Genomic DNA, 56190 nt, shown 5'->3' on the forward strand with positions numbered 1-56190 from the left:
TCGCAGGAAATGGGCCTTGGCGAGATTTTCGAGCATGTGATGACAGCACTCGGCATCTGCGCACTTCTGATGCTGTTCTATCGCCACCGCCGCCGACAGATAGCCATGGCCACGATCTTGCTCGCGCTGGTGTTGGCCGACAATGCCTTGCAATTGCACGAACAGGTGGGCGTCGTTCTAGGCGGGGCGTTGCCGACCGATTTGCTGTTGCCTCCACATCAGATCGGGGAGCTGCTGTTCCTTTCGGCGTTTGCCCTGGTGGCGCTCGCCACGCTTGCCCCGCTTTTTCACAAAGACATCGTTCCGGTCGAACAGGCTATGCTGCTGATTGTCGCCCTGATCGGATTCGCCGCCATCTTCGGCATCGCCGTGGACGCTGTACACGCGATGCTCGCAACCGGGAGCTTGCAAGAGGTGGTTGCAGGCAGCCTCGAAGATTTCGGCGAGCTTGTCGGTATCTCGCTCGCTGGCGCTTTCGCCGTGGCTGTCGCTGCGGCGGACCCGATTCCCGCAACAAACAGGTGAATCGCCTGCTGCACGGGCCATTAATCCGGGTGAATCGCCGAATGTCACCGCAATTTCATGATCCAATGCAGCGCCACCGTCCTCGGCTCACACCTCATTGGCCAAAATTTGCCGGAAAAAACCGCAGATTTCCGCGGGTAATCATCTAATTTGAAATAAAATTGCAAAAAGGCGTTGACCCGACTCAATGCCCCACATATATGCCCTCTCACCGACGCGGCGCTGACGGTTTCTACCGGCCTCGCAACGTTCGGTCGCCAACATAAACGGATAGCCGGTCCCCCGGTGTAAATCGGGGATGCCTTCGCTGTCCGGTTTTTATTGTCTGGTGGCTCTTTGACATTGTCGATTTTAGATGAAGGGACATGTGGGCGACGGCGCCCGGTCCGGGGACCTCAAGGCTCCGAGTACCGGTTAATTTAAGCCGAAACCACATCCATCTCCAGGCTCCACGTCTGGGTTGGGTGATGCATGTCCTTCGTATCCATTACGTTTGACAGTGCAGGTATCGGCTCCTTGAAGCTCATGCCTAGCAGGTTGGCGATCTTCGGATCGTGCTTGCTTGGTGTGTGACACAAACTTGAGAGTTTGATCCTGGCTCAGAACGAACGCTGGCGGCATGCCTAACACATGCAAGTCGAACGAACCCTTCGGGGTTAGTGGCGCACGGGTGCGTAACGCGTGGGAACCTGCCCTTAGGTTCGGAATAACAGTGAGAAATCGCTGCTAATACCGGATAATGTCTTCGGACCAAAGATTTATCGCCTTAGGATGGGCCCGCGTTGGATTAGCTAGTTGGTGAGGTAAAGGCTCACCAAGGCGACGATCCATAGCTGGTCTTAGAGGATGATCAGCCACACTGGGACTGAGACACGGCCCAGACTCCTACGGGAGGCAGCAGTGGGGAATATTGGACAATGGGCGAAAGCCTGATCCAGCAATGCCGCGTGAGTGATGAAGGCCTTAGGGTTGTAAAGCTCTTTTACCAGGGATGATAATGACAGTACCTGGAGAATAAGCTCCGGCTAACTCCGTGCCAGCAGCCGCGGTAATACGGAGGGAGCTAGCGTTGTTCGGAAATACTGGGCGTAAAGCGCACGTAGGCGGTCTATTAAGTCAGGGGTGAAATCCCGGAGCTCAACTCCGGAACTGCCCTTGAAACTGCTAGACTAGAATCTTGGAGAGGCGAGTGGAATTCCGAGTGTAGAGGTGAAATTCGTAGATATTCGGAAGAACACCAGTGGCGAAGGCGACTCGCTGGACAAGTATTGACGCTGAGGTGCGAAAGCGTGGGGAGCAAACAGGATTAGATACCCTGGTAGTCCACGCCGTAAACGATGATAACTAGCTGTCCGGGCTCATAGAGCTTGGGTGGCGCAGCTAACGCATTAAGTTATCCGCCTGGGGAGTACGGTCGCAAGATTAAAACTCAAAGGAATTGACGGGGGCCTGCACAAGCGGTGGAGCATGTGGTTTAATTCGAAGCAACGCGCAGAACCTTACCAGCCTTTGACATCCTTCGACGGTTACGAGAGATCGTTTCCTTCCTTCGGGACGAAGTGACAGGTGCTGCATGGCTGTCGTCAGCTCGTGTCGTGAGATGTTGGGTTAAGTCCCGCAACGAGCGCAACCCTCATCCTTAGTTGCCATCATTCAGTTGGGCACTTTAAGGAAACTGCCGGTGATAAGCCGGAGGAAGGTGGGGATGACGTCAAGTCCTCATGGCCCTTACAGGCTGGGCTACACACGTGCTACAATGGCATCTACAGTGAGCAGCGATCCCGCGAGGGTTAGCTAATCTCCAAAAGATGTCTCAGTTCGGATTGTTCTCTGCAACTCGAGAGCATGAAGGCGGAATCGCTAGTAATCGCGGATCAGCATGCCGCGGTGAATACGTTCCCAGGCCTTGTACACACCGCCCGTCACGCCATGGGAGTTGGTTTCACCCGAAGGTAGTGCGCTAACCTGTTTACAGGAGGCAGCTAACCACGGTGGGATCAGCGACTGGGGTGAAGTCGTAACAAGGTAGCCGTAGGGGAACCTGCGGCTGGATCACCTCCTTTCTAAGGATTTTGGCGGAAAGCGCCGGGACTTGTTCTCGGAAGTGCTTCCTCCAGCTCCAAAGAACATGCCGTCGTCCTCATGTCCCTTCATCACTGGAGAAACGCGAACGCGAGTTCGTGTTTACGCCTGAGCTGGCTCACGCCGCCCGCGGCCGCCTTCCTTTTAGGAATGTTGCGCCAGCGTATGGCAGTGTGGGCCTGTAGCTCAGTTGGTTAGAGCGCACCCCTGATAAGGGTGAGGTCAGAGGTTCAAATCCTCTCAGGCCCACCATTTACCTGGTTACAAATTGGTGCGGGGCCTTAGCTCAGCTGGGAGAGCACCTGCTTTGCAAGCAGGGGGTCATCGGTTCGATCCCGATAGGCTCCACCAGCCTTAACCAGGCAGAATTCTCCAGAGATGAAGAGAAAACGGATCCCGCGTTTGCGGGTAGGCGGTTTCGACCGCTGTCTTTGACATTGTGAATGGGTTTTTAAATCGATGCCGTGGCGGTATCGTCGCAAAGGTTCGGACCTTCGGGCTCGAGATCTGCGCAGGCGATATCATCACAAATCAATCAAATTGATTATCTGGCTGAGATAATTTCTCCGTACCATCTTTAAGCGAACAAGCGTTATGCAGGCTTGTCGTTGATGGTGTGGATTCTCAAGCGTGAGGTAAGAGCATTTGGTGGATGCCTTGGCATGTACAGGCGATGAAGGACGTGGCACGCTGCGATAAGCGTCGGGGAGTTGTGAGCAAACTTTGATCCGGCGATTTCCGAATGGGGAAACCCACCTTCACCATTTCTTCTCTTGTCCCTTCGGGGATTGGTGGAGAGGTGGATAAGGTATCACCGAGCTGAATATATAGGCTTGGTGAAGCGAACCCGGGGAACTGAAACATCTCAGTACCCGGAGGAAAAGACATCAACCGAGATTCCGTTAGTAGTGGCGAGCGAACGCGGACCAGGCCAGTGCCTTCATTTCAACTAGCAAAACACTTTGGAAAGAGTGGCCATAGTGGGTGACAGCCCCGTATGCGAAAGTGATGATGAAGGACTTGAGTAGGGCGGGACACGTGAAATCCTGTCTGAACATGGGGGGACCACCCTCCAAGCCTAAATACTCGTACATGACCGATAGCGAACACAGTACCGTGAGGGAAAGGTGAAAAGCACCCCGATTAGGGGAGTGAAATAGTACCTGAAACCGAATGCTTACAATCAGTTGGAGCCCCATAGGGGGTGACAGCGTACCTCTTGCATAATGGGTCAGTGACTTAATCTACCATGCAAGCTTAAGCCGTTAGGTGTAGGCGCAGCGAAAGCGAGTCTGAATAGGGCGAATAAGTATGATGGATTAGACCCGAACCCCGGCGATCTAGGCATGACCAGGCTGAAGGTGCGGTAACACGCACTGGAGGGCCGAACCGTTTAATGTTGAAAAATTATCGGATGAGTTGTGTTTAGGGGTGAAAGGCCAATCAAGCCGGGAAATAGCTGGTTCTCCGCGAAATCTATTGAGGTAGAGCGTCAGATGTATGCCATTGGGGGTAGAGCACTGGATGGGCTAGGGCCGCGCGAGCGGTACCAAACCTAACCAAACTCCGAATACCAATGAGTCTTGTCTGGCAGACAGACGGCGGGTGCTAAGGTCCGTCGTCAAAAGGGAAACAGCCCTAACCTACAGCTAAGGTCCCCAAGTCATTACTAAGTGGGAAAGCATGTGGGAATCCCAAAACAACCAGGAGGTTGGCTTAGAAGCAGCCATCCTTTAAAGAAAGCGTAACAGCTCACTGGTCTAAATAAGGGTTCCTGCGGCGAAGATGTAACGGGGCTAAAGTAATGCACCGAAGCTTAGGGTTGCAGTTTACTGCAGCGGTAGCGGAGCGTTCCGTAAGTTGATGAAGCCGAAGGGTAACCGACGGTGGAGATATCGGAAGTGCGAATGCTGACATGAGTAGCGATAAAGAGGGTGAGATGCCCTCTCGCCGAAAGACCAAGGGTTCCTGCGCAACGCTAATCGGCGCAGGGTAAGCCGGCCCCTAAGACGAGCCCGAAGGGGGTAGTCGATGGGAACCACGTTAATATTCGTGGGCCTGGAGATGTGTGACGGATTGTGGAAGTTGTTCATTCTTATTGGATTGAATGGGCGGCCAAGTGGTCCCGGGAAATAGCCTCTCCATATAGACCGTACCCGAAACCGACACAGGTGGTCAGGTAGAGTATACCAAGGCGCTTGAGTGAAGTATCCTGAAGGAACTCGGCAAATTGCCTCCGTACCTTCGGAAGAAGGAGGCCCTCTTTTTGCGCAAGCAATTGGAGGGGGCACAGGCCAGGGGGTAGCGACTGTTTATCAAAAACACAGGACTCTGCTAAGTCGGCTTCAAGACGACGTATAGGGTCTGACGCCTGCCCGGTGCTGGAAGGTTAAGAGGAGGAGTGCAAGCTCCGAATTGAAGCCCCAGTAAACGGCGGCCGTAACTATAACGGTCCTAAGGTAGCGAAATTCCTTGTCGGGTAAGTTCCGACCTGCACGAATGGCGTAACGACTTCCCCACTGTCTCCAGGATATGCTCAGCGAAATTGAAGTTCCCGTGAAGATGCGGGATACCCGCGGTTAGACGGAAAGACCCCGTGCACCTTTACTGCAGTTTCAGAGTGGCATTAGGAAAGAGCTGTGTAGCATAGGTGGGAGGCTTTGAATCTTGGGCGCCAGTCCAAGGGGAGCCATAGGTGAAATACCACCCTGCTGTTTTCTGATGTCTAACCTCGTACCGTTATCCGGTACAGGGACCCTCTGTGACGGGTAGTTTGACTGGGGCGGTCGCCTCCTAAAGAGTAACGGAGGCGCGCGATGGTAGGCTCAGGCCGGTTGGAAACCGGCTGCGAGAGTGCAATGGCATAAGCCTGCCTGACTGCGAGACTGACGAGTCGAGCAGAGACGAAAGTCGGTCATAGTGATCCGGTGGTCCCTCGTGGAAGGGCCATCGCTCAACGGATAAAAGGTACGCCGGGGATAACAGGCTGATACTGCCCAAGAGCTCATATCGACGGCAGTGTTTGGCACCTCGATGTCGGCTCATCACATCCTGGGGCTGGAGCAGGTCCCAAGGGTTTGGCTGTTCGCCAATTAAAGTGGTACGTGAGCTGGGTTCAGAACGTCGCGAGACAGTTTGGTCCCTATCTGCCGTGGGCGTCGATTGTTGAGAGGAGTTGCCCCTAGTACGAGAGGACCGGGGTGAACATACCTCTGGTGTACCAGTCATCCTGCCAAGGGTGCAGCTGGGTAGCTATGTATGGACGGGATAACCGCTGAAAGCATCTAAGCGGGAAGCCTCCCTCAAGATAAGCAATCATCGAACCGTGATAGACCATCACGTTGATAGGCTGGGTGTGGAAGTGCAGTAATGCATGAAGCTAACCAGTCCTAATAGTTCTGTTCGCGCTTGTTGGATCCCACCATCAACGTCAGGCCTGAGAGCAATCTCTTGGCTGGTGTTGAGGAGGAATTCTCTAAGTCGGATAATGACGCCTTAAACAGCAACAAACACCTGATTGGTGCATCGATTTAAAACCTTGCTACGCCCGCCTGCTTCATTGCTTGGTGGTCATAGCGCCTGTGACCCACCCGATCCCATCTCGAACTCGGCCGTGAAACCAGGTAGCGCCGATGGTACTAGTGCTTAAGCACTGGAAGAGTAGGTCGCCGCCAGGCATTGCAGCAGGCGGGCAGCGCAAGGTAACCCATTCACGATTTCAAAAACGCCGCTGCCGGTATTACCGAGCGGCGGCTTTTTTGTCTCCGACGATCATGCGATCATTGGAGGAGTGCTGACCGGATCCACAGGGCCCGCGAGGCTAAAACGGTGACGCGGGGTGGAGCAGTCCGGTAGCTCGTCAGGCTCATAACCTGAAGGTCGTTGGTTCAAATCCAACCCCCGCAACCATCATCTAGTTGAAAACCCATCACAAAATAGCCTCACTGTTACCAGTGGGGCTTTTCGCGTTTGCTACTGTAAGCATATAGGAAGCAGGTCGCCACATAGGACGGCGTGGGGCGAGGTATTGAGTTTGTTCAACCTCCACAACAATAGAGATCATTTTCGAGAAAAGGATCGATACGGTCTCAACCGCCAGTCTGGGAAGTAGACGTATTTCAACGATATGCACGCCAAGCGTGTACAACGTTATTCCGGCATGGTCGGCATGCAGACTCCGTCGAGCGCTAGAATATGGGTGAAGCGACCCAGCGCCACCCATGATCCGATCGCAAAGGTCAGGTCGACAATCTCGGCATCGCTGAAATGGTCGTGCATCGCAGTCCAGAAATCTTCGTCTTCATCCATCGACTGTGGCGCATCTCCGAAACGTTCGGCAAATTCGATCGCGAGCCGTTCGCGTTCGGAATAGGCGTTCGAATTGCGCCAGTCCGCAATGTTGCGGTAGAACTGCTCGTCCGGCGGGGTGTTGTCGCGTACTCGCGCCGCCTGCTCGGCGTTGCCGCCACTGCGCTCGATATGGCCTGCCAAATCCCGCTCTGCACGCATATCGCGACAGAGATGGCATCCGTTGATCAATGCAGTCCGCATTCGCGCGGCTTCCATCTCACGCATGGAGAGTCGTGAATGCTCGTACACCGTCAGTGAATAGGCTGCCGCCGCTGCGCCGATTTCAGGAGTGAATTTCGACCATGCATAGCCCAACGGATCGTGGGCGTTCTCTTGCGGAATAGTAATTCGGGGCATGGCTTCTCTCCTTAAGATTGCGTGCTTAGATCGTGTCGATAGAACCCATCACAACGCTCGCCTGGCTCGAGAGCGCGCCGCCATTGGTGTGAGCCAGACACAATTGCGCGCCGACCTGCTGGTTCGCAGCTTCGCCTCGGATCTGGCGTGCGGCCTCGATGATGGCGAACAGTCCGTACATGCCGGGGTGGCAGCAGCTTAGTCCGCCGCCATTGGTATTAACCGGCAAACTGCCACCCGGTGCGATCGCGCCGCTCTCCACGAATTGGCCACCTTCCCCTTTGGCACAGAACCCCAGGTCTTCTAGAAACAGGATCGTGTTGATCGTGAACGCGTCATATAGCTGCACCGTGTCGAAATCAGAAGCCGAGACCCCTGCGGCCGCCATCGCCCGCGCGCCAGATTCACGAGCTGCTGTCTGGGTCAGGTCGGGCATGTTGCTGATGGCATTGTGCCAGGTCGCGGCAGCTGCCCCCAGGATTGGAACCGCAGGGCGAGGGCCGGCCTTGGCGCGGTCGGTTCGCGTCAACACGATCGCTGCCGCACCATCTGTGACGAGACAGCAGTCGGACTTGCTTATTGGCGAACTGATAATCCGCGCCTCGAGACAATCCGCAATCGAAAGCGGACCCTTCGCAAAGGCTTCTGGATTGGTGTTTGCCCATTGCCGCGCCGCCACTGCCACACTTGCCATTTGCGCGCGGGTGGTGCCGAACTCATGCATGTGCCGCGCGGCGGCCAGTGCGTAGCTGGTGAGCGGATAGAGCGGGTTATAAGGTTGCTCCCACACGCTGCTTCTCGCGGGCGTTGCCAGTTTGCCACCGTTGCTGCGCTGGTTGGACCCATAGGCGATCAGGGCGCAGTCGATATAGCCTGCGTGCAGCATCATGCTTGCGGTGATGACATGACTGGCAAACGAGGAACCGCCGGTGCGGTTGCTGTCGGTGAAACGAGGTGCCAGTCCGTAATACTCGGCAAGTGCAAGCCCGCCGAACAGATCATTGGGCAGGCAGCAGAAAACTGCATCCACTTCATGGAGGTCGAGGCCGGAGTCCCGCATCGCAAGCAGGCCAGCCTGCGCTGCAAGTTCGATTGCGTTGAAGCCGGGCGCCTCGCCAATGCCAAAAGTTGCGAGGCCCGCAATCGCGGCCTCTGCACGGGGGAAAGGCTCCATCCCGGTCATGACGCTTGATTGACGCAAGTCTGCAAGCGCCATATCCGGTTGCCATGACCCAATGCTCTGTTGTTCCGCCTGAAACACATTGGCGCGCCGCACTGGCTGATGGCCGGTTCCTCATCCAGCGTGACCCTGTCGATGGTACAACTTATTTCCCCCCGCGCCTTGCCGGACCGAAGGGGCAGTCGCTCGAATGGGTGGAAGCCTCGGGACTTGGTACAGTTTACGCTGTCAGCGTCATTTATCCCAAGCCGCCGCAGCAGCCTTACAATGTGGTGCTTGTCGATCTGGAAGAAGGCGCGCGGATGATGAGCCGGGTCGAGAGTGAACGACCTGAAGACATCGCTATCGGTGACCCGGTGCGCGCCCGGATTGCCGCAACAGACGATGGAATGCAGATCGTCTTTCATCCGGCCTGATCCTTTTCGATTGGCCTGAGCAGCTCCTCGATTTCACTCTCGGAGAAACCGGCTTCATCCAGTACATCGCGGCTGTCGGCGCCCAGGCGTGGACCGGGGCGCCCAGCCATACCGGGCGTTTCCGAAAAGCGAACGGGAACACCGGGCATCCGGATCGAACCGTCTGGCGTTTCGCAATGGTGCCAGAAACCCACGCTCGCGAGATGTGGATCCTCGATCAGATCATCAATCGAACGGACCGGCATTGCAGGGCATTGCGCCTTTTCGAAAAGCTCCATCCACTCGGCGGTTGTCCGCTGTGCCAGCACCGCACCCAGATGACCCAGCACCTTGCTGATGTTTTGCGTGCGCATCCGCAACGAAGAGAAGATCGGGTCTTGCGACCACTCTGGGTTACCAATCGCGTCGAAAAAGTTTTTCCAGTGACGATCGTTGTAGATCATCACCGCGATATGGCCGTCCCTGGTGCGGTAGGGTTTGCGTTCAGGAGACAGCGCCCTTGCATAGCCGGTCGGCCCGATGGGCGGGTCGAACATGGCACCGCATAGATGCTCGACCATGGAGAATGATGCCAGGGTTTCGAACATCGGGACTTCGATTTCCTGTCCACACTCGCTTCGCTCGCGGTCGAACAAGGCGGCTATCACCGCATAGGCCGCGGTCAGTCCGGCAACCTTGTCTGCAACGACAGTGGCAAGATATGTCGGCTCCCCGCCTGAAAGCGCTGCCTGTAGATCGACTATTCCAGACGCTGCCTGTACGATATCGTCATAGGCGGGGTAATCGGCATAGGGACCGTCCCGGCCATAGCCGTAGAGATTGGCGTAAATGATATTCGGGTTCGCCAATTTCAGATCGGCATAGGCGAGTCCGAGCCGGGCTATAGCCTTGGCGCGCATCGAATGGATGAAGACATCGGCCTGGCTCGCCATCCGGACCAGCGCATCGCGAGCGGCTGGCTGCTTGAGGTCGAGTACGAGGCTGCGCTTTCCACGATTGACGTTCATGAACATCGCGCTGCAATCATCTGCCGGACCTGGCGGAAGGAATCGCGTTGTATCGCCGGTGGGCGATTCGACCTTGATTACATCCGCACCCAGGTCGGCAAAGATTTGTGTTGTGTAAGGTCCCATCAACACGCTCGTGAGATCGAGGACCCTGACGCCCTTCAGAGGGCCTTTACCCGCACCTGCAGTGGTCATGGATGCATCTTTAAAAAAACAGTCATGCTTGTTTTTGCGGCAGGAATGTCCGAAGTGCAAGATCAGATGGAAAGAAGGGCACGATCAATGGGAGAAAGCAGGTGAAGGTTCATCTGATTGCGGCTGGCAAATATCATGACATCGACTTTGCCCGGCTCGAACTGCTCAAGTTGCTCGCCGAAGTTCCCGAACTGCGTACAAGTGTGGCGGCGAGTTATGGCGACAGCCAACTGATTGACCAGGCGGACTTGCTCATCACATACACTTGCGACCTTGTGCCAGAACCTGACGAGGTCGCGGCGCTGTTCGATTGGCTTCACGCCGGTGGGCGGTGGCTTGCGCTACATGGCACCAATTCGATCCTTCGCCTCACCGACGATGGATTGATCGAGACACCCGACGATGCGCCGCAATTCATGGAATTGCTCGGCACCCAATTCGTCGGCCATCCGCCCATCGGTTCGTACAAGGTGCATGTGTCGGATGGGGAACACAAAATGACGCGCGGGCTGCGTGATTTTTCCGTGGTGGACGAACTTTATCTGACGCGTCGAACCTCCGGTTTCACCACGCTGCTCCACACTAGCTTTTCTGGTAAATGCCCCGATTTCGGGGAGCAGGATTGGCACGAACCGGAAGTGCCGGTGCTGTATGAGCGCAAGGTTGGCAAGGGCGCGATCCTGTATCTGACACTGGGCCATTGCCGCGGCCATTACGACCTCAGGCCTCTCGCGGATTACTTCCCGCATCCGGAACGATGTGCCTGGAATTACCCGATATTTTACGAGCTTCTGCGGCGCGGCATAGGTTGGGGGACAGGTCGTGGCTGAATGTCAGCGCTTCCGGTCGGGTCTCAGCTCCAGAATGACCTTTTCCATATGATCGAGCACGAGAGCTATCGTTTCGTCGTCAATGCCCTGTGTTACCCGGTTGAGCGCCATGCCCTCCAGCGTGTTTTGCGTCAGGGCGAGGGCGAGCTTGAATGCTGCCATATCGTCAGCCCATTCGGGAAACAGCTCGATGGCAAGTTCGTGCCAGCGTTCTTCGAACTCCCGACGTACCGGTTCAAGCACGGTAGCCAGCTCCTTGTCCGTGCGCGAAGCATTGGCAAGTTCCTGAAACGCGATGAAGTTGGGGCGGAGCAATTGATCCCAATAAGCGCGCAGCAAGGTGCGTGCATCATGGTCCATCGTTCCTGCAGCACGGCGAAACGCACGCAGGCGTTTGTGGTGCAATTCCACCAGCGTTGCCTGCATCAATTGGCGGCCATTTTCAAAATGATGCAACATCGCCCCGCGCGAAAGCCCGGCTTCTTCGGCCACCTTCGGCGTCGTCGTATTGGCATAGCTGTATTTCACGAGGCAGCGGATGGTCGCATCGATCAGACGCGCACGCGTCTTCGCACTTTTGAGCGCCTGCGCCGTTGGTTCGATCAACGGACGCGCGCTGCCGTCGCGGGTCTTGTCGGTTTTGATCATCTTTTGTGCCGGCATGGACCCACCAATCTAAAAAAAGCAGCTGTGCCTGCTTTGCACGGTTCCATAACGATTTGCCAAGTGCGCAGTCAAATAATTCAACGAGGAGAACGATGATGGGTAAGCTTGCAAACCGGATTGCCTTGGTGACGGGTGGCGGCTCGGGTCTCGGCAAGGCCGATTGTATCCGGCTCGCCGAAGAGGGCGCACACGTCTATGTCACCGACGTGAACGAAGACGCCGCCAGGGCAGTAGCCGAAGTTATCGGCGCAAAAGCGGTAGCCTTGAAGCATGACGTGTCGTCACGCGGTGACTGGGAAGCGGTGTATTCACGCATCTCGAGCGATCATGGCCGGCTCGATATATTGGTAAACAATGCCGGGATCGTCGTTGTTGCCGATCCGGAGGAAACGACCGAAGCGCAGTTCGATCGCACTATGGATATCATGTGCAAGGGCGTCTTCTTCGGATGCCAGCTTGGTCTTCCGCTGCTCGCCAAGTCCGAAAATGGATCTATCATCAACATGTGCTCGACCGCCAGCCATCTCGGCTTCCCGCCCTTTTTTGCCTACTCCGCGGCCAAGGGCGCGGTGCGCTCGATGAGCAAGTCGCTGGTGATCCATTGCCAGGACAAGGGATACAAAATCCGCTGCAACACCTTGCATCCATCTGCAATCGAGACTCCGATGATCCAGGGGGCGATGGGCCGCCCAGGACAGGAGGTAAAAGTCGACGAGGGCGTATTGCCGCCCGGCGCGATCGGTGCACCGTCCGACGTGGCCAGCCTGATCGTCTTCCTGTGCAGTGACGAAGCGCGCTTCCTGACCGGCGGCGAATATCTGATCGACAATGGCTCGAGCATTCGACCTTAAAAACAATCATGCCTGACTTTTTTCTTGCAGTGTTGGCTGCATGTCCTAGGATTGGGGTATGAGCGACAAAGGCAGGAAAGCACTCGTCATCGGGGCATCGAGCCGTGGCGGTCTCGGCGAGGCCGTGGCGCGGCGGCTGGCCGCTTCCGGCTGCCATGTCACCGTCGCTGCGCGCAGTGAAGAGGCCATTTCTCAACTGGCACGTGAACTGGATGGACGACACGCGGTCTGCAACATTCGTGACGAAGCATCGCTTGCCACGCTGTTCGAAAGTTCGGGTCCAGTGGAAATTGTGGTCAATGCCGCTGGCACCACCTGCGCAGGAGGAATCGCGCGGATTGAGCGGGCGCAGCTCGAAGACCAGATGGAGCTGCACTTCACGGCAAACGCATTACTACTAAAACATGCGGCACCTGCCATGTCCGGCGGTGGCAGTGTCGTGCTGTTCTCATCGGTCACGGCGGCGCTCGCAGGGGCCGGACTGGCATCCTACAGCTGCGCCAAGGCGGCGTGCGAACAGCTTGTTCGAATTGCGGCGGTGGAACTGGGTGAACGAGGTATTCGCGTAAACGCGGTCGCGCCCGGATTTTCGCAAACCCCCATGACGCAATCGATATTCGCCGATCCCGCGCTGACCAAACTTTATCTTGGCCATGTCCCGCTGGGATGCCGTGCGGTTACTCCGGAGGAGGTGGCATCGGCTGTCCTGTGGCTCACGAGCCGTGATTGCTTCACAACTGGTGAGACCATCCAGGTCTCGGGAGGCGCGCAGCTTGGGCGCTTGCCCAACAAGAACGATTTTAAGGAATTGAGGAAGGCATAAGCTATGGATCTCGGACTCAAGGGCAAGAAGGCAATCGTCGTCGGCGGCGCGCGCGGCATCGGCTATGCTATTGCCGAATTGTTCGCGCGCGAAGGCTGCGACGTTGCGATTACCGCGCGAAACGACGATTCAGTGAAGGACTCGGTCGCCAATCTGAAGAAATACGGCACCAAGGTCGTCGGCAAGGGCTGCGATGTCACCGATGGCGAAGGCTACCGCGAATGGATGGAATGGGCTGACGAGGAACTCGACGGGGTCGATATCCTCGTTCCCATTTCCTCTGCGTCGGGCGGTCTGGGCAGCCTGAAGTACTGGGAGCGGAATTTTGCAGTCGACGTAATGGGGCCGGTGCGCGCCATCGATGCTGTAATCGAAGGCATGGTGGAGCGCGGAAGCGGTTCGATCGTCCTGATCGGCAGTACATCTGCGCTGGAGGAGATGGGCGGTCCGCAGGCGTATAATGCGCTCAAGGCGTCGCTTATCACCTATGGCAAGCAACTGGCGCTGGCGCATGGCAAGGACGGCATTCGTGTAAACGTCGTCTCACCCGGCCCGATCGAATTCGAGGGTGGCAATTGGGAGATGATGAAAGGTGCGATGGAGAAATTCTACAATTCCCTGATCCGCAAACATCCCCAAGGCCGGTTCGGCAAGCCCGAGGAGATTGCCCGCGCGGTCGGCTTCCTAGCCAGTCCGGCGGCAAGCTGGGTCAATGGCTCGCACCTGGTCGTCGATGGCGGCTTTACCAACAATACGCATTTCTGAGCCAACGCCGGGATACCCCCAAGATGGACGTTAAACGCCAACAGGATGTCAAGCGCCCGGCAGAAGCCCTGCCAGGCGGTACGCCTATCGAGAAGGCGCCCGATCCCGATCTCGGCCACGATATAATTCCGGCAGAGCGCTATACTTCCAAGGAGTTTGCGCAGCTGGAATGGGACCGTATGTGGAGCAAGGTCTGGCTGTTGGGCGGGCGCTCGGACGATATTCCCGAGCCCGGCGATTATATCTGCACCAATATCGGCAAGGAATCTGTCCTGCTGGTGCGCCAGAAAGACGGGAGCGTGGCAGGGTTCTACAATGTCTGCCTCCACCGCGGAAACCGGCTCGTGCCAGAGGAAGGCATCGGTTCCGTCGCAGAACAAGATGGGGTTTTCCGGTGCGGCTATCACCATTGGGCATACTCATCGAAGGGCAAGCTGCTTCACATTCCTGACCGGGAGACTTTTCCGCAGGGCGCGCCGCCCTGTGGCCGGGTCCGCCCGGTCAAGGCTGACGAGTGGGGCAGTTTCGTCTGGTTCTCGCTTAATCCCGATGTCGAGCCATTGATGGATTACCTTGGCGTAATCCCGCAGCATCTCGACCCTTATCACATGGAGCGCATGGCCTGGACGCGCGATATTACCGTGGAGTGGGATTGCAACTGGAAGGCCAGCGTCGATGCCTTTTCGGAAACTTACCACGTCCAGGGCATTCACCCGCAATTGAAGTGGTATCTGGACGATGTGAACGTGCAGTATGACTGCTACGACAAGCACAATCGCTATCTGATACCTTTCGCCTCGGTCAGCCCGCGCGTCCAGTTGCCGTCGAACATGCCGCCACTGATTGCGGGAATGATGGAGGCTGCCGGAATGGACCCGGCCGAATACGAAGGCCCGATCAGCGGTGTTCGCGAGGCCTTGCAGAAGTTCAAGCGCGAGCATGGGCCGGAGCAGGGCAAAGACTATTCGGACCTCAACGACGAGCAGCTGACCGACGATTATCACTACACGATCTTCCCCAACGTCTCGATGAACGTCCATGCGGATGACGTGATGATGTTTCGGCAGCGGCCCCATCCAACCGATCCCAACAAGATGCTCTACGACATATGGATGTTCGACCTTGTGCCGAGTGACGAAAAGTGGCCCGAGCGGCCGCGCCACCAGCATTTCAAGCATGGCGACAAGACCATCGGTCAGGTGCTCGACCAGGATGCCTTCAACTTGCCGCATGTGCAGGCGGGTATGAACAGCGAAGCATTCCCCGGTCTGTGGCTCGGCGAACAGGAGGTGCGTCTGCGTCATTTCCACCGCACCCTGAGCGATTATCTGTATGGCAAGAACGGTCCGGGCGAGGGGGATATCTGATGCAATATTCGCGTGACGGATTGCTCCGTGCCTATCGCCGCATGGCCACGATCCGGCAGTTCGAAGAACGGCTCCACGAAGAGATTGCCAAGGGCGAAATACCCGGCTTCACGCACCTTTATGCCGGGCAGGAAGCCGCGGCTGTGGGCGTGTGCGAACATCTCGATACCGATGACATGATCGTTTCCACCCATCGCGGCCACGGCCATTGCATCGCCAAGGGCTGCGACGTGAAGGCGATGATGAAGGAGATCTACGGCCGCCGCGAAGGTCTGTGCAAGGGGCGGGGTGGCTCCATGCATATTGCCGACACGTCCATCGGGATGCTCGGCGCAAACGGCATCGTCGGTGCAGGCGCGCCGCAGGCCGTGGGTGCAGCGATTGCCGCACGGGCCGAGGGCAAGGGAAAGGTCGCCATCGCCTTCTCCGGTGACGGTGCCTGCAATCAGGGCACCACCTTCGAGGCGATGAACATGGCGGCTGTCATACAGGTACCCGCGATCTTCGTGTTCGAGAACAATCATTATTCGGAACACACAGGCGACAGCTATGCCGTGGCGACCGACAAGGATATCGCCAGCCGTGCCCGCGCTTTTGGCATGGAAGTATGGCGTGCCAATGGCTGCGATTTCTACGATACTTTCGAAACAATGGCCGAACTGCTCGACCATGTGCGCGGCAAGGGCTGGCCCGCCGCCATCGAACTCGATACCGAACGTTTTTACGGACATTTCGAAGGCGATCCGCAGCGTTACCGGGCCAAGGGCGAGGTAGACCGGCTGCGCGAAGAGCGCGACGCGCTCAAGATTTTCCGCGCGCATGAAACCACGCTGGAGCAGCTTCAGACCGCCGAACTCGATGCCATCGACGCTGAGGTGACCAGCCTTATCGATGCTGCGGTCGAAGAAGCGCGCGCTGCTGAAAAATGCGATCCCTCGCAAATCGAGGAAGATGTTTATGCGACCTATTGAGCGACACGCTGAGGGGACACGCTGAGATGGCCGTGATTAATATTCGCGAGGCGATCAACCAGACGCTGCACGAGGCGATGGAGCGCGATCCCAGTGTCATCCTGCTTGGCGAAGACGTCGCTGGCGGAGCGGGGACGGCTGGCGGACAGGAAGCGATCGGTGGCATCTGGGGCACCAGCACCGGACTGATCGGCAAGTTCGGGCCCGAGCGCGTGATCGATACGCCGATTTCCGAAAGCGCAATCGTCGGTGCGGCAGCGGGTGCAGCGCTTGCGGGGATGCGCCCGGTTGCCGAGCTGATGTTCGCCGATTTCATCGGTGTGTGCGGAGACCAGCTGGTCAACCAGATCGCCAAGTTCCGCTACATGTTCGGCGGCAAGGCGCGCTGCCCCGTCGTGGTGAGGCTGATCTATGGCGCAGGCATGAATTCCGCCGCGCAGCACAGCCAGGCTTTCTACAATTTGCTGACCGCCATTCCCGGCCTGAAGGTTGCCCTCCCAACCACGGCTGCGGATGCGAAAGGATTGTTGACCGAAGCCCTGCATGGCGATGACCCGGTGATGTTCTTCGAGCACAAGGCGCTTTACGGCAAGAAGGGCGAAGTGCCCGAAGGCCTGCACCGCGTGCCCTTCGGCCACGCGCGCATGGCGCGTGAGGGGGGCGATGTGACTATCGTTGCGCTCGGACGCATGGTCAGCTTTGCCGAGAAGGCGGCAGACAAGCTGGCGGAGGACGGCATCGGCTGCGACATTATCGATCCGCGAACCACCAGTCCCCTCGACGAAGAAGCGATACTCGATAGTGTCGAGCAGACCGGCCGGCTGATAGTCGTAGACGAAAGCCCGCCACGCTGCAGCGTAGCCACCGATATCGCCGCAATGGTCGCGCAGAAAGCCTTTACCAGTCTCGATGCGCCGCCTGAATGCGTCACTGCCCCACATACGCCGATCCCGTTCTCGCCGGAACTGGAGCGCGCCTACGTGCCCGGTCCGCCCGCAATCGAGGCGGCTGTGCGGCGCGCGCTGGATTGGGGCTGAAGCATGGCTGTGCTGAAACCCTTCACCATGCCCAAATGGGGCATCGAGATGACCGAGGGCACCGTTGCAAAATGGCAGGTGGAAGAGGGCAAGCCCTTTGCCAAGGGCGATGTCATTGTTCTCATCGAGACCGACAAGATCACAAACGAGGTCGAGGCCGAGACCGATGGGTGCCTTGTTCGCCTGATCGCGGATGAGCAACAAACTTTGCCGGTCGGCGCATTGTTGGGTGTGATGGGACCGCCCGATTCCGATGCTGGTGAGGTTGACACCTTCATTGCCGGCTACACGCCCTCTGGCGGCGAACCCGAGCGCGCTGACAGGTCCGATGACGCTCCTGCGACGAAAGCGCCGGCGGCACTAAAGCAAGCAGCAAGTCCGGCCCCCAAGTCTACCATCTCCAGCGATATCGCGATGTCGCCTGCAGCGCGCTTCGCTGCAGAGGCTGCGGGACTACAGGCTTCGGACATTACGCCAAGCGGTCGGAATGGGCGGATTACCCGGCAGGATGTCGACAAGGCCGTGCGCGGCCGCCGCCAGCCCGATCTATCCGGACCGATCGATTTGCCCGGTCAGGAAAGGGTTTATGCCTCACCGCTTGCGCGCAGGATCGCGGTGCAGAACGGCATCGATCTTTCCAACTTGAACGGAAGCGGCGCGCGCGGTCGTATTTGCAAGGCAGATGTATTGGCGCTCATGGGCGATGTGCCATCGGCCTCGCCAACTCCATCCCCGTCTTCGCTCGAAGAAGGCATCGAAGTCGTGGCGATGACGGCGATGCGCAAGACGATCGCAAAGCGCCTGACGCAGGCGAAGCAGGATATCCCGCATATCTACCTGCGCCGCAGTGTGCGCGCAGACCGCTTGATTGCTCTACGAAAATCGGAAGGCAAGCCCGGCACGCTGAACGACTACCTCATCCGCGCTTGCGCGGTTGCTCTGATGGAAGTGCCGAAGATCAACGTGCAGATGCATGACGGAGCGATCCATCAGTTCGCCCATGCCGATATCGCGATGGCGGTCGCAACCGAAAAGGGACTCATCACCCCGATCGTGAAGAAGGCTGACGAACTGTCTGTCGGGGCGATCGCCAAGCGGACCAAAGACCTCGTGAGGCGTGCGCAGGCCGGTACGCTGAAGGCCAATGAATTCCAGGGAGGCAGCTTTTCTATCTCCAACCTTGGCGGCTTCGAAATCGACGAATTCGATGCCATCATTAATCCACCGCAGGGCGCGATCCTCGCAGTAGGCAAGGCGCGAAATGCGCCCTTCGACGATGGAGGCGACTTGCGCCTGCTGCCGGTGATGCACCTGTCGCTAAGCTGCGATCATCGGGCAATCGACGGGGTCGACGGCGCGCGCTTTCTCGAGGTGCTCGCCGGCCTAATCGAACATCCCGAACGTCTCTAGGCCATGAAAAGGGGCGGCTCGATCTCCTCCCCTTTTCAACCTGTCAGCAACTGTCAGGCGTGGGATCGGAAGAATGCCAACTGCATGTCATCGGCCAGGCATTCGAGGATTGGCGGGACAAGCCTGTCATGAAAATCGATGCTCATGTGATGGTCGAACGCCGCCTCATCCTTGAAAGTGGCGATGCAGTAAAACAGGTTCTCATCCTCCTCTGCCTGCAGGACCTCGTAGACATAGGCATCGGGTTCATGCTCGTGCACCAAGCCCTTGAGTTCGGTCTGCAGGGCAATGAAGTCATCGCGCTTTTTGGGCTTCACCCGCAGGGTGGCGATAAACGATTTCCCGGGCGCGCCGCCGCGTTCAGCTTTTGACATCGTAAAGATACTCCCGGTGATAGGTGCCGTCGATGCACTCGATCATCTTGGCGATGACGGGGGCGTTTTCAGGGTTTTCTTGGTGAGCCTTGTCAGCTTCTTCGCTTGTGAAGCTTTCATAAACGGCAAAGGCATTGGGCTCTTCCAGCCGGTAAAACTTGTATTGCAACGTGTCGGGCTCGCGCCTTGCATTATCCTCCATCGCCCCGATCAGCTCGACGAATTCGGCGTCTTTGTCCGGCTTGACCTTGAACCGGGACAGGAAAGTGGTTGGCATCCGATACTCCTAATTCTCGCCGTCCAGATAACGGTCGAGTTCTACGTGGAAATGACGCAGGCGCGCTTCCTGCTCGCTCCATAGCGGCCCCTTGAAGCCGCGCGAGCGCGCACCTTTCTGCACGATGGGCAACAATTCGCTGTCCTGATCGAGCACTTCACCCAGTTCCGGCGGAACCCCAAGGCCGGTATGTTCTATATCCGGTCGCATCATCCCGCTAGTATCGGCATCTTCGGCCAAGCCCATCCATGCGGGCGGCTTGTGGCCGGGGATATCCTCGGGCTTGAAAAGGATGATCGTCTCGTAAGTGAATTGCTCGGGATCCTTGGGGTCAGGCAGGAAGCGATGGATGAAAACCGCCTCCGGATGGCAACCGATCTGGATATTCGGAAACAGGCCGTAGATCGTCGAGTCACTCAGCTGCGTGTCGCTGAACTTGTCGTAACCCAATCCGTATTTCTCTGATCGCGCGCGCTTGGCCTGCTGGATGGCGGCGCGGCTATCTTTCGCAGTGCCCTCGAACGTGTCGGGATCGATCCCCGCGTCGGCCAGCATCATCTTGATGCCTTCATTGACCGTTTCCTGGTCGGGAAAGCGCGGACTGGGCTGGGCAAACGGTACGAACTGGCGGCTCATGCCATTGGGAAACAGGTCGATCTGCGTGCGGTCATCCATCACGGCCTGCGTTTGCGGATGAACGGAATGAAGGTGATAGATTTCGTAGAAGGCGTCGACCCCGCCCTTCCAGTTTGCCGCCCAGTCCGATTTCTTGTGCTGCACCACAACCATCTCGCTGATGTCGTAGAGGGCGAGGTGATCGGCCACTTCGCCGAGATAGTCGGCAAGCGGCATCACCTCGTCGTTCATGGATATGAAAACCAAGCCCGCTGCCGTCTCGCACCGGACCTCGCTTAAATCCGTACCATGACAGAGCACGTCGGGATGGAAGGTTTCCTCGTCCGTCACCTCGATGTTCTTGCCTTTGATATCGAATTTCCACGAATGGAACGGGCAGACGAAACTGTTGGCTGATCCGAAATCCGCCAACGCAATCTGGCTGCCGCGATGCGGGCAGACATTGTAGAACGCTTTCACGCCGCCATTGTCCTGCCGCACGACTACAAATGATTCGGTCCCGATTTCGAAGCGCAGCCAATCACCCGTGTCGGGAATGTCACTTTCGACGCCTGCCAGCAGCCAGGTTTTGGTGAACATCTTTTCCCATTCGGCGTCCCAGATTTCGCACGTGTAGAACCGTGACGGGTCAGGGCGCGCAGTGCCATTATCTGGGCGCGGCCGTTCGTCATTGAACGGATGGGGATCGCCCACGTGGATAGCCCAGTTTCGAAAATCGAAGTTCATCGCGAATCTCCTGCACCAGAGTGCGGTTTTATGGCCACAAACCAACCAATAAAAAAACAAGCATGATTGATTGTTATATTTTGCTGTGGCAGGAGTGTCATGTCAACTGGCAAGCGCTGAACGAATATGGCGATGCCACATCAGGTTGCTGGGGAGAGAGAAATGAAAAAGTCGGTTCTGTATGGTAGTGCAGCGGCAATGGCGCTCGCGCTCGGAATGACCCCGTCGGTCGCTCTGGCGCAGGATGCGGGTTCGCAAGATGCCGATCCTGACGGTGTGGCTACTGCCACGCAGGATCAGGGTGTTGGCCGCATCGTGGTCACTGCAACGCGCCGCGATACCGACCTGCAAACGACGCCGGTTGCGGTGTCGGCCATCGACCGGACGCTGATAGAGCAGTCGAATGTCGATGACATCGGCGGCCTTTCGGCATTCGTCCCCAATTTCTCGGCCGAGACAATCACTGGCTTCAACGCGGCAAGCTTTGCAATGCGCGGTGTGGGCCAGAACAATATCATTGTCTATTTCGAGCCTCCGGTCGCCGTGCTCGTCGACGATTTCGTGGTTCCAAGTGTTCAGACGCAACTCCTCGATACATTCGATGTCGAACAGGTAGAGGTGCTGCGCGGCCCCCAAGGCACACTTTTCGGCAAGAATACCACTGGCGGTGCCGTGACGGTGCGCACCATCCGTCCCGAACTGGATGTGTTCAACCTCGATGCCCGGTTCCAGGCTGGCAGCTTCGGTACGGCGAGCGCCAAGATGGCGGTCAACATTCCTGTTGTCGATGATACTCTCGCGCTTCGCATTGTCGGGGGTTATGAATCTACAGACGGCTATTATCGCAACGGCGGGTGTTATGGCCCGGTGACAGGCTTCGTGCCGAATCCATTCCAGGGTTCGCAGGGTTGCCTTAACGGTGATCGTATCGGCGACACCGAGACCTGGTCGGCGCGTGCGAAGCTGTTGTTCGAACCGACCGACAACATCAGCGCGCTATTCCAGTATGAATTCCTGCGTGATCGATCAGGTTCGGTGCCGTCCGTAAACGAGAACTACCTCTACACCGGCGATACCCCGTTCCTGACCGACTTGCTCAACACCGGTTCGTTCCAGCCCGACAATGATGATCCGCTCGACAACGCAGCCATCACGCTACGCGACGACGCCTTGCTGTTCGCTGGACGTGGCCAAAGGATTGACGTCGATGGCCTCTATGCCAATATCGACATTGATTTCGACATCGGCACGCTGACTTCGGTCACCGGCTGGCGCAGCCAGCGCTCGCGTCTGCCCAACAGCTATCCGGGCCACGCCCCGCTCGACATGAATGGCAATCCCCTGTCGATCTTCGATGCCACGCGCGATGACGACCGCGAGACGTTCCAGCAGGAATTGCGCTTTTCGAGCGACTTCGGCGGCCCGTTCGACATGATCCTTGGCGCATTCTACCAGACCGACGATACCGACTTCTGCGTCTCGCAAATCCTCGGCTTCCTCGACCTGACGGGCGGACCACTCCCGTTCGGCAACTGGAATGATACGCCCTACATCCTGTGTAACGCGCAGGAAGCCGAATCCATGGCGGTATTCGGAGAGGGCACTTTTGAGATCACGCCAGAGCTCAGCCTGACCGGCGGTGCGCGCTATACCTGGGAGGACAAGACCTGGTTTGGTCGTCAGCAGACTTTCATTCCCGCGCTGGACGGTGGCTTCGACTTGGGAATCTCAATTGACGAGGCGCTTGATGCCAGCATCTATAATTATCCGGCAGGCGTGATCCGGGTCGAGGATTCTGCCAACGAACTTACCTGGCGAGTGAGCCTGGGTTATCAGGCAACGCCGGATTTCTTCATCTACAGCACGGTTTCGCACGGCTTCAAGGCCGGTGGCTTCAACGACCAAATCGGCGGATTTGCGGCGTTCGGCACCGATCTGGATGCCTTCAGGGAAGCTGCACAGGCGACCGATCCAGAGACAGCCGATAGCTATGAAATCGGTTTCAAGTCCGAGTTCCTCGACAATCGCCTCCGCTTCAACCTGACCGGCTTCTATGTCGAATACAACGACCTGCAACGGCAGTTGAACGTGCCGATTGAAGTGAACGGATCTCCCAACCAGGTGACCATCTTCGTCAACGCCGCGAGTGCGGAAGTGGCCGGTATCGAGGCGGAGCTTACCGCCGAGCCGGTCGATGACCTCACGCTTCGCGGCATACTGGGTTATCAGGATGCGTCATATGGCGAATATGACGCGCCGAATGCGGGCTATGATCTTTCAACCTCACCGCTCGACCGGGCGCCCGAATGGCAGTGGACTATCGATGGCACCTATCGCACCGATCTCAACAGCAATTTCGAACTGATCTTCAACGGCAATGTGGCGCACCAAAGTCGGAGCCTGTTTACGCAGGCGATCGATGATCCGCTCGGCAATACTTTCCTGAATGCTCGTACGCTGGTCAATGCGTCGATCACGCTCAACCAGGTCAACGATGAATACTACGTCCGCCTGATTGGCCAGAACCTGACTGACAAGCGCTACCGCACGGCATCGCAGAACGTCGCCGGCCTGTGGCTCAACAGCCAGTTCGGGCCGCCGCGCTTCATCGGCGTGGAAGTAGGTTTCAGCCTGGGGAACTGAAATAGTGAAGCCAGGGATTGCCATTGCGGCGTTGATCGCGGTCGGCTTGCTCGGAGCCTGTGAGCAGCGCGCTCCGGATGAGGAGGTCGAGCGGGTCGGGTCCACCGATGAATTCCAGGCTCGCGTCGGCACGCCGATCGATCTGGAAACGCATCCGGGGCAGGCGCTGTTCAGCGCAAACTGCCTGTCATGCCATGACGGCGCGGTGCCCAAGGCACCCGCCGTAGTATGGCTGGAAATGCTCGAGCCCGATGTGATCTTGTCCGCCATGAGTGACGGGATCATGCAGCAGCAGGCGGCGCACCTGTCTGAAGAAGAACAGCTCCACATCGCCGAGTATCTCTCGCGCATCGAGCTGGACGATTACCAGCCGCCTGCCCCGCCTGCGCGTTGCGAGGACAGCGGGTTGGCGATGGATGCTCCTCCACCGGCGCCCGTCGGCTGGGGGCATGATAATTCGCGGTACGTCCCCGCCTCGATTGGCGGAATTCGCGTCAATGATTTCGGTAACCTTCGTCTCAAGTGGGCCTTTGCCTATCCTGGCGCAATCCGCGCGCGTTCGCAGCCCGCTGTCGGCTGGAACACTGTCTTCGTGGGGAGCCAGACCGGCAAGGTCTACGCTTTCGATCTCGACAGTGGCTGCGCCGAATGGACTTATCGCGCCGGCGCGGAAGTGCGCACCGCGATTGTCGCCGATGCGGAAAACGAGCGATTGTATTTCGGCGATATCCTGGGCCGGGTTTACGCTATCAATGCCCTGACAGGGGAGGAGATCTGGCGGGTGTCGGTGGATGATCATCCCAATGCGACCATCACTGGAACGCCGACCTTGGGAGGTGGCTTGTTGGCTGTTCCCGTATCATCGCTGGAAGTTACCTCGGCAGCCGATCCCAATTACAGCTGTTGCACATTCCGCGGCGCGGTGGTCGCCCTCGATCCGGCGACCGGTCAGCGGCAGTGGAAAACGCATACCGTACTCGCCGAACCGCGCGTGCAAGGCGAGACCAGCGCCGGTGCGCAAATCCTCGGCCCTTCCGGCGCACCGGTATGGAACAGCCCTACCTATGACGCGGCCCGCAATCGCTTCTATTTCGGGTCGGGCGAGAATTACTCGTCGCCGGCTGATCGCAATAGCGACGCCTTGTTCGCCGTGGATGCCCGCACCGGCCGCAAGCTTTGGCAGGTGCAATTCACCGCCAACGATGCGTGGAATGTCGGTTGCATGATGGGCAATGAAAATTGCCCCGAAGAGGAGGGGCCGGACCTGGATATTGCTGCATCGCCACTGCTCGTGCCGATTGGAGATGGGCGTGAAATGATCGTGGTCGGATCGAAATCGGGCATGGTCTTTGGGGTCGATCCGGAGGCCGGCGAAATCGCTTGGCGTCGCCGCCTCGGCCACGGCGGTACACAGGGCGGCGTACATTTCGGTATGTCGAACCAGGGAGGTACGGTCTATGTGCCGATTACCGATCTCGCCGATACGCATGATGGCCGCGTTTATGATGCAAGCATCAGGGGCTCTGGCATACACGCTATCAATGCCGCCACCGGACACGTCTTGTGGCGCAATCGTGCCGAGGACAATTGCGACGGTGAGCAATTCTGCGATCCCGGCATATCGGCCGCTGTCACAGCAGTTCCGGGTGCCGTTATTGCCGGCCATCTCGACGGTTGGCTGCGCGCCTATGATCGTCGCAACGGCAGGGTCGTGTGGAGTTACAACACCCGCCAGCCTGTCGAAACGATCACCGGCGCCACCGGACGCGGCGGCAGCATGAGCGGGCCGGGCCCCGCCGTCTATAACGGTCACATCATCGTCAACAGCGGTTACGGCCTGTATTTCCACATGCCGGGCAACGTGCTGCTCGTTTTCGAGAAGCAATAGGATAACAATGAATTTTCAACTTACCGATGACCAGCGCGACCTGCAGGAAGCGGCGCGACGATTTGCGCGCGAGACGCTTCCCCCTGTCGCTGCGAGGCTCGAAGCAGAAAACATGCCGCCATCGCGTGAGCTCATCAAGCAATATGCCGAGCTGGGCTTCCTCGGCATCAACGTGCCCGAAGAACTTGGCGGAATGGGCCTCGGCAATCTCGAGGCGCTGATAGTCCTCGAGGAGTTCGGCAAGATTTCCTCTGCCGTTGCTTTCCCCATTTTCGAAAGCGCGGTCGGACCTGTGCGCGCGATCGAGCGGTTCGGTGGGGAAGCGCTGAAAAAGCGCGTTGTGCCCGCCGTTTGTCGCGGTGAAATGATAGTCGCGGTGAGCATGTCTGAACCCGATGCGGGCAGCGCGCTGACCGATCTGAGCACTCGCGCAGTCGACGATGGGGGCGATCTGGTGCTGACCGGTACCAAGCGTTGGTGTTCCGGCGGCGGACATGCCGATGGTTATGTCGTCTATTGCCGCATGTCAGACGAACCGGGCGCGCGCGGTATCGGCGCGGTCTTCGTCGACGCGGGAATGCCCGGACTTAGCTTCGGCCCGAATGAAGAGCTGATGGGATTTCGCGGTATCCCCTCATCTGACCTGATGTTCGACGAATGTCGCGTGCCCAAGGAAAATATCGTTGTTCCCGCCGGTGGCTTCAAGAAGCTCATGGAGGCGTTCGACCTGGAGCGCTGCGGCAATGCCACCATGTCGATGGCGCAAGCTTCCGGCGCGCTGGAAGATGTCATCGAGTATGTCCAGGAGCGCAAGCAGTTCGGCAAACCGATTGTCGATTTTCAGGCGGTGCAATTGAAGCTCGCCGAAATGCAGATGCAGGTCGATGCAGCGCGCCTGCTGATCTGGCGTGCGGCTGCCAATGCGCAGGATGGACTTCCCTCGATCCAGGAAAGTTCGGTCGCCAAGTGCTTCGCCAATTCCATCTCACGCGAGGTGACCGGCAATGCCGTGCAACTGATGGGCGCCTATGGATACAGCAAGGAATTTCCGATGGAGCGGCGTATGCGCGATGCATGGGGCTGGGGGATCGCCGGTGGGGCGATTGACATCCAGAAGACCAATATCGCCAGCGCCATGGTAGGCCGTCGCTTCAACCAGAGAGCCTGATATGGCGCTTGAAGTGATTGCCAGCGCCAAGGTCGTGCCGCCAAACGGCACTTTCGTCGTTGCCCATGGCGGCGAGCAGGTGTTGCTGGTGCGTACGGCGTTTGGCGTATTCGCGGTCGAAAACCGCTGCAGCCATGCCTATCAGGAATTGGCTGAGGGGAAGGTCAGGAAAATCATGATCTTCTGTCCGCTTCATGGCCTAGGCTTCGACCTGCGCAATGGTTGTCCCAAAGGCAATCTGACCGATCAGCCCATCAAGGCATGGCATTGCGAAGAAACCGATGAAGGCATCGCGGTCGATCTCGATATCCGCCTCGATCCACAAGAGGACTGAACATTATTCGACTGCTCCACCTCGACGCCAGTCCGCGCGCAAATCGCTCTCGTTCGCGAGACGTGGCACGACGCTTCTTCGCTGCCTTGCCAGATGCTATCGGGGTAACACGCGCCGAACTGTGGTCGATGGAATTACCTTCGCTCGATGGAGGGATGATCGAAGGGCGGTATGACCTGCTCCATGGCAATCCCGTACCGGACAACGTGAAGAGTGAATGGGCCGCCATTGGCGCAGTTGCGCAGTCGTTCCTCGATCATGACGGTTTTATCATCAGCACTCCGATGTGGAATTTCGGTATACCCTACAGGCTCAAGCAATTCGTCGACGTAGTTACCCAGCCGGGGATGACCTTTCGCAATGATGCAGCGGGGAATGTTGAGGGACTGGCAGCGGGCAAGCGCGCGCTCATCATCGCCGCGAGCGCCATGCCCTTCGGTGAAGACGATGCCCTTGCCGGGCTGGATTTCCAGTCTCGCTATCTGCAAGCATGGCTTGGCTTCATCGGCGTGACCGATGTCGAGACGCTCAACGTCGGGCCGACATTTGGCACCGAGGATGATGTGCTGGAAATCATGAGCGCTGCGGGCGAGCGGGCCGAAGGCATCGCCCGCAACTGGCAATCCTAATTGCGCGTGTGAACCAGGTTTATGCTTTCGAAATGCAGCACGATCTCGTCGTTCTGGTTGCGCATTTCATAATAGCCCACGCAGGTTCCGCGAGGCTTGCCGCTCTTCGACTTCTCCTTCGATAGCAGCCGTGAGGTTACATAAACCGTATCACCCGGCCGCAAAGCATTCTTTAGCCGGAAATTGTCGAAGCCGACCCCGCACACGAAATCGATGTCGGAATTGATCTCGTGATCGAGCTGCCGCCAAATCGCTAGCACGTGAACGCCGCTGGCGACGACCTCGCCGAAAGTGGACTGCTTTGCTGCTTCGGGATCGGTGTGAAACCATTGCGGATCATATTGCCGCGCAAATTTCACAATCTCGTCCTGGGTGATCGTGCGGCTGGAGGATCTTCGTTTTTCGCCAATTTCGAGATCTTCGAACTTTAGCATCGGGCGCGGCGCTGACATCGAGCAATCTCCTGGCTTGTTACGGTTTTAGACCTTCTGAACAAAAAAACAATCATGACTGTATGTTTACAAGCAGGGTGACGGTGCTAATGTGGGCACTGTCAAAATGACAGGGCCGTTAGAGATGCAAAATCCCCATACGCATGAAGGCATTTTTCAGATGTCATGGGTCGTGAACGACCTGGAGGAAGCTGCGCGTCGCTGGCATCGGACAACCGGCATCGGCCCGTTCCTTGTCAACCGACACATCCCGATTGCCAATCCGGTTTACTGCGGCGCGCCCGGTCCGGTCGATTTTTCGACCGCTATCGCGCAGGCCGGCCCGGTCCAGGTGGAGCTGGTGCAACAGCACGATGATAACCCCTCCTGCTATCGTGACAGCATAGGCAAGGGCAGCGAAGGCATGCACCATATCGCCATGATGGCGAGCGATTACGATGCGGCTGTCCGGCATTACGAGGATCAGGGCTTCTCGGTCGCCAGCAGCGGACTCTTTGGCACGGTGCGCTTTTGCTACATCGATTGCCGAAAGACGCTGGGCCACATGGTCGAACTACTCGAAGACAGCCCTTCAATTCGCAGTTTCTTCGCCGCCATTGCGCGCGCGGCAGACGAATGGGACGGTGCCCCGGCGACGTTGCTGCGCGAGCTCTGAACCCGATAATCGGGGCTGCGCCATTTGGAGAGAGTGATGAGCGATCAAATCTACACGATCGGCAAGCTGCTGAAGGACCGTGCAGCCTCCACTGCCGATGGCGATGCCCTCGTGTTTCCCGGTGAGCGCCTGAGTTACAGCCAGCTTTACGATAAAGCCTCCGGCTGGGCCCGCGCACTCAAGGCGCTGGGTGTCGAGCGTGGGGACCATGTCGGCATCCTTCTGCCGACCTGTCCGACATTTCTCGAAGTATATTTCGGTTGCGCGCTGCTGGGCGCGGTCGCGGTTCCGGTAAATGCGCGTTACCAACCGGGAGAACTCGCCTATCTGGGGAGGGACGCCGCCTTACGGGCGATGGTGACGACCGGCAGGGTTGCGGACTCGCTCGATTTCGAGGAACGGCTCCGCACTGCTCTACCCTCGCTTGAGTCGGCGCAGGACCCGCTGGCACTGGATCTTCCTGAAGCGCCCGCCTTGCGGCAAATAATCTGTGTCGAGGAAGACTGCGGTGCCGCCTTGCTCCCGCGCAGCAGGGTGATGGCGCTCGGTTCGGATATTCCGCAGGACGTCATCGATGGCTGCGCGGAAAAGGTCGAGCCGCACGATATCGGTCTTATTCTCTACACGTCGGGCACCACTTCAAATCCAAAGGGCTGCATGATCAGCAACCGGGCAATGGTGGGTAACAGCCGCAACCTCGGCAAGCGCTATGAAGTGACAGCCAGCGACAAGGTCTGGTCGCCGCTTCCGATCTACCACATCGCGGGTATCCTGCCGATGATGATGGTGATCGATGCAGGCGGCGCATATCTGACGGTCCCGTTCTTCGAAGCGGGCGCTGCGCTTGAAATGCTGGAGCGCGAGCGTGCTACAATTGCATATCCCGCATTTGTCACAATCATGCAGGACCTTATCTCACACGATCGGTTTGCGCAGACCGATCTTTCCTCCATGCGTCTGATGAACAGCAATTTCGCGGTCCAGCCCGGTTGGATCAAGACCGCGATGATCGACGCTATGCCCTCTATAACCCATGTCGGAACCTATGGCCTGACCGAAGCGGCGGGCACGATCTGCACCAGCGCCTTGGATGAGAGCGAGGAAAGCCGGACAACGCGCCTCGGAGTCCCGCTGGATGAGTGGGAACTGCGGATCGTCGATTTCGAAACCGGTCGCGAATGTGCCACCGGGGAACGCGGCGAAATCTGTGCACGTGGCCCGAATATGCTCGACGGCTACTACAACGATCCCGAAAAGACGGCTGAAAGCATCCGCAATGGCTGGCTGCACACAGGCGATATCGGATCGCTGGACGAGGCCGGCACGATCATGTTCCACGGGCGCACCAAGGATATGCTCAAGGTGGGCGGAGAAAACGTGGCAGCGGCAGAGATCGAGGGTGTCCTGCAGAGCCATGATGCAGTGAAGCTGGCGCAGGTCGTCGGCATTCCCGATGATCGCTATGTCGAAGTGCCGGTTGCCTTCATCGAGCTTGCGAAGGACAAGCAGGCCGACCCGCAGGAGTTGATCGAGCACTGTCGCGGCCAGATCGCCAATTTCAAACTGCCGCGCGAAATCCGCTTCGTCGAAAGCTGGCCGATGTCGACGTCCAAGATCCAGAAATTCCGCTTGCGCGATGAACTGATTGCAGAACTAGGACTCGCAATCGACCGGGCTGACTGATCAGGTCTGGTCTGATTTGGTTCCGCCGAACCAGTCGGGCCGACCGGCGGGCCAAACCACGCCATTCTGGGCCTGGCCACCGTCGATCACCAGCATTTCGCCGGTGATGAAATCGCCTGAAGGCGCCATCAGGTAGACGCATCCCTCAGCCACGTCCCAAACATCGCCACGTTTCTTCATCGGATTGGCATCGTGAAACCGCTCGAGCGCTTCGGGCGGGTAAACGCGGAACCCCTCGCTCTCTATCACGCCGGGCGCGATGCAATTCACGCGGATATTCAACGGTGCCCACTCGGTTGCCAGGGTCTTGGAAAGGTAGATAACCCCCGAACGCGCGGCACAGGTATGCGCAGCCTGCGGCATACCACGCTCCACATTGGCGACAATGCTGATGATATTTCCCGGCACGCCCTGTTCGCGCCAACGCTGCGCCGCGGCCTGCATCATCCACCACGTACCGTTGAGGTTGAGATCGATGACCGAAAGCCAGCCCTTCCGGCTGAAGTCGATGGCATCCTGCGGGAATTGTCCGCCGGCATTGTTAATTACATGATCGACCTTGCCGAACCTGTCGAACACTGCATCGTACAGGCCATCAACACCATCCGGATCACGGATCGACATGGGCACATGCATTGGCCGCCGTCCGGAAGCTTTCTCCATGGCATCGCAGGCCGCAACCAGTTTGTCCTCGGTGCGTCCGCAAATCACCACATCGGCACCCAGCCGGTTGCAAAGAAATGCGATGCCCTTGCCGATGCCCGAGCCGCCGCCGCTCACAACAATGACTCGCCCGTCGAGCAGTCCATCGCGGTAAACTGTGTCCATCGACGCCAGTTCCTGATCGGTGAAGCCGAATTGCGGCCGGTCGATCGTGGCCTGGGGAGCGGGATCTTCGTTTCTCACGCTTCAACCCAATCTTGTAGAACAGGTTTCACTGCCAGTCCTTCCGGGATGCGGTTGGCACCGATCCGCCGATCCAGTTCCTCGTGCCAGTGATAGATGCGTCGCTCCTGGTAGTTAAGGGGCATCCCCACAAAGCCCGGAGACTGCAGTGATTCCTGGATCTGCGGCGCAAACTGGAGATCTTCGTACAGGATGCGCTCCCAATTGGCGGTGCGTTCCTCCCACTTGGGATGCGGGTTGTCACGGTCGTGTTCGGGAGCGATCCAGGTCGAGACCACGCGGCAGGTATCTGGGCCAGTGGGCCAGAAATGCAGCAATGGTATACCGCTGTCGGACGGGGGCATCACGAAATTCGGATAGATCAGGTAACTGACATTGTTGTCGCGCGGAATTTCCGTGACGTTGGGCAGTTTGGGCATGCCGATGGTGCCAGGATCCTGCCAATCCGGCCTGCGGTTGGGCGTAATCATGCGCGAATGGCCCTTTGGCCAGAGCGTGGCGGTCATGCCCCTGTAATCGAGAAACCGATCGACCGAATTCTGGTGGATCGATTTGAGGTGATACACTTCGAGGAAGGCGTCGAGCAGCACCTTGACGTTGCACTCGACTTCGTACGTACGGCTTTCGACGAAATCGAGCCGTTCGAATTCGAACTGCTCGAATTCGGACGCCATTGATCCGATATGATCGATGAGCGGCTCGGCAGCGGGGTCTTCGTTCACGAATATCAACTTGCCGATGGTTTCGCATCGTACCGATCTTAGCGAATGGCAGGACATGTCGAGATCAGGAAAGTCGCGCTTGTCGCGGACCGCAACCAGCTTCCCCTCAAGCGTGTAGGACCAGCCGTGATATCCGCAAACGAAACCGCGCCCGTTACCCGAATCTTCGGTCACAAGCGGCGCGCCGCGATGCTGGCAGGTGTTGTAATAGGCGCGGAATTCGCCGGACAGGTCGCGCAGGATTATAATCGGAGAGCCGGTGTTGCGCACCAGCATCCAGTCGCCAGGTTCGGGAATCTGATCCGCATGACAAGCGTAAAGCCAAGCGCGCTTCCACATGAATTCGCGCTCCATTCGCAGAAATTCATCGTCGACATAGCGTCCGGCAGGGATCGGGGGGAGCTGCGGGAAGCCCGCGGGTGGCTCCCTGCGCTCCGCCTCCTCCGCCATTCGTTTTTTCAACTGCGCCGCGTCCATTCGGCCTTCTCCAATCAATCGGCTCGACCATAACGCAACCGAAAGATAAAACAATCATGAATGTTTTTTATTTGTGCTGAATCGATGCGCTGCATAACGGCTCGTAGCTCGCTACTCTGGAGGCGTTGGTCAAGCCTGTGAGCTGTTCGAATCAGCGCTCGAAACCGCAGGAGACAGCGGACATGTCGGCGATCGGATCGTCAGTATGGTGACATGCTTGAGCGGCTTGTCGACGTCACCCAACAAGTATTTGATCTTGCCATTACCGAACCACCGTTCGAGCTCCCCTTGATGCTGCCCCATATTTCACGGTCAAGCGATGCAGAACTGACTTGGCTTCACAGCAAAATTTTCAGTTTTGCGCGAGAGAGCTGATTCCAATTTTGCTGGCTTCGACTCAATAGGTGACCTGATTTTCAGTCAATTCCCGAGCGTAGCGGAGCAAGCCTAATCGGCATAATCGTCGTTATCATCTTAGTGCTAGCTGCTTGCCCCAAGCGTAGTGTCAGGTAGAGTAGCGCGATGAACAGGATTGCGCCTCCAAGTATTAAAGTCCGGCCCAATCATTCGCTAGCGAAGTTTATTCGTGAGCGATTGCTAAGCCCAAACGAATGGGACGAGTTCGATCAGGTTGCGCAGGCTTCAAAGCCTCAGTGCAAGACCGCCTTAATTGATGGACTCCCTGATCAGGAATGGGAATCTCCAAGTGAGGCGTATCTGCGAAGACGCGAGCTTGAAGGACTTCTCCTTAAGCAGTTCAAGAACGAAATTGGCTCTGGCCGATGGGCCGTGACAGCAATTCCAAAGCGGCACTACAGCCGCGAGAGGATCGCTTTAGAGCTTATCGAAAACTCCAAAGACGTCGCATCTTCTGAAAACCGGATTGACAGTTTTCTTAGCGTTGAGATTACTGAATTTTCTGCAGCTGATCGTTACCTCGCAATAAAATGGTTCATCGAACAGGTTTGCGCTGTGGTCGAGCCTAAGAGAGGCGTGACAAAGGTCGAAATCCAGAATTTAGCTGATCGCTTGCTAGATTTCGACGTGCGCGACGACAGTTTCAAAGTAGCTTGGGCGGATGCCAAAATCCCTGAGGGTTTTCGCCGGCCCGGACGTTAAGTCTGCCAATCGTTTCCTGAATTCCCCCTCAAAGATCAGACCGAATTAGTATCGATGGGAAGCCTCTAATTTCAGGAGGCTAAATTGAACCCACTACAGCTATATCTCACTACATCCGAGGTTGCGGAGCGTTGGCGGATAAGTCCGCGAACGCTTGAAGGTTGGCGCGACAAGGGGATCGGCCCTTCTTTCACACGTATAGGCAATCGCGTCCGCTACCATATTGATGTCGTCGAACGCGCTGAGCGCGACTGGTCGTCGGTCCAGAACACAACTTCCTGAGCGAATTTGCATCCGCGGCTTTGCTGCGGCTAGCCGGCCTTCCATGCTTATTGCCGAGGGCGCGCTCCCGGGCGAACGTCAAGATGTAGCTGCTCGACACTTGGCCAACCTCGGTCCGCCGACAAAGCGAACCAAGCTTATGCATGGGCGAGTGTGAAATCGAGAGCTGCGCACACGGCGGCGACCTGGGCGTCGTTGCAGATCTGGGGTGTGGCGCGCGGGCTATCGGGATAGACTTCGGTCGTTGTCGTGAAACGTGCGCCGGTTAGCGAACTGCACATTGCGTATTTGGCTTGGGGGTATTGGATCACTCCGCGTGCGACGACTGGCGAGCCGATGATTTTCCCCTCTGAGTCAGCCGGGGCAATGTGTGTGACCTGTTCGACCGCTGAAATGATCGCCTCCTGAAAGGCAGATTGCGGATTCTCGCTGTCATCGACGAGGTAGAAGCCATCGGGGATCGAGCCCGGGACAAAATCCTCGCCGTCACGCGCAGCAAGGGCCGGGCGAAACTCGCTCTCATCGCTGTCAGTTGTCTCGTGCAAATCGATGTGCAGCAAGAACGGACCGGGTTGCGCGGCGACCAGGGCCATTAACGCCGAACACTCGAGCGCCTTGCTCTCCGAAATAAAATTGCGGTTCGGATCGATCGCATCGTAATTCCAGCGGTTGATCCGCTCATATGCCCACGGGCTCACGCAGGGGGCTACCAGCAAGTTGACCTTGCCCGCATATTGCGCAGCACTGGTTTCGAGGAATTGCAGTGCTCCCATCACTCCGCTGGTTTCATAGCCGTGGACGCCGCCTGTCACGAGAGCCGACGGAAGGCTTGGGTCGGGGGTGCCATTGCGCACGGCATAGAGGGTATAGGCCTCCCCCGCGTAATCGAGCTGACCATAGGTAAGGATTTCAAACCGGTCAGCGAGCGCTGTGATGCGCGGCACGACATCTTCCTGATAGCGCCGCTGTGGAGACTGGCTGCCTAACCACTGGCTATACTCTTTCTCTCCCCACGGCTCGCCCGTGATTCCGATCGGATACGATGGTGTGCTGGTCATTTCTCTCTCGCGGCCAAGGGTTTCGTGATGTTCCAGATACCGAGACACCGGCACCCGGAGGGATCAGCCTTATTGTCTAGGCCAGACAAATTACAGCCGCTCATTACTCGAAACGGGCTTGCCAAGGAAAGCCGCAGGTCTGCTTTCCGGAGGTGTGAGCTCGTTCTGAATTAATCGACCAGAGAGAGAGGCAATCGTCGGCGGTCTGCATGATGCGCGCGGGGCGAATTGCGCTATAGGCCAATCAACCCGCCAGATTCGCAACCTAGAGGCCAATTCATGCACACCGACCGCCGCAAGTTCTTCGCCCTTACCGGTACTGCATTTGGCGGCTTGCTGGCCGCCGGTTGCACGACTTCCGGGACGCTCGGGAGCGGTGCCGCAACTAGGTTTGGTGTCTTGCAGCCCGATCCTGAAGGCGTGCTCGACCTGCCGCCGGGCTTTTCGTACCGTGTGATCTCGCGTCTCGGCGATACGATGAGCGATGGCGGGACGGTTCCGGACCAGGCCGATGGCATGGGCTGTTTCGACCTTGGCAATGGCAAGATCTCGCTGGTCCGCAATCACGAGATTTCGCCCGGCGGTGACAGTGGTGGCGCTGCGGGCCCAGCATATGACACCGTGGCTCGCAGCCTGATCCCCTTGCCGGGCGGGACCACCTCCATCGTGCTCGATGCCGCCACGCTGGAAGTCGAGCGCGAGTATCGCAGCCTTTCGGGCACGATCCGCAATTGTGCGGGCGGGATTACGCCGTGGAACAGCTGGCTATCGTGTGAAGAGAACACGTCGCGTGCGGACGGCCGGATCAACAAGGATCACGGTTACGTTTTCGAAGTCCCTGCCGACAGCGGCAGCCCTGTCGATCCGATGCCTTTGCGGGCTATGGGCCGCTTCAATCACGAAGCCGCCTGCGTCGATCCTGCTACCGGCATCGTCTACATGACCGAGGATCGCGGGGATTCCATTTTTTACCGCTTCATTCCTGCCGTGCGCGGCGATTTGGCGCGGGGCGGAACCTTGCAGGCGCTCGTAATCGACGGCGTTGCCGATACGCGGAACCATGATCGCCCGGCCATGGCGGTGGGACAGCCATACGCGGGAACATGGGTTTCGCTCGATGATGTCGAAGCGCCGGAGGACGATCTTCGGACGCGCGGTGCCGCGATGGGTGCGGCTTTGTTCGCGCGCGGCGAGGGCTTGTGGATGGGCGAGGGCGAGATGTTCTTCACCGCCACCAGCGGCGGCGCGGCGCGCGAAGGGCAGATCTTCCGTCTGCGACCCAATGCTGACGGCCCGGACGCGATCGACCTGTTCTACGAAAGCCCGGCAGCATCCGAATACAGCTTTGGTGACAATATTCTGGTCACGCCATTCGGAGACCTGATAGTGTGCGAAGACCAATATGGCGCGGTGGTCGACAATCACCTGCGCGGGATCACGCCTGCGGGAGAGGCCTACCCGTTCGCGCGAATTCGCCTGCAGACAGAGCCTGCCGGAGCCTGTTTCTCGCCCGATGGACGGACCATGTTCGTGAACATGTATTCGCCCACGATGACACTGGCGATCACCGGGCCGTGGCCTTCGGCGTGATTACCCGTCCGTCACTCCTGTTCGTGTGCCTCGGCAATATATGCCGCTCGCCCATGGCGGAAGGCGCGATGCGTGTGGCTGCGCGCGAGGCGGGGCTGGAGCTGGAAATTGACAGTGCGGGCACCGGCGCTTGGCATGTCGGCAACCCGCCCGACAGCCGCGCTATTGCTACCGCGCGGGACAAGGGCGTCGACATATCGGGGCTCCGCGCCCGGCAGGTAGAGACAGAAGACTTCATCCGATTCACCCATATCTTTGCTCTCGATGCCCAGAACCTGTCCGATCTTCGCCGCCTTGCGCCTGCACATGCGACGGCAGAATTCGGCTTGCTGCTCGATATGGTGCCGGGGCGCGAAGGGCAGGCGGTTGCCGATCCCTATTACGGGGCCGACGACGGGTTCGAAGTGACCTGGCGGGACGTCAGCGACGCCGCCGCAGCGCTGGCACGGCGGTTCACCGCTTGAACTGGGCAGGCCGCATCGCCGCCATAACGGGCAGCGCGGTGACGGGAGGCCGGAAGCTGGCGGGCGGCGATCTCGGCGGGTCAACCCTGGTTGAACTGGACGATGGACGGCGGCTGGTCGCCAAGGATGGCCCGCTGGCGGAGCGCGAAGGCGCGATGCTGGTGGCAATCGCCCGGACTGGCGCGCCCGCGCCGGAGGTTCATCATGTCAGCGAAGGCCTCTTGCTGATGGAGTATATCGAGGCCGACGAGGCGAAGGATTGGCAATGCCTTGCCGCTGGCTTGCACAAGCTCCACGCGCCGCAGGATGGCGCATATGGCTGGGACAGCGACTATGCCTTCGGGCCGGTTCCGATCGACAACACCCGCCATGACGATTGGCCCCAATTCTGGGCGCAGAACCGCCTTGCGTGTCACGGCACGCATATCGACAGCAGCATTGCGCGGCGGCTCGATACATTAGCGGGTCGGCTGGGCGACCTGCTCCCGAAATACCCGACGATCTCGCTGCTGCATGGCGATTTGTGGGGTGGCAATATGCTGTTTCACGAGGGCAAACTGGCCGCACTGATCGATCCGGCGTGCTATTTCGGCCACCGCGAAATCGATGTCGCCATGCTGACCCTGTTCGACCACCCGCCGGACGCATTCTTCGATGCGCTGGAGCTTGAAGCGGGATGGCGCGAACGGCTGCCGATCTACCGACTGTGGCCGCTGCTCGTCCACCTGCGCCTGTTCGGTAATTCCTATCGCGGTGCAGTCACCAATGCGCTGGAGGTGCTGGGCGCCTAGAGGTCAGGACAGGTCGGGGAAGGGCGTCCATTCCTCGCCCTCTGGCATGGGTGCGAAGATATCGTCGAGCATGGCCTCGGTCACGCCTTCCGGAGAAGCCGGATCCCATTGCGGTGCACCGTCCTTGTCGATCAGCACGGCGCGCACGCCCTCGATGAAGTCGTGCCGCAGCATAATGCGCGAGGCAATGCGATATTCCATCGCCATGTTGGCGGCGAAATCGGGCTGGTCGGCAGCAAATTGCCGCAGCGCGACCTTGCCTGTGGTTGGGCACTTCGATCGGACCGCCTTCAATTCCTTGGCCGCCCATTCGCTGTCATCAGCTTCGAGTGCAGCGATGATGCCTTCGAGCGTGTCCGGACCGAACAGAAGGTCGATCTTCTCGGCATTGCCAGCAATGCGCGCTTCGGGATGGCTGTTGCCCAGATCGGCCAGTACCGTCCCAGCCTCTTCGCCGGCAATAATCCGCGCCTTGGCTGCGGCCAGGCTGTCCGACGGAAGATGATGCGTGGCAAGGCCCGCCCACAGGCATTCCGCTCCGTCGAGCCGTGCTGCGGTGAGGGCGAGGAACTTGCCCACCGCTCCGGGCAGGCGCGGCAGGTACCAGCCCGCGCCAACATCGGGGAACAGGCCGATCGAGCCTTCGGGCATGGCGAACATCGTGTTCTCGGTCGCGACGCGGAAGTCGCAGGGCTGCGAAATACCGACACCGCCGCCCATCGTCACGCCGTCCATGAAGGCAACGATCGGCTTGGGGTAGGTGAACATCAGATGGTTGAGGCGGTATTCGGCGTAGAAGAAGGCGCGGCCCGCTGCGCCATCGTCCTCGAGCGCGGAATTGCGGACCATAGTCACATCCCCGCCGGCACAGAACCCGCGCCCTTCGGCATGGTCGAGGATCACGGCTTCGATATCGCCATCGTCGCGCCATTCGAGCAATGCTGCGGACATGGCTTCGCACATGCCCAGCGTCAGCGCGTGGAGCGCCTTGGGACGTGCCAGCGAGATATGGCCGACCTTGCCGTGGCGGTGGATGTTCACTTCATCTGTCATTGGCGCAGCATGTCCCGTCCCACGATCATCCGCATCACCTGATTGGTGCCTTCGAGGATCGAATGCACCCGCAGATCGCGCCAGAAGCGTTCGATCGGATAGTCTCTCAAATAGCCATAGCCGCCGAAGATCTGCAGCGCGTTGTTGACCACGTTCGATCCGCTGTCGGTCGCCAGCCGCTTGGCCATGGCCGAAAAGCGCGTCTTGTCGGGCGCATTGTCAGTCACCTTGGCAGCCGCGAGATAGAGCAGCGCGCGTGCCGCCTCCAGCTCGGTCGCCATGTCGGCGAGCATGAACTGCGTGTTCTGGAAATCGGCAATCGGCGTGCCGAATTGCTGGCGATCCTTCGAATAGGCGACCGCTTCGTCAAGACAGCGTTGCGCGCCGCCAAGCGAGCAGGCACCGATATTGAGCCGTCCGCCATCGAGACCGGCCATGGCAAAGCGAAAGCCGTCGCCCTCTGCGCCCACGCGGTTCTCGGCCGGGACGCGCGCGTCCTCGAAGATCACCTGCGCGGTCGGGCTGGCGTTCCAGCCGAGCTTTTTCTCGGGCGCGCCGAAGCTGACGCCGGGGGTGTCCTTGTCGATCACGAGGCAGGAGATGCCGCGTGTCTTGTGCTCGCCGGTGCGGACCATGGTGACATAGACATCGTTTACGCCGCCGCCCGAAATGAACTGTTTGGTGCCGTTGACCACATAGTGATCGCCATCGAGCTTCGCGCTGGTCTTGAGCGCCGCGGCGTCGGAACCGCTGCCCGGTTCGGTCAGGCAATAGCTGGCGAGCTTTTCCATGGTGATGAGGTCGTCGAGATACTTCGCCTTCACCTCGTCCCCGCCAAAGGTGTCGATCATCCAGGCGGACATATTGTGGATCGAGATGAAGGCACTTGTCGCCGGGCAGCCATAGGCCATGGCTTCCATGATCAGCGCTGATTCGAGCCGTCCAAGCCCGATCCCGCCGCTTTCTTCCGAGACATAGATCGCGCCAAAGCCAAGCTCTGCCGTGCTCTTGATCACGTCACGCGGGAAATGGTGCTTCTCGTCCCACTCCGCGGCATGCGGGGTGATGTTGTCGGCGGTAAAACGCTGCGCCATTTCCTGAATGGCAAGCTGGTCTTCATTAAGCTGAAATTGTCCGGTCATCGGGTCCTTCTCCTGCGCGCTCCCATGTCAGGAAGCGCGTGCAGGTGCAACTATAGTAGCGCGCTCAGGACAACAGATTCCGCCTAGGTGATAGGTTCGGGACGCAGCGGTGCCGGATCGATCCCCGATGCATCGTCCAGCGGGTCGGGCGAAAAGCCTTGCGCCGTATCCATCAGCTCTTCGGGGGAGGCATCTACGACGGTCGGACCGTCATCATCGTCCGCGGCAGGTCTACGGGCGCGAGCTGGGCGCTCGGCTTCGGCCCGCGGTGTTGCAACCACATCGTCCTCGACCACGTCATCCTGCGCGTCCGCATCGCGCGCTGCCGCCGCGCGGTCGGCAATGGCCTTCTCGGCTGCCGCACCCCGGCTTTCCAGATCATCTCCGCAACCCGCCAGCATCAGGGCCGGCAAGGCGGCGGCAAATAGAAATACATTGCGAGGCATGGCAATTTCCTCCCGAAAACCTGCGTTAACCGCATACAACGCGCGTGATTACCAAATCGTCATCATAGCTGACCGTTAGCCGGTCCATGCGGTAGTCCATCGTCAGCGCAGTGCGCGGCGGCGCCCAGCGCAAGACAGCCGCACCTGTAGCATCGAGCAGCGCGGCCCCGTTTTGGGAAGTAGCGGTGCGCCCGACGAAGTGCTGAGCGTCCGATGCATCGCAATTTTCGGCAGGCTCACGGACAGGTCGATCACCCAGTTCGGGCGGCGGAGCGGCGGCGCATCCCGCCAACGTGGCCACAGAGACGAGAGCTGGCAGGATAATACGCATCGAATTCTCCTTTTCGCCGACATGATAGCGCGAGGCGTTGCAGCGCGCCAGCAGGCGCGCACTTATCGGTCGGGGCAATTATCCCTCGATTTCCTTCACTTCAAACCGCCTTATCAGCAGTTTATCGCAATTTTGGCACGTCTCGGTTTCGCGTCAGGAAACCATATTTGCCGCCCTTCGCTCTAACTGAAGAAGCGAGGACCCGCGATGAACGATACTGCAACATTCCAACCGGAAATCACCGAGGAGCCGCGGATGCCCGGGGCCGAAGCGGATTTGGAAGAGAAGCCAGATTGGCAGCCGCGTTATTGCGGCTCGGACAGGCTGAAAGGCAAGGTCGCCATCGTCACCGGAGGCGACAGCGGAATTGGTCGCTCGGTTGCTGCGCTGTTCGCCCGTGAAGGCGCGGATATCGCGATTGTCTATCTCGCGGATGAGGAAACGCAGGACGCGGAAAGGACCAAGTCCATCGTGGAGGAAGAAGGCAGGAAGGCGATATGTCTTCAGGGCGATCTGGGCTTGCAGGACTTTGCTGACGAGGTGGTTGCACGCACGATCGACGCGTTCGGCAGGCTCGATATCGTGGTCAACAATGCGGGTGAGCAACACCCCGACGAAGAGATCGAAGACATTACGCAAGAACAACTGCTTCGCACTTTCCAGACCAACATCTTCTCGATGTTCTTCCTCGTCCAGGCAGCACGGCCCCATCTCGCGAAAGGCAGTGCGATCATCAATTGCACCAGCGTGACGATGTACAAGGGATCGGACAATCTTCTCGACTATTCGGCAACAAAGGGCGCCATCACTGCGTTCACGCGGTCGCTATCCGAAAACCTTGTCGGCGATGGCATTCGCGTGAACGCCGTCGCGCCAGGACCGATCTGGACGCCGCTCAATCCATGTGGCGGGCAACCGCCCGAGGACATGGACGATTTCGGAAAGAACACCCCCATGGGAAGACCCGGCCAGCCCAACGAGGTCGCGCCTGCCTTCCTGTTCCTTGCCTGCGAGGATTCAAGTTACATGTCGGGGCAGGTGCTGCACCCCAACGGCGGAATCATCGTGGGCGGATAAATTTCGCAACAAGGAGAAAGGTCATGCCAGCCAAATCGAAATCCCAGCAGAAAGCCGCAGGCGCCGCACTTTCGGCCAAGCGCGGCGATACGAAGAAGAGCGAGCTCAAGGGTGCATCGAAGGAGATGTACGAGTCGATGAGCGAGGGCGAGCTCGAGGAGCTTGCCAGCACCAAGCACAAGGGCAAGCCCGAGCACAAGGGCGACTGACGTCCCCTCTGGGGCGGCCGATCTGCGTTCGGGGAGAGTCGACTATCGGAGGGGCAAGGTCCGATCCGCTCTGGCGATTATACGCGTTATCCGAATTCTGTTTCGGATCTGGGAGGATTTATATCGCAAAAGGCAACATTAAGATTGAGGGCCGGAACCAATCTTCAGGAATGCCTCATGAAAGCGATGATCCTCAATCAATACGGCGCAGACGCGCCATTCGTCGAAGCCGATCTCCCCAAACCCTCGGCAAAGGCAGGCCATGTCATTGTGCGCGTTGCAGCGACCAGCGTGAACACGGTCGACACGATGATCCGCTCGATGGGTGCAGATCTTGCCCCGCTTTCGCCAGGGCTGCCTGCGCTTCTCGGCATGGATTTTGCCGGGTCCGTCGAAGAAGTCGGTGAAGATGTCGAAGGCTTCGCGGTTGGAGACGAGGTCTATGGCTGCGCCGGTGGCCTTGCTGACCTTCCCGGTGCGCTTGCAGAGCACATCGAGGCTGACGCGCGTCTGATAGCGCACAAGCCGAAATCATTGTCGATGCGCGAAGCTGCCGCCATCCCGTTGGTCGGGATTACCGCCTATGAAGGATTGACCCGGGCTGGTGTGGGCGAAGGGCAGCGGGTCCTGGTCCATGGTGGTACCGGCGGTGTCGGTCACCTGGCGCTCCAGATGGCCCAGGCCTTCGGGGCAGACGTCTATGCGACATGCACCGGCGACAAGGACCTCGAAATCGTCAGGGGCTATGGCGCGACTGCAATCGACTTCATGTCCGAGCAGGTCGCCGATTACGTCGAGCAACACACGGATGGCGCAGGGTTTGATGTTGTCTACGATTCGGTGGGCGGTGCCAATCTGAGCAAGTCATTCGAGGCCGCCGCGCTGAACGGGCAGGTCGCTACTACCGTATCGATGCTCGAACTCGACCTCACTCCAGCCCATTTCAAAGGCCTGTCAATCCACGTCGTCTTCATGCTGATCCCGATGCTGCATGATTTCAATCGCGCCGAGCATGGCTTCATCCTTGGCGAAATTGCCAAGTTGGTCGATGCCGGTAAGGTCACACCACTGCTGGATGAACAGCGATTTTCCCTGCAGCAGGCGGGCGACGCCCATGACCGGCTTACCAGTGGCAAAGCGACCGGAAAGGTCGTGATCGAAATCACCTGATTATTTGCTCGACTGCCAGGGTGCGTCGCGACCGATCTTCTCGACCAGGAAATCGATCAGCACCCGCACCTTGGCGGTCAGCACATTTGATTTCGGATAGACCAGCCACAGCGCCCGGTCGCCTGCGACTTTCCAATCAGGCAGCACGGTGACGAGGCTGCCGTCACGCAGTTCACGGTCCACGTTCCAACGTGCGTTGAGCGAAATACCCAGCCCCGCCTTCGTGGCGAGCCGCTGGCTTGCGCCGTCATCAAGAATGATCCTGGTGCCGTCTCCTTGCATCGTGATGATCTCGCGCGTTCCATCGCGTTCGAGTTCGACCTGACTTTCCAATTGCCGGAAGGCGATAAGGCTGTGGTCGGCCAGGTCTGCCGGCCTCTCCGGCGATCCGGACCGTGCCAGATATTCGGGTGCTGCGCACAGCACGTCGGTGGTATCAGCGAGCTTGCGCGCCTTCAGGCTGCTGTCTTCGAGCGTGCCATAGCGCAGGGCGAGATCGAAACTGCCATCAAGCAAGTCGAACTGCGCATCAGACAGGCGCAGGTCCAAGTCGATCTCGGGTTGCCGCTCGAGGAATTCAGGCAGGATAGGGGCGATGTAAAGCTGGGCAAAACTGCTTGGAGCAGCGAAACGTATGGTGCCGGACGCTTGCGGGCGCCCCTTGCCGAGAGCCGCCATCCCCGCGTCACGCTGCGCCAGGATTTCACGAGCGAATGGCAGAAATTCCTCGCCTTCGATCGAGACCGACACCTTGCGTGTGGTTCGGTGAAGCAGTTCGGCACCCACTTCGCGTTCAAGCTTGGCGAGCCGTGCGCTGGCGACCGCAGGAGCCAAACCGAGATCGCGCCCTGCTGCGCTGATGTTCAGCTTCTCAGCCGCACGAACAAACAGCTGGAGGCTTTCGAGGTCCATCAATTATATCCGTTTTCCATATTCTAAATCAGTTTTCATGCGGTTTAATAGCGCTATTGAAGGCAATACATCAATCCCGGCGAAGCACTGCCTCTCCAGCACCGAGTTACATGTTATGACCAAGACGATTGCCATCACCGGCGCCACAGACGGCATCGGCTTCGAAACCGCCAAACTGCTTGCGGCAGACGGACACACGCTGCTGCTCCATGGGAGAAATGCGGACAAGCTTGCTGCGACTGCCGAAGCAATTTCGGCTGTACCCGGCGCAGGCGAAGCCAGAACCTACCGCGCGGACTTGTCCGTGCTTTCCGAAGTCGAAGCCCTGGCCGATGCGATCAAGGCCGATTTCGGCTCGCTTGATGTGCTGATCAACAACGCAGGCGTATTCAAGATGTCGCAGCCCCTGACGCATGACGGCTATGACGCACGTTTCGTCGTGAACACGATTGCGCCCTACCTGCTGACGAAGCTGCTATTGCCGATCTTGCACGGCGCAGCGCGCGTGGTGAATTTGTCTTCAGCTGCACAGGCACCCGTCCAGTTCGGCGATTTCCTTGCCAAGCGCCCATTCTCGGACGGCGATGCCTATGCGCAAAGCAAGCTTGCACTCACCATGTGGTCGTTCCAGATCGCCGGGCAATTGGGGAACGCCGGACCTGCGGTCATCGCCGTGAACCCCGCGTCATTCCTTGGCAGCAAGATGGTCAGGGAAGCTTACGGGCAAGTAGGGCATGACTTGTCGATCGGCGCCGACATCCTGGCGCGCGCGGCGCTTGGCGACGAATTTGCCGATGCCTCCGGCCGCTATTACGACAATGATCGCAAGGCCTTCTCCCAGCCGCACCCCGATGCGCTGGACCCGGCCAAGAACAAGGCGCTGGTCCAGGCGATTGAGGAGTTTCTTGCCCAGGAAAGCCGTTGACCCGCTTGCCGGAAGGTTTCAGAGAGCATCGCCTCACGCAGTGGTAGATCGCAATCTGTGAATTGCCCTTGCTGAACGGATAAGTGCCTGAACATGCGGGTGTAGCTCAATGGTAGAGCAGCAGCTTCCCAAGCTGACGACGAGGGTTCGATTCCCTTCACCCGCTCCAGGATTTGATACGCCCTACCGCTCCGCTACTTGAGGGCGTTCCTTTCGCCCTACCGCTTCGCTACTTGAGGGCGGTACGATCTCCTGCAACAGATAGCGGGCCATGAGCGCATTTTTCCTCGCCTTTCTCGCCATTGCACTGGCCATGGTCGCCGGGCGCGAGGCTGTGCGGGTTTCGCGGATGGTGGCGGCTGGCGCGTCCCCAGTCGCCATGTTTGCCATAGTCGCTTGCGTGGGCATTGCTGCCTGCGCGCTGGCGGCGTGGCTGGCACAGGCCTTTGCGGCGCTTTTGCTGGATCGCCAGCAAGGCTGGTTCGTGGCGGCCGCGCTGGTGCTTGCCGCGATGGAAGTGATTTTCCTCGCACCGCCCAAGGCTCCGCGAGAGGCCACCCAGTCGTTCGGTGCGCTCGTGCTGGTCCTGTTCGCAGGCGTGCTGGCCGATGCGAGCGGACTCCTGATCCTCTCGCTGAGCATCGCCACTGGCGAGCCTGTATTCGTTGCAGCTGGCGGTGCGCTGGCAGTGGCGGGCGTGTTGGGAGCGGCGGTGCTGGCCGGACCCGACTGGGACAAATTGCCGCGTCGTTCGCTTCGCTGGATCATCGCCACATTGCTGCTGGCGGGTGCTGCACTAATCGTATTCACCTGATCTCCGACCGTCGACTGATCGACTTATCCGATTATAACGTCTGATTAGTTTCGCGAAACTCTCCACCCATGCACGCGTTAAGTGGGGGAACCGAATGAGATTGCGAAGGACAAAAATCATGGCCAGCACAGGCGACAATTCGAAAACAGCGTTGATCGACGGGCTCAACGGCCTGCTCGCGGATCATCTCGCGCTCTATTTCAAGACCAAGAACTTTCACTGGCATGTGCAGGGGCCGCGCTTTCGCGACCTGCATCTGCTGTTTGACGAACAGGCCATCGAAATCCAGGGCCAGATCGACGCCATCGGAGAGCGCGTGCGCAAGAACGGTGCGATGACGCTGACCTCGATCGGCTCGGTTGCGAAAGCGACACAGATTGCCGACCAGGACGATACATCGCTGACACCCGACAAGATGATCGAGGAACTCCGTGACGATAACAAGAAGCTGGTTGACAGCTTGAAAGAGCTCAAGACCCACGCCGAGGAGGCGGGCGACAACGCTACCGACGGTCTGATCGACGACTGGACCGACATGGCCGAAGAACGGGTCTGGTTCCTCAGCTCGACGCTTAACTGACCGCGCCACACACCACTTTTTTCGCCGCCGTAGGGCACCTTCGGGTCGCCCTGCGGCGGTTTTGCGTTTAGGGGATGGGCCATGGCCAATATCGACATCATAGAGAACGCTTCGACTGCGCAGATCGCTTCATTTCTCGAGGATTATCTGGGCGACTGCCTGGCGCAGACCGATGCGCCAATCGCGATCAGCGTGCCGGGCGGATCGACACCTTTTCCGATTTTTGAAGCCTTGGCACAAAGCGATCTCGCCTGGTCGCGCATTACCGTGTGGCCGGGCGATGACCGCATCGTCCCCGAAGATCACGCGGCCAGCAACACCGGCAAGATCCGTGCGCTGCTGGAACCTGCAGGTGCGACCGTCGTCTCGCTGACCGTGATGGAGCAGGTCCCGCATTTCGCGCTGGTGTGGCTGGGAATGGGAGCGGACGGGCATATTGCCTCGCTCTTTCCCAATACCGATCCCAAGGTAGACGATCCGGCGCAATTGCGTCGCCTGACACCCGATCCGCTACCGCCCGAAGCGCCGTTCGACCGCATTACGCTGACCATGCCTGCCTTGCTTGATACGGACCGGCTGATGTTCGTAATCCGCGGTGAGGACAAGCGCGCGGTCTTCGATGCCGCAGCGCGCGGTGGACATGACCTGCCTATCGCGCGCCTACTCGGCGCTGCCGCAAAGGGCGGCCAGAAGGTGACATGCTTCACCTGATATCATGCTCAAGCTGATTCCGGCGCCGTTGCACCGGCTGGCGCTGCGGATCGGCTATCGCTTGCGCAAATACTTCTGGAAGCTGGCGCGGCCCGATGTGGCGGGCGTGGCGGTGCTGCTGCGCGATGCGGACGGGCGACTGCTGCTGGTGCGACACAGCTATGGTCCGCGTTCCTGGGCGATCCCGGGTGGCGGGATGCGTGCAAACGAGGACCCGGCAGAGGCAGCACGCCGCGAAATGCGCGAGGAACTGGGCTGCGAACTGGCCGAACTGCGGGTGCTTCAGGTCTTCGACGAAAACTTGTCAGGCGCGCCGCACAGGGCGCATGTCTACACTGCGACCACGACCGGCGAACCGCGCATCGATGGGCGCGAGCTGCTCGAAGCGCGCTGGTTCGCAGCGGAGGAGTTGACGACGATCTCCTGCACCCGCGTAACTTTCAAGCGTCTCAAGACATTGGGCTTCTACAGCAGCGAAAGCTGACCGTCGTCACGGCGCGGTTCTTCCGTCTTGTCGCCTTCCAGATTGCTCAGCGTCAGCCCCATCAGGCGGATCGGCATGGCGAGCGGCAGTTCGCCGGCGAGGATTTCGTGCGCGATGGCAGAGAACTCGGCCTTGTCCGTAACCGCGCGGTCGAGCGAGCGGGCGCGGGTCATCAGCTGGAAATCGTTGAACTTGACCTTCAGAGTGACCGTGCGGCCCTTGGCATCCTTGGCCGCGATCCGTTCCCACACGATGTCGACGATATTATCGAGCGTCTCGCGCAACATGCTGCCGCTCGAGATATCCTCGCTGAAGGTGCGCTCTCCGCCGATGGACTTGCGGATGCGGTTGGCGCGCACGGGGCGCAAGTCGATACCTCGGGCTGCGCGGAACAAATACTCGCCAAAGCTCCCGAAATTCGCGCGTAGCCAAGCCGCATCCATTGCGGCCAGGTCTGCGCCGGTTTCGATTCCCAGCTTCGCCATTTTCTCTGCGCCCTTGGGGCCGATGCCGTGGAAGCGGCGGATGGGGAGCGATTGCACGAAAGCCGCACCTTCGCCGGGGCGGATGACGCAAAGTCCATCGGGCTTGTTCTGGTCGCTCGCCAGCTTGGCGAGGAACTTGTTATAGGAGACACCCGCGCTCGCCGTCAGCTGCGTTTCCTCCCTGATCTGCTTGCGGATGACCTGCGCGATGGCGGTGGCCGAGCCGATACCGTGGATGTCCTCGGTCACGTCGAGGAACGCCTCATCAAGGCTGAGCGGTTCGACATGCGGCGTGTGGTGGTGGAAGATCGCGCGGATCTGTTCGCTGACCTCGCGGTAGACGTCAAATCGGCTTTTGCAGAAGATCAAATCGGGACATTTGCGCTTGGCAGTTACGCTGGGCATGGCGCTGCGCACGCCGAATTTGCGCGCTTCGTAGCTGGCCGCTGCAACCACGCCGCGCCCGGACGATCCGCCCACCGCCACGGGCTTGCCGCGCAGGTCGGGATTGTCGCGCTGTTCAACGCTCGCGAAGAAGGCGTCCATATCGACGTGAATGATCTTGCGCAGGCCGTGCTCGGAATCGTCATCGGGTGCGCCGTCATCATCCATCGCGCTGTTGGTGCCATCGGCCATGCAACACATCTAGCAACAGGAGGTGTGGCTTCCAACAGTGACGAAAGCCCTTCCATCGGGCGGATCAAACAGGCAAGGGACGCGGATGCACCAAGCCATCGACACGAATATCCGATCCGCCAATGCAGACGGGCGCTCCGTCGGCATGCGCGAATTTGTGGTGCTGATGGCGGCGCTGATGAGCCTCAACGCGCTTGCCATCGATGCCATGCTGCCTGCGCTGGATGAAATTGCGCAGGCCTACCGCGTGACCGATCCGAACCAGCGCCAGCTGGTGGTGGGCGTATACCTGCTGGCGAGCGGTCTGGGGGCGCTGTTGCCCGGATCGCTGGCCGACCGCTTCGGGCGCAGGCCGGTATTGTTCACCAGCCTCGGCCTTTACGCCCTGTTCGGACTGGCGTGCGCTTTCGCGCCCACATTCGACGTGCTGCTGGTGCTGCGCTTCGCGCAAGGATTCCTGACAGCCGGACTGATCGTGCTGCCAGCAGCAATCATCCGCGACCGGTTCGAAGGCGACCGGATGGCGCGGTTGCTGTCGCTGATATTCCTGGTGTTCATGATCGTGCCCGTGGTGGCACCAACCGTGGGACAATTGGTGCTGAGTTTTGCCCCGTGGGAGTATATTTTCGTCCTGCTGGCAGTGATGTCGGGCACCGTTTTTGCCTGGGCCTTCAGGCGCTTGCCCGAAACGCTGGCGACCGAAGACCGCCAGCCGATCGACGCGCTATCGGTAATGCGCAACCTGCCGCTGACGTTCCGCACCCGGGTGGCTATCGGCTATGTAATCGCCGCAGGGCTGACCTTTGGCGCCATCTTCGGCTACATCAATTCCGCACAGCAATTGATCGGCGAGCATTACGGCGCGGGCGATGATTTCCCGCTGATCTTCGGTCTCACCGCCAGCACGCTGTTCTTTTCCAGCTTCACAAATTCGCGCATTGTCGAGAAGTTCGGCGCACGGCGGGTGAGCCACACAGCGCTGGTGCTGTTCCTCGTGTTCTCGCTCGCGCAGGTCGGGGTGGCTTTGCTCGCGCCAGACAACCTGTGGCTGTTCGTGCCGCTTATGGCGGGCAATCTGTGCCTGCTCGGCTTCACCGGGTCCAACTTCGGCTCGATTGCGATGCAGCCGTTTGCCGATACCGCCGGTGCGGCGAGTTCGGTGCAAAGTTTTGTGCGTATGACGCTTGGTGCGGTCATGGGTATATTGATCGGGCAGGCCTATGACGGCACCGCCATGCCGCTGGCGCTGTCATTGCTCGCATGCAGCATCCTTGCGCTGCTGCTGGTGCTGTTCAGCGAGCGGGGCAAGCTGTTCCGCCGCCCGGGCGAAGCGCGGCGCTATCTGGCCGTGCATGACGTGATGCGCGGCTGACGAGAGCCTAGGGCAGCGGCGCGCCGCGTGCTGCTGCGAAAACTGTGTACCATTGCTCGCGGGTCCATCGCATCGTCAGCGCCTGTGCCGCCTCGCCGATCCGCTCGGGATTCTGCGATCCGATGATTGGAATGATGCCGGCGGGATGCGCCATCAGCCAGCCATAGGCTGCCACAGCACGGTCGACGCCATGCGCCTCTGCCACTTCGCCCAGAGCGCGGCCAACGGCGCGGTCACGCTCGCTCTCGGGGCGCATCAGGCGGCCACCGCCAAGCGGGCTCCACGCCATGGGTGTGAGGCCCAGCCGCATGGCCTGGTCCATCTCGCCGTTGTCGATGGCCTCTATGCGCAGCGGGCTGATCTCGGGCTGGGTGACGTTGAGCGGGGTATCGAGCAGGTCTGCCAGCGTCTCGATCTGGTGGGTGGTGAAATTGGACACGCCGATGGCGCGCACTTTCCCGCTCGCCACGGCGTCATCGAGAAAGTGCGCCAGTTCCTGCGGGTGGGTGAGAACGTCCGGTCGATGGATCAGATAGAGATCGATAGTCTCGACCCTGAGCCGGGTGAGCGAGGCTTCCAGCGCCGCATCCATATAGGCACGCGACTGGTCGTATGGTGTGGGCAGGGTGATCCCGCCCTTGGTCACAAGCGTGATTCGCTTTCGTAAGGGCGGGTCGGCGCGGAGTACTTCGCCCAGAAGCGCCTCGACATCGCCGAAGCCGCTTGTCCCGTTCCAGCCGTAGATGTCGGCAGTGTCGATCAGGTCGATCCCGGCATCCATTGCGGCGTGGAGCAGTCGCGCTACCTCGCCGGCAGAACCTTCGCTGCGCCACATGCCCCATGCAAGCGGGCTGGTGGTGATGCCCGATCCGCCAAGGCTGCGGCGAGCGGGCGGCAAGGGCAGCGCGCTCATTCCTCGGGCGCTTCAACCCGGGCGAGCAAGGCCTCGACCTGCACTTGCGCGCCTTCGCTTGCGGTGAGTTCGGTGACGGTGCCATCGAACGGCGCGGTGAGCGCGTGTTCCATCTTCATCGCTTCGAGCACCATCAGTCGCTGGCCAGCAGTGACGCTGTCACCCTCGGCCACATCGACCGCAATGACCTTGCCCGGCATGGGAGCGAGGATATCGCCGTCGTGGGCGTGGGCCGCACTCGTGTCGCGCGCGGTCCGTCCGAACGGCGTCGCGCGGCCACGTGAAAACAATACTATTCTCTCGTCGTCGATCATCGCGGTAAAGGCCTGAGCCTCATCACCGTCTCCCGAGAGCATCATCGCTTCACCGAATTCCGAATGAACGGCGTATGCCTTCCCGTCCGGTGAGATAGTGCGGGTCTGATCGGCGTTCACCAGGGTTGCTCGCATCACTTTTGGTGCATTCAGGCGGAAGCCCGCCGGAAGGTAAGCCGCGTCTTCGGGCTGGTCGGCGAGCGCATAACCTGCGGCCGCATCCCATTCCACGTCGGTCGCTGCCTCATCAGGGATGAGATCGTCTTCGAAACGGGCGATAAAACCGGTGTCGAGCTTGGCAGCGCGAAAATCGGCATGATCTGCAGAATTGCGCAAGAAAGCCGCATTGGTGCGGATCGGCCATACTTCCAGCTGGTCGAGTGTGTGGATAAGCCCATCAATCGCCTCTTCGCGATCAAACCCGTGAGAAATGACTTTGGCAATCATGGGGTCGTAAAACGGCGAGACTTCAGCGCCCTGCTCAACCCCGGTGTCGATGCGATAAGCCTGCCCGAATTCAAGCCGTTCAAGCTTGCCAATACTGGGCAAAAACCCCTTCGCCGGGTCCTCCGCATAAAGCCGCGCTTCGATGGCATGACCGTTGATCGATAGTTCCTCCTGCTTCAGCGGGATCGGCTCGCCACTCGCGACGCGCAGCTGCCACTCCACCAGATCGACGCCGGTGATTTCTTCTGTCACCGGATGTTCGACCTGAAGGCGGGTGTTCATTTCCATGAAGAAAATGCGGTCGGCGCGCAGGCCTTCGCTGGCGTCGGCGATGAATTCGATTGTGCCCGCGCCCTCGTAATCGACCGCCTTGGCGGCGCGCACGGCAGCGGCGCAGATTTCCTCGCGGGTGGCCTCGTCCATGCCGGGGGCAGGAGCCTCCTCGATCACCTTCTGGTGACGGCGCTGGAGCGAGCAATCGCGTTCGAACAGATGGACGACATTGCCATGGCTGTCGCCAAACACCTGCACCTCGATATGGCGCGGCGAGGTGATCCACTTTTCCAGCAACACTTCATCGTTGGAGAAGCTGGCGCTGGCTTCGCGCTTGCAGCTTTGCAGATCGGCCTCGAAATCTTCGGCCCGCTCGACCTTGCGCATACCCTTGCCGCCGCCGCCCGCGACCGCCTTGATCAGCACCGGATAGCCGATCGCGTCAGCTTCTTTCCTGAGCCGCTCGACCGACTGATCCTCTCCCAGATAGCCCGGCGTCACTGGCACGCCTGCGGCGATCATGCGCTCCTTCGCGGCATCCTTAAGCCCCATCGCCTCGATGCTCGCGGGCTTGGGGCCGACCCAGATCAGCCCGGCATCGATCACCGCCTGCGCGAAGCCCGCATTTTCGGACAGGAAGCCGTAGCCCGGATGGATCGCCTCGGCGCCCGTTTCCTTGGCCGCGGCGATGATCTTTTCGCCGACAAGATAGCTTTCGGCAGCGGGCGAGGGGCCGATATGCACCGCCTCGTCAGCCTGACGCACATGTAGCGCCTTGGCATCGGCATCAGAATAGACCGCAACCGTCGCCACGCCCATGTCGCGCGCGGTGCGGATAATGCGGCAGGCAATCTCGCCGCGATTGGCAATCAGAAGCTTGGTAATCATTGAGTGTCCTCGCCCGTGTCTTGTGGGCAATTTTCGGGCAGATAGGAATAGACGACGCTGGCGATGCGCCAGTTATCGTCACGGCGCAGCAGCGAGAAGATGTTCACGCCGCAATGGCTGTGCTCGCCATCGACATAGAAATCATACGGCGCCCAGACCATCGCGACGGGGCCATCGACCATGACGACCGTTTCGCGGATCGGTTCGGAGATTTCGGGCACTGTCTCGGCCAGCGCGATGATCGCATTTGCGAGCGGCATGGTGCGCGCGGCATCACCCTGCTCGCCGGGGCGGACGAAGGCGAGGTAGGCCGTGTCCAGTGCAAGCGCCGACATGGCGACTGCGTCCTTGGCAGCGAGGCCGTCCATGAAGCCGGAAACCACAAGGGCGACTTCCGCTTCGGAACTAGCGAAATCGTCTGCAACATCCGGCAATTCTGCGACTTCTGGCCCGTTTTCCGGCGCGGCAACATGCCCAGGCACATCCCAGGGCATCGCGCGCCCGGCCTCGTCCTGCGCGATGGCGACGGTGGGCAGCAGGCTTGCAGCAGCACTGGCGAGAACAAGTTTCACAGCAGCAATCATGCACACGTCTCCTCATGCGGAGCGATGGCCTGCGACCGTTACAATTGCAACCGTGTGAAGCGGCGTTCAGTCTTCTTTGCGGCGAATGCCTTCATCGCGCAGCGGGGAGCGCGGCGGTTCGGCAACCGGACCTGCCATGCGCGCAGCAATCAGCAATTTCCCGCGCGAATACTCGGGCATGACCTGCGGTTCGAACGACCCGCTGATCGTCTCCTTGAGCGCGGCGATGACGTGGCCGGCCTTGTCGAAGGCGCTGGTGTGAATGCGGTGGTCCCATGCGAATTCGGCCTGCCGCACGACTTCCTCGCCGATCGCGCCGTAAATATTGGCCGCCGACAGGATCGCCCAGCGCTGGCGGAAGCGTAATCGGCCTGCCCCGACACGGGCGGCGGCATCGTGCAGCCGTGCGCGGTCGACCAGTCGCTTGGCCAGCTTGACCAATTGCGGGCGATATTGCGGCTTCATGTGCTGGCCGGGAGGTATATCCATCTCCGCCAGCCATTCTTCGGGCAGGTAGCAGCGCCCGGCGGCGTCATCTTCCGAGATGTCGCGCGCGATATTGTTGAGCTGGAAGGCGAGCCCGAGGTCGCAGGCGCGGTCGAGCGTTTCATTGGCGTCGGAAGGCACGCCCATCACCCGCGCCATCATCACACCCACTGCGCCCGCCACGTGGTAGCAATAGCGCATGAGGTCGGCTTCGGTACGCGGACGCCAACCTTCGGCATCGAGCGCGAAGCCGTCGATCACATCGTCACACAATTCGCGCGACAAGTGGGCCTCGCTTGCGACTTGGCCGAGCGCATCGAAGGCTACGTCGGCGGTCGGCTGGCCATCGAGTGCGCGGTGGGTGAGGATGCGGATCGCTTCTACCCGGTCCTGCGGGCTGGAATTGTCCAGCTTCAGCGTTCCGCCGTGGTCCTGCCCGTCGGCAATGTCATCGCACCGGCGGCACCAGGCATAGAGAAGGTAGGCACGTTCGCGTGTCGGCTTGTCGAACAGACGCGCGGCCACCGAAAAGCTGAGCGAGCCCTTGGCAATGCTTTCCTTCGCACGCAGCACCAGCGCCTCGCGCGAGCGCCCGCCGCCCATCTGCCGCGGGGTCGACTTGACCACCTGGCTGGCGACGAGGGGGCGTGGCTTTATGCGCTTCACAGGTCCTCGGCGCGCATCTGCACGATAGTTCTGGCGGGTTGATGGTTGGCCATCTTGTCCAACAATTCCTCAATCGTTTCGCTCACGATCATGATGCCGCGATGCGCTTCCCTGACAAAGCCGGTCTCGGCCATGTGGGAGTTAAACGCAACAAGCCCATCATAGTATCCCAGCGCATTAAGCAGGCCGACCGGTTTCTGGTGATAGCCCAGCTGCGCCCAGCTGATCGCTTCCCACAATTCGTCCATCGTGCCCACACCGCCGGGGATGGTAATGAAGCCATCCGAAAGATCGGTAAATGCCTGTTTTCGCTGGTGCATTGTCTGGACGACATGCAGTTCGGTGCAGTCAGTGTTGGCCACTTCCATGTCCACGAGCGCCTGCGGGATAATGCCAATTACCTCGCCGCCAGCTTTTAGCGTTGCGTCTGCGATAGCCCCCATCAGCCCGGCCTTGCCGCCGCCATAAACGACCCCGATGCCGCGCTCGGTAAGGGTGGTACCAACTTGCCGGGCAAGCTCGATATAGCGAGTGTCTTCGGGGGTAGCAGAGCCGCAATAGACGGCGAGACGTTTCATGTACTCAAATCCTCGATCATAAGTCCGGCTGTCGCCTTAGCACTGCCCACGACTCCGGGAATACCCGCGCCGGGGTGTGTACCAGCACCTACAAGATAGAAATTACCGATTTTGTCATCGCGATTGTGGCCGCGGAAGAAAGCGCTCTGGGTCAGCAGCGGTTCGAGGCTGAAGGCGCTGCCGAGATGGGCGTTGAGATCCTTGGTGAAATCGGCGGGGGCATAGTGGAACTTGGTCACGATCCGGTCGTGAATATCGGGGATCAACCGCCGTCCGACCTCGTCGAGCACGCGCTTTTCCAGCTCCGGCCCGATCTTGTCCCAGTCCACCGTCAACTTGCCCTGATGCGCGACCGGGACAAGCGCGTAGAAAGTGCTCTTGCCCTCGGGTGCCATGCTAGGATCGGTCACGGTGGGGTGGTGCAGATAGATCGAGAAATCGGCGGGCAGGATGCCGCGCTCGTAGATGTCATCCACCAGCCCTTTGTAGCGTGGGCCGAATAGGATCATGTGGTGCGGAATGCCCGGCCATGTGCCTTCCAGCCCGAAGTGCACGACGAACAGGCTGGGCGAGAATTTCTTCTTGGTCAGCGCCTTGCCGTAGGTCTTGCCGCGATAGGTATCGCCGAGCAGGTCCTTATAGGAATGGACGATATCGGCATTGCTGGCGACCGCATCGAATTCGGCGCGCCACCCGCTCCTGGTGACAACACCGGTGGCGCGGTTGCCCATCGTCTCCACCTTCTCGACCGGATCGCCCACGCGCATTGTGCCGCCGAGCCGTTCGAAATGGCGGACCATGCCCGCGATCAGGCGATTGGTGCCGCCGCGCGCCCACCACACGCCGCCATCCTTTTCCAGCTTGTGGATGAGGGCGTAGATGCTGCTCGTCTTCATCGGGCTGCCGCCGACCAGCAGCGTGTGGAAGCTGAGCGCCTCGCGCAGCTTTTCGTTGCGGATGAACTTGCTGACCATAGAATAGACGCTGC

The 56190-nt window shown here is 59.3% G+C and carries 54 protein-coding genes, 4 tRNA genes and 3 rRNA genes (2 of these 61 running past the window's edge); 38 read left to right on the plus strand and 23 right to left on the minus strand.

The features are described 5' to 3' along the window. From AAC850_RS11120 to AAC850_RS11150, 7 genes are all read left to right on the plus strand, one after another. Positions 1-525 carry the 3' portion of a hypothetical protein gene (locus AAC850_RS11120; protein WP_340588820.1) on the plus strand. 273 nt of this gene lie to the left of the window's left edge, so the window shows 525 of its 798 coding nt (coding positions 274-798); its start codon lies beyond the left edge, outside the window; it ends in the stop codon at positions 523-525. A gap of 576 nt (positions 526-1101) precedes the next feature. Further along, a 16S ribosomal RNA gene (locus AAC850_RS11125) occupies positions 1102-2588 on the plus strand. 194 nt (positions 2589-2782) lie between these two features. Beyond that, positions 2783-2859: transfer RNA gene (locus AAC850_RS11130), tRNA-Ile, on the plus strand. 23 nt (positions 2860-2882) lie between these two features. After that, positions 2883-2958, plus strand: a tRNA-Ala gene (locus AAC850_RS11135). Positions 2959-3232: 274 nt separating this feature from the next. Beyond that, positions 3233-6020, plus strand: a 23S ribosomal RNA gene (locus tag AAC850_RS11140). Positions 6021-6169: 149 nt separating this feature from the next. Further along, positions 6170-6284: ribosomal RNA gene (gene rrf / locus AAC850_RS11145) — 5S ribosomal RNA — on the plus strand. The 16S, 23S and 5S rRNA genes sit together here with 3 tRNA genes alongside, the layout of an rRNA operon. A gap of 155 nt (positions 6285-6439) precedes the next feature. Then, positions 6440-6516: transfer RNA gene (locus tag AAC850_RS11150), tRNA-Met, on the plus strand. Between the two features lie 240 nt (positions 6517-6756). On the opposite strand, the gene AAC850_RS11155 is transcribed toward AAC850_RS11150, so the two are convergent. Further along, complete coding sequence (locus tag AAC850_RS11155; RefSeq protein ID WP_340588821.1) at positions 6757-7314, minus strand: carboxymuconolactone decarboxylase family protein; 558 nt, start codon at positions 7312-7314, stop codon at positions 6757-6759. 25 nt (positions 7315-7339) lie between these two features. After that, positions 7340-8488, minus strand: coding sequence for an acetyl-CoA acetyltransferase (locus AAC850_RS11160; protein ID WP_340588822.1), 1149 nt, complete (start codon positions 8486-8488; stop codon positions 7340-7342). A gap of 53 nt (positions 8489-8541) precedes the next feature. On the opposite strand from AAC850_RS11160, the gene AAC850_RS11165 reads away from it, so the two are divergent. Further along, the gene (locus AAC850_RS11165) at positions 8542-8910 is read left to right on the plus strand and encodes a Zn-ribbon domain-containing OB-fold protein (protein WP_340588823.1); all 369 of its coding nucleotides are present in this window, start codon (positions 8542-8544) and stop codon (positions 8908-8910) included. Here AAC850_RS11165 and AAC850_RS11170 read toward each other — a convergent pair. Next, entirely contained in the window at positions 8898-10112 is a 1215-nt protein-coding gene (locus tag AAC850_RS11170; RefSeq protein ID WP_340588824.1) for a CaiB/BaiF CoA transferase family protein, read from the minus strand. The genes AAC850_RS11165 and AAC850_RS11170 overlap by 13 nt on opposite strands. Positions 10113-10213: 101 nt before the next feature. Between AAC850_RS11170 and AAC850_RS11175 the strand changes: the two genes are divergently transcribed. Then, on the plus strand, positions 10214-10942 hold the full coding sequence (locus AAC850_RS11175; protein ID WP_340588825.1) for a ThuA domain-containing protein: 729 nt from the start codon (positions 10214-10216) through the stop codon (positions 10940-10942). Between the two features lie 3 nt (positions 10943-10945). Here AAC850_RS11175 and AAC850_RS11180 read toward each other — a convergent pair whose 3' ends face one another. Further along, entirely contained in the window at positions 10946-11590 is a 645-nt protein-coding gene (locus AAC850_RS11180) for a TetR/AcrR family transcriptional regulator (protein ID WP_340588826.1), read from the minus strand. Positions 11591-11703: 113 nt separating this feature from the next. On the opposite strand from AAC850_RS11180, the gene AAC850_RS11185 reads away from it, so the two are divergent. From AAC850_RS11185 to AAC850_RS11215, 7 genes are read left to right on the plus strand one after another with little or no spacing between them, the layout of a single operon-like run. Continuing rightward, complete coding sequence (locus tag AAC850_RS11185) at positions 11704-12459, plus strand: SDR family oxidoreductase (protein ID WP_340588827.1); 756 nt, start codon at positions 11704-11706, stop codon at positions 12457-12459. A 58-nt stretch (positions 12460-12517) separates the two neighbouring features. Then, entirely contained in the window at positions 12518-13282 is a 765-nt protein-coding gene (locus tag AAC850_RS11190; RefSeq protein ID WP_340588828.1) for an SDR family NAD(P)-dependent oxidoreductase, read from the plus strand. Positions 13283-13285: 3 nt separating this feature from the next. Then, the gene (locus tag AAC850_RS11195) at positions 13286-14047 is read left to right on the plus strand and encodes an SDR family NAD(P)-dependent oxidoreductase (protein ID WP_340588829.1); all 762 of its coding nucleotides are present in this window, start codon (positions 13286-13288) and stop codon (positions 14045-14047) included. Between the two features lie 23 nt (positions 14048-14070). Further along, positions 14071-15414: an aromatic ring-hydroxylating oxygenase subunit alpha gene (locus tag AAC850_RS11200; RefSeq protein WP_340588830.1), complete on the plus strand. Its 1344-nt coding sequence runs from the start codon at positions 14071-14073 to the stop codon at positions 15412-15414. Then, positions 15414-16385 carry a thiamine pyrophosphate-dependent dehydrogenase E1 component subunit alpha gene (locus AAC850_RS11205; RefSeq protein ID WP_340588831.1) on the plus strand — a complete coding sequence of 324 codons (972 nt, stop codon included), beginning with the start codon at positions 15414-15416 and terminating at the stop codon, positions 16383-16385. The genes AAC850_RS11200 and AAC850_RS11205 overlap by 1 nt, the downstream gene beginning before the upstream one ends. A 26-nt stretch (positions 16386-16411) precedes the next feature. Then, positions 16412-17422, plus strand: coding sequence for an alpha-ketoacid dehydrogenase subunit beta (locus AAC850_RS11210; RefSeq protein WP_340588832.1), 1011 nt, complete (start codon positions 16412-16414; stop codon positions 17420-17422). 3 nt (positions 17423-17425) lie between these two features. Beyond that, the gene (locus AAC850_RS11215) at positions 17426-18832 is read left to right on the plus strand and encodes a dihydrolipoamide acetyltransferase family protein (RefSeq protein WP_340588833.1); all 1407 of its coding nucleotides are present in this window, start codon (positions 17426-17428) and stop codon (positions 18830-18832) included. Between the two features lie 53 nt (positions 18833-18885). On the opposite strand, the gene AAC850_RS11220 is transcribed toward AAC850_RS11215, so the two are convergent. Genes AAC850_RS11220 through AAC850_RS11230 form a run of 3 tightly spaced genes read right to left on the minus strand, consistent with a single transcriptional unit; the run spans position 18886 to position 20845 of the window. Continuing rightward, positions 18886-19206 carry a putative quinol monooxygenase gene (locus AAC850_RS11220; RefSeq protein WP_340588834.1) on the minus strand — a complete coding sequence of 107 codons (321 nt, stop codon included), beginning with the start codon at positions 19204-19206 and terminating at the stop codon, positions 18886-18888. After that, positions 19193-19483 (minus strand): putative quinol monooxygenase, encoded by a 291-nt coding sequence (locus tag AAC850_RS11225; RefSeq protein WP_340588835.1) that lies wholly within the window; start codon positions 19481-19483, stop codon positions 19193-19195. Before AAC850_RS11225 ends, AAC850_RS11220 begins: the two co-directional genes overlap by 14 nt. A gap of 9 nt (positions 19484-19492) precedes the next feature. Continuing rightward, on the minus strand, positions 19493-20845 hold the full coding sequence (locus AAC850_RS11230; RefSeq protein WP_340588836.1) for an aromatic ring-hydroxylating oxygenase subunit alpha: 1353 nt from the start codon (positions 20843-20845) through the stop codon (positions 19493-19495). A 162-nt stretch (positions 20846-21007) separates the two neighbouring features. On the opposite strand from AAC850_RS11230, the gene AAC850_RS11235 reads away from it, so the two are divergent. From AAC850_RS11235 to AAC850_RS11255, 5 genes are read left to right on the plus strand one after another with little or no spacing between them, the layout of a single operon-like run. Continuing rightward, positions 21008-23488: a TonB-dependent receptor gene (locus AAC850_RS11235; RefSeq protein ID WP_340588837.1), complete on the plus strand. Its 2481-nt coding sequence runs from the start codon at positions 21008-21010 to the stop codon at positions 23486-23488. A gap of 4 nt (positions 23489-23492) precedes the next feature. After that, the gene (locus tag AAC850_RS11240; RefSeq protein WP_340588838.1) at positions 23493-25376 is read left to right on the plus strand and encodes an outer membrane protein assembly factor BamB family protein; all 1884 of its coding nucleotides are present in this window, start codon (positions 23493-23495) and stop codon (positions 25374-25376) included. A 7-nt stretch (positions 25377-25383) separates the two neighbouring features. Next, positions 25384-26544 (plus strand): acyl-CoA dehydrogenase family protein, encoded by a 1161-nt coding sequence (locus AAC850_RS11245; protein ID WP_340588839.1) that lies wholly within the window; start codon positions 25384-25386, stop codon positions 26542-26544. Position 26545: 1 nt separating this feature from the next. Then, a complete protein-coding gene (locus AAC850_RS11250; RefSeq protein ID WP_340588840.1) occupies positions 26546-26878 on the plus strand; it encodes a Rieske (2Fe-2S) protein in 333 nt (110 codons plus the stop codon). A gap of 11 nt (positions 26879-26889) precedes the next feature. Then, positions 26890-27507, plus strand: a complete 618-nt coding sequence (locus AAC850_RS11255) for an FMN-dependent NADH-azoreductase (RefSeq protein ID WP_340588960.1) — start codon at positions 26890-26892, stop codon at positions 27505-27507. Here the strand turns inward: AAC850_RS11255 and AAC850_RS11260 are convergent. After that, entirely contained in the window at positions 27504-27959 is a 456-nt protein-coding gene (locus tag AAC850_RS11260) for a MaoC/PaaZ C-terminal domain-containing protein (RefSeq protein ID WP_340588841.1), read from the minus strand. The two genes, AAC850_RS11255 and AAC850_RS11260, sit on opposite strands and share 4 nt — an antisense overlap. 124 nt (positions 27960-28083) lie before the next feature. Between AAC850_RS11260 and AAC850_RS11265 the strand changes: the two genes are divergently transcribed. After that, positions 28084-28614 (plus strand): VOC family protein, encoded by a 531-nt coding sequence (locus tag AAC850_RS11265; protein WP_340588842.1) that lies wholly within the window; start codon positions 28084-28086, stop codon positions 28612-28614. 36 nt (positions 28615-28650) lie between these two features. Then, positions 28651-30297 carry a class I adenylate-forming enzyme family protein gene (locus tag AAC850_RS11270; protein ID WP_340588843.1) on the plus strand — a complete coding sequence of 549 codons (1647 nt, stop codon included), beginning with the start codon at positions 28651-28653 and terminating at the stop codon, positions 30295-30297. Here AAC850_RS11270 and AAC850_RS11275 read toward each other — a convergent pair whose 3' ends face one another. Further along, positions 30298-31203, minus strand: a complete 906-nt coding sequence (locus AAC850_RS11275) for an SDR family oxidoreductase (protein WP_340588844.1) — start codon at positions 31201-31203, stop codon at positions 30298-30300. Next, a complete protein-coding gene (locus AAC850_RS11280) occupies positions 31200-32402 on the minus strand; it encodes an aromatic ring-hydroxylating oxygenase subunit alpha (RefSeq protein ID WP_340588845.1) in 1203 nt (400 codons plus the stop codon). The genes AAC850_RS11275 and AAC850_RS11280 overlap by 4 nt, the downstream gene beginning before the upstream one ends. A 522-nt stretch (positions 32403-32924) precedes the next feature. Here AAC850_RS11280 and AAC850_RS11285 point away from each other — a divergent pair. Both AAC850_RS11285 and AAC850_RS13990 read left to right on the plus strand, forming a co-directional pair. Further along, positions 32925-33521, plus strand: coding sequence for a hypothetical protein (locus tag AAC850_RS11285; protein ID WP_340588846.1), 597 nt, complete (start codon positions 32925-32927; stop codon positions 33519-33521). An 84-nt stretch (positions 33522-33605) separates the two neighbouring features. Then, complete coding sequence (locus AAC850_RS13990) at positions 33606-33803, plus strand: helix-turn-helix domain-containing protein (protein ID WP_422723196.1); 198 nt, start codon at positions 33606-33608, stop codon at positions 33801-33803. Positions 33804-33940: 137 nt separating this feature from the next. Here the strand turns inward: AAC850_RS13990 and AAC850_RS11290 are convergent, their stop codons facing one another. Beyond that, positions 33941-34861 (minus strand): M14 family metallopeptidase, encoded by a 921-nt coding sequence (locus AAC850_RS11290; protein WP_340588847.1) that lies wholly within the window; start codon positions 34859-34861, stop codon positions 33941-33943. Positions 34862-35140: 279 nt separating this feature from the next. On the opposite strand from AAC850_RS11290, the gene AAC850_RS11295 reads away from it, so the two are divergent. From AAC850_RS11295 to AAC850_RS11305, 3 genes are read left to right on the plus strand one after another with little or no spacing between them, the layout of a single operon-like run. Then, on the plus strand, positions 35141-36451 hold the full coding sequence (locus AAC850_RS11295) for an alkaline phosphatase PhoX (protein WP_340588848.1): 1311 nt from the start codon (positions 35141-35143) through the stop codon (positions 36449-36451). Next, the gene (locus tag AAC850_RS11300; protein ID WP_340588961.1) at positions 36451-36915 is read left to right on the plus strand and encodes a low molecular weight protein-tyrosine-phosphatase; all 465 of its coding nucleotides are present in this window, start codon (positions 36451-36453) and stop codon (positions 36913-36915) included. Before AAC850_RS11295 ends, AAC850_RS11300 begins: the two co-directional genes overlap by 1 nt. Then, entirely contained in the window at positions 36912-37706 is a 795-nt protein-coding gene (locus tag AAC850_RS11305) for a fructosamine kinase family protein (protein WP_340588849.1), read from the plus strand. Before AAC850_RS11300 ends, AAC850_RS11305 begins: the two co-directional genes overlap by 4 nt. Before the next feature lie 3 nt (positions 37707-37709). Here the strand turns inward: AAC850_RS11305 and AAC850_RS11310 are convergent, their stop codons facing one another. From AAC850_RS11310 to AAC850_RS11325, 4 genes are all read right to left on the minus strand, one after another. Then, on the minus strand, positions 37710-38759 hold the full coding sequence (locus tag AAC850_RS11310; protein ID WP_340588850.1) for an enoyl-CoA hydratase/isomerase family protein: 1050 nt from the start codon (positions 38757-38759) through the stop codon (positions 37710-37712). Continuing rightward, positions 38756-39901, minus strand: a complete 1146-nt coding sequence (locus tag AAC850_RS11315) for an acyl-CoA dehydrogenase family protein (RefSeq protein ID WP_340588851.1) — start codon at positions 39899-39901, stop codon at positions 38756-38758. The genes AAC850_RS11310 and AAC850_RS11315 overlap by 4 nt, the downstream gene beginning before the upstream one ends. A gap of 83 nt (positions 39902-39984) precedes the next feature. Next, the gene (locus AAC850_RS11320; protein ID WP_340588852.1) at positions 39985-40347 is read right to left on the minus strand and encodes a hypothetical protein; all 363 of its coding nucleotides are present in this window, start codon (positions 40345-40347) and stop codon (positions 39985-39987) included. Positions 40348-40372: 25 nt separating this feature from the next. After that, positions 40373-40678 (minus strand): I78 family peptidase inhibitor, encoded by a 306-nt coding sequence (locus AAC850_RS11325; RefSeq protein ID WP_340588853.1) that lies wholly within the window; start codon positions 40676-40678, stop codon positions 40373-40375. 207 nt (positions 40679-40885) lie between these two features. Between AAC850_RS11325 and AAC850_RS11330 the strand changes: the two genes are divergently transcribed. The 3 genes from AAC850_RS11330 to AAC850_RS11340 all read left to right on the plus strand — a co-directional run bounded on the left by AAC850_RS11330 (position 40886) and on the right by AAC850_RS11340 (position 43134). Beyond that, positions 40886-41755, plus strand: coding sequence for an SDR family oxidoreductase (locus AAC850_RS11330; RefSeq protein ID WP_340588854.1), 870 nt, complete (start codon positions 40886-40888; stop codon positions 41753-41755). Positions 41756-41778: 23 nt separating this feature from the next. Then, the gene (locus AAC850_RS11335) at positions 41779-41964 is read left to right on the plus strand and encodes a DUF3008 family protein (RefSeq protein ID WP_340588855.1); all 186 of its coding nucleotides are present in this window, start codon (positions 41779-41781) and stop codon (positions 41962-41964) included. Between the two features lie 177 nt (positions 41965-42141). Then, a complete protein-coding gene (locus tag AAC850_RS11340; RefSeq protein ID WP_340588856.1) occupies positions 42142-43134 on the plus strand; it encodes a zinc-dependent alcohol dehydrogenase family protein in 993 nt (330 codons plus the stop codon). On the opposite strand, the gene AAC850_RS11345 is transcribed toward AAC850_RS11340, so the two are convergent. Continuing rightward, positions 43135-44046 (minus strand): LysR family transcriptional regulator, encoded by a 912-nt coding sequence (locus tag AAC850_RS11345; RefSeq protein WP_340588857.1) that lies wholly within the window; start codon positions 44044-44046, stop codon positions 43135-43137. Positions 44047-44161: 115 nt separating this feature from the next. On the opposite strand from AAC850_RS11345, the gene AAC850_RS11350 reads away from it, so the two are divergent. The 6 genes from AAC850_RS11350 to AAC850_RS11375 all read left to right on the plus strand — a co-directional run bounded on the left by AAC850_RS11350 (position 44162) and on the right by AAC850_RS11375 (position 47560). After that, positions 44162-44971, plus strand: coding sequence for an SDR family NAD(P)-dependent oxidoreductase (locus tag AAC850_RS11350; protein WP_340588858.1), 810 nt, complete (start codon positions 44162-44164; stop codon positions 44969-44971). A 95-nt stretch (positions 44972-45066) separates the two neighbouring features. Next, positions 45067-45140 (plus strand) — tRNA-Gly (locus AAC850_RS11355). Positions 45141-45242: 102 nt separating this feature from the next. Continuing rightward, positions 45243-45785, plus strand: a complete 543-nt coding sequence (locus AAC850_RS11360; protein WP_340588859.1) for a hypothetical protein — start codon at positions 45243-45245, stop codon at positions 45783-45785. Positions 45786-45903: 118 nt separating this feature from the next. Further along, positions 45904-46365 carry a Dps family protein gene (locus AAC850_RS11365; RefSeq protein ID WP_340588860.1) on the plus strand — a complete coding sequence of 154 codons (462 nt, stop codon included), beginning with the start codon at positions 45904-45906 and terminating at the stop codon, positions 46363-46365. An 81-nt stretch (positions 46366-46446) separates the two neighbouring features. After that, positions 46447-47076 carry a 6-phosphogluconolactonase gene (locus tag AAC850_RS11370; protein ID WP_340588861.1) on the plus strand — a complete coding sequence of 210 codons (630 nt, stop codon included), beginning with the start codon at positions 46447-46449 and terminating at the stop codon, positions 47074-47076. 4 nt (positions 47077-47080) lie between these two features. Continuing rightward, positions 47081-47560, plus strand: a complete 480-nt coding sequence (locus AAC850_RS11375; protein ID WP_340588862.1) for an NUDIX hydrolase — start codon at positions 47081-47083, stop codon at positions 47558-47560. On the opposite strand, the gene dinB is transcribed toward AAC850_RS11375, so the two are convergent. After that, the gene (gene dinB, locus AAC850_RS11380) at positions 47542-48681 is read right to left on the minus strand and encodes a DNA polymerase IV (protein ID WP_422723197.1); all 1140 of its coding nucleotides are present in this window, start codon (positions 48679-48681) and stop codon (positions 47542-47544) included. The genes AAC850_RS11375 and dinB overlap by 19 nt on opposite strands. 37 nt (positions 48682-48718) lie before the next feature. Between dinB and AAC850_RS11385 the strand changes: the two genes are divergently transcribed. Then, positions 48719-50053, plus strand: coding sequence for a multidrug effflux MFS transporter (locus AAC850_RS11385; protein WP_340588863.1), 1335 nt, complete (start codon positions 48719-48721; stop codon positions 50051-50053). Between the two features lie 7 nt (positions 50054-50060). Here AAC850_RS11385 and AAC850_RS11390 read toward each other — a convergent pair whose 3' ends face one another. The 6 genes from AAC850_RS11390 to AAC850_RS11415 all read right to left on the minus strand — a co-directional run. After that, positions 50061-50966 (minus strand): aldo/keto reductase, encoded by a 906-nt coding sequence (locus AAC850_RS11390; protein ID WP_340588864.1) that lies wholly within the window; start codon positions 50964-50966, stop codon positions 50061-50063. Then, entirely contained in the window at positions 50963-52888 is a 1926-nt protein-coding gene (locus AAC850_RS11395; RefSeq protein ID WP_340588865.1) for an ATP-binding protein, read from the minus strand. The genes AAC850_RS11390 and AAC850_RS11395 overlap by 4 nt, the downstream gene beginning before the upstream one ends. Beyond that, positions 52885-53472, minus strand: a complete 588-nt coding sequence (locus AAC850_RS11400) for a nuclear transport factor 2 family protein (RefSeq protein ID WP_340588866.1) — start codon at positions 53470-53472, stop codon at positions 52885-52887. The genes AAC850_RS11395 and AAC850_RS11400 overlap by 4 nt, the downstream gene beginning before the upstream one ends. Before the next feature lie 66 nt (positions 53473-53538). After that, a complete protein-coding gene (locus AAC850_RS11405; RefSeq protein WP_340588963.1) occupies positions 53539-54561 on the minus strand; it encodes a phytoene/squalene synthase family protein in 1023 nt (340 codons plus the stop codon). Positions 54562-54620: 59 nt separating this feature from the next. Beyond that, positions 54621-55202, minus strand: a complete 582-nt coding sequence (locus AAC850_RS11410; RefSeq protein WP_340588867.1) for an LOG family protein — start codon at positions 55200-55202, stop codon at positions 54621-54623. Beyond that, positions 55199-56190: the 3' portion of a phytoene desaturase gene (locus tag AAC850_RS11415; RefSeq protein WP_340588868.1), read on the minus strand. The gene runs 508 nt beyond the window's last position; only the last 992 of its 1500 coding nucleotides appear in the window; its start codon lies beyond the right edge, outside the window; its stop codon occupies positions 55199-55201. The genes AAC850_RS11410 and AAC850_RS11415 overlap by 4 nt, the downstream gene beginning before the upstream one ends.

The organism is Erythrobacter alti, from assembly GCF_037996805.1.
Classification (GTDB): Bacteria; Pseudomonadota; Alphaproteobacteria; order Sphingomonadales; family Sphingomonadaceae; genus Alteraurantiacibacter; species Alteraurantiacibacter alti.

Coding starts and splice junctions, on each gene's coding strand:
- AAC850_RS11245 (WP_340588839.1), top strand. CDS start 25,384: ATGAATTTTCAACTTACCGATGACCAGCGCGACCTGCAGGAAGCGGCG.
- AAC850_RS11290 (WP_340588847.1), bottom strand. CDS start 34,861: ATGACCAGCACACCATCGTATCCGATCGGAATCACGGGCGAGCCGTGG.
- AAC850_RS11205 (WP_340588831.1), top strand. CDS start 15,414: ATGCAATATTCGCGTGACGGATTGCTCCGTGCCTATCGCCGCATGGCC.
- AAC850_RS11225 (WP_340588835.1), bottom strand. CDS start 19,483: ATGCCAACCACTTTCCTGTCCCGGTTCAAGGTCAAGCCGGACAAAGAC.
- AAC850_RS11325 (WP_340588853.1), bottom strand. CDS start 40,678: ATGCGTATTATCCTGCCAGCTCTCGTCTCTGTGGCCACGTTGGCGGGA.
- AAC850_RS11170 (WP_340588824.1), bottom strand. CDS start 10,112: ATGACCACTGCAGGTGCGGGTAAAGGCCCTCTGAAGGGCGTCAGGGTC.
- AAC850_RS11155 (WP_340588821.1), bottom strand. CDS start 7,314: ATGCCCCGAATTACTATTCCGCAAGAGAACGCCCACGATCCGTTGGGC.
- AAC850_RS11295 (WP_340588848.1), top strand. CDS start 35,141: ATGCACACCGACCGCCGCAAGTTCTTCGCCCTTACCGGTACTGCATTT.
- AAC850_RS11165 (WP_340588823.1), top strand. CDS start 8,542: ATGACCCAATGCTCTGTTGTTCCGCCTGAAACACATTGGCGCGCCGCA.
- AAC850_RS11220 (WP_340588834.1), bottom strand. CDS start 19,206: ATGTCAAAAGCTGAACGCGGCGGCGCGCCCGGGAAATCGTTTATCGCC.
- AAC850_RS11230 (WP_340588836.1), bottom strand. CDS start 20,845: ATGAACTTCGATTTTCGAAACTGGGCTATCCACGTGGGCGATCCCCAT.
- AAC850_RS11195 (WP_340588829.1), top strand. CDS start 13,286: ATGGATCTCGGACTCAAGGGCAAGAAGGCAATCGTCGTCGGCGGCGCG.
- AAC850_RS11280 (WP_340588845.1), bottom strand. CDS start 32,402: ATGGACGCGGCGCAGTTGAAAAAACGAATGGCGGAGGAGGCGGAGCGC.
- AAC850_RS11270 (WP_340588843.1), top strand. CDS start 28,651: ATGAGCGATCAAATCTACACGATCGGCAAGCTGCTGAAGGACCGTGCA.
- AAC850_RS11405 (WP_340588963.1), bottom strand. CDS start 54,561: ATGGGCGGCGGGCGCTCGCGCGAGGCGCTGGTGCTGCGTGCGAAGGAA.
- AAC850_RS11215 (WP_340588833.1), top strand. CDS start 17,426: ATGGCTGTGCTGAAACCCTTCACCATGCCCAAATGGGGCATCGAGATG.
- AAC850_RS11235 (WP_340588837.1), top strand. CDS start 21,008: ATGAAAAAGTCGGTTCTGTATGGTAGTGCAGCGGCAATGGCGCTCGCG.
- AAC850_RS11365 (WP_340588860.1), top strand. CDS start 45,904: ATGGCCAGCACAGGCGACAATTCGAAAACAGCGTTGATCGACGGGCTC.
- AAC850_RS11335 (WP_340588855.1), top strand. CDS start 41,779: ATGCCAGCCAAATCGAAATCCCAGCAGAAAGCCGCAGGCGCCGCACTT.
- AAC850_RS11340 (WP_340588856.1), top strand. CDS start 42,142: ATGAAAGCGATGATCCTCAATCAATACGGCGCAGACGCGCCATTCGTC.
- AAC850_RS11360 (WP_340588859.1), top strand. CDS start 45,243: ATGAGCGCATTTTTCCTCGCCTTTCTCGCCATTGCACTGGCCATGGTC.
- AAC850_RS11310 (WP_340588850.1), bottom strand. CDS start 38,759: ATGACAGATGAAGTGAACATCCACCGCCACGGCAAGGTCGGCCATATC.
- AAC850_RS11250 (WP_340588840.1), top strand. CDS start 26,546: ATGGCGCTTGAAGTGATTGCCAGCGCCAAGGTCGTGCCGCCAAACGGC.
- AAC850_RS11370 (WP_340588861.1), top strand. CDS start 46,447: ATGGCCAATATCGACATCATAGAGAACGCTTCGACTGCGCAGATCGCT.
- AAC850_RS11185 (WP_340588827.1), top strand. CDS start 11,704: ATGGGTAAGCTTGCAAACCGGATTGCCTTGGTGACGGGTGGCGGCTCG.
- AAC850_RS11375 (WP_340588862.1), top strand. CDS start 47,081: ATGCTCAAGCTGATTCCGGCGCCGTTGCACCGGCTGGCGCTGCGGATC.
- AAC850_RS11210 (WP_340588832.1), top strand. CDS start 16,412: ATGGCCGTGATTAATATTCGCGAGGCGATCAACCAGACGCTGCACGAG.
- AAC850_RS11350 (WP_340588858.1), top strand. CDS start 44,162: ATGACCAAGACGATTGCCATCACCGGCGCCACAGACGGCATCGGCTTC.
- AAC850_RS11390 (WP_340588864.1), bottom strand. CDS start 50,966: ATGAGCGCGCTGCCCTTGCCGCCCGCTCGCCGCAGCCTTGGCGGATCG.
- AAC850_RS11410 (WP_340588867.1), bottom strand. CDS start 55,202: ATGAAACGTCTCGCCGTCTATTGCGGCTCTGCTACCCCCGAAGACACT.
- AAC850_RS11345 (WP_340588857.1), bottom strand. CDS start 44,046: ATGGACCTCGAAAGCCTCCAGCTGTTTGTTCGTGCGGCTGAGAAGCTG.
- AAC850_RS11160 (WP_340588822.1), bottom strand. CDS start 8,488: ATGGAGCCTTTCCCCCGTGCAGAGGCCGCGATTGCGGGCCTCGCAACT.
- AAC850_RS11180 (WP_340588826.1), bottom strand. CDS start 11,590: ATGATCAAAACCGACAAGACCCGCGACGGCAGCGCGCGTCCGTTGATC.
- AAC850_RS11285 (WP_340588846.1), top strand. CDS start 32,925: ATGAACAGGATTGCGCCTCCAAGTATTAAAGTCCGGCCCAATCATTCG.
- AAC850_RS11395 (WP_340588865.1), bottom strand. CDS start 52,888: ATGATTACCAAGCTTCTGATTGCCAATCGCGGCGAGATTGCCTGCCGC.
- AAC850_RS11265 (WP_340588842.1), top strand. CDS start 28,084: ATGCAAAATCCCCATACGCATGAAGGCATTTTTCAGATGTCATGGGTC.
- AAC850_RS11330 (WP_340588854.1), top strand. CDS start 40,886: ATGAACGATACTGCAACATTCCAACCGGAAATCACCGAGGAGCCGCGG.
- AAC850_RS11315 (WP_340588851.1), bottom strand. CDS start 39,901: ATGACCGGACAATTTCAGCTTAATGAAGACCAGCTTGCCATTCAGGAA.
- AAC850_RS11190 (WP_340588828.1), top strand. CDS start 12,518: ATGAGCGACAAAGGCAGGAAAGCACTCGTCATCGGGGCATCGAGCCGT.
- dinB (WP_422723197.1), bottom strand. CDS start 48,681: ATGGCCGATGGCACCAACAGCGCGATGGATGATGACGGCGCACCCGAT.
- AAC850_RS11320 (WP_340588852.1), bottom strand. CDS start 40,347: ATGCCTCGCAATGTATTTCTATTTGCCGCCGCCTTGCCGGCCCTGATG.
- AAC850_RS11200 (WP_340588830.1), top strand. CDS start 14,071: ATGGACGTTAAACGCCAACAGGATGTCAAGCGCCCGGCAGAAGCCCTG.
- AAC850_RS11260 (WP_340588841.1), bottom strand. CDS start 27,959: ATGTCAGCGCCGCGCCCGATGCTAAAGTTCGAAGATCTCGAAATTGGC.
- AAC850_RS11400 (WP_340588866.1), bottom strand. CDS start 53,472: ATGATTGCTGCTGTGAAACTTGTTCTCGCCAGTGCTGCTGCAAGCCTG.